Origin of the sequence: Mumia quercus, assembly GCF_025506335.1 — a bacterium.
Taxonomy (GTDB): Bacteria; Actinomycetota; Actinomycetes; order Propionibacteriales; family Nocardioidaceae; genus Mumia; species Mumia quercus.
Genome location: NZ_JANZYO010000002.1, coordinates 222576 through 279438, shown reverse-complemented (window position 1 = coordinate 279438; position 56863 = coordinate 222576). Strand labels below are relative to the sequence as shown.

Genomic DNA, 56863 nt, shown 5'->3' with positions numbered 1-56863 from the left:
GGACGGCCTTCGGGCTGGAGCCGCGCGCGAGCAGCAGGCTCGGCGGCGGGACGGGAGGTGCGGCGAGGTCGGTGTCCAGCGGCTCGTCCGTGAGAACGACGTAGAGCGCGGTCACCACCTCGGGGACGGGGACAGGTCGGGTCACGAGGCCGCCGTCGCGGGCGGGGGAGAGGCCGTCGGGTCGTCGCCCACCTGGACGACGAGCTTGCCGAAGTTCTCGCCGCGCAGCATGCCGAGGAACGCCTCGGGCGCGTTCTCGAGGCCGTGCACCACGTCCTCGCGGTAGTGGATCTTGCCGGCCGCCAACCACCCCCGCATGTCCTGCAGGAAGTCGCGGTAGTAGGCGCGGACGAACTCCCGCTGGATGAAGCCGCGCACGGTCAGGCTCTTGGTCAGGATGCGGCTCATCAGCATCGGGACCCGGTCGGGCCCCGCCGGAAGCGACGTCGTGTCGTACTGCGAGACGAGGCCGCAGACGGGGATGCGTCCGAACTCGTTCATGCGGGGGAGGACCGCGTCGAAGACCTTGCCGCCGACGTTCTCGAAGTAGACGTCGATGCCCTCCGGGGTCGCCGCCGCGAGGCTGTCGGCGAAGTCCGGGGCGCGGTGGTCGAGCGCGACCTCGAAGCCCAGCTCCTCCTTGACGTACGCGACCTTCTCGGGACCACCGGCGATGCCGACGGCGCGGGCGCCCTTCAGCTGCGCGATCTGGCCGACGGCGGACCCGACGGGACCGGCGGCCGCGGCGACGACGACCGTCTCCGACGGCTGAGGGGCGCCGATCTGCAGCAGACCTGCGTACGCGGTGAAACCGGGCATCCCGAGGACGCCGAGCGCGGTAGAGATCGGGGCGCTCGTGCTGTCGATCGTGCGGACCGCCTTGTCGGACGCGACGGCGTACTCCTGCCAGCCGGTGTGCGCGAGGACGATGTCGCCGACCTCGACCATGTCGGTGTGGGACTCGATCACCTCGCAGACCGTGCCACCCTCCATGATCCCGCCGACCGGGACGGGCTCGGCGTACGACTCCGCCTCGGACATCCGGCCGCGCATGTAGGGGTCGAGCGAGAGGTAGATCGTGCGCAGGAGCACCTCGTTGTCGCCGGGCGTGGGGATCGACTCACGCGCCAGCGCGAAGTTGTCGACCGTCGCTTCTCCCTGAGGCCGGCTCGCCAGCCGCACGGTCAGGTTGGACACGTTGTCGAGGGCAGCGGTGGAAGTCATGGTCCCGTCAGTCTAGAGTGGGCCCATGCTTCGCGTGACCTGCCTCGTCATTAGTCGGCGCGTCTGATCCACCTCCCGGGTCCGACGCGCAGCCTCTCGTACACCGAGGGGCATTTTTTATGGGCGGGCCCGATGACGCGCGGACGCGGCCGGCCCCTCGGGAGGAGACGCCGACCGCGCGCCCCGAGCAGGAGATGACATGACCGAGCCGACGCAGACCGCGACCGACCCCACCTTCCACGTGTACGACACGACGCTGCGCGACGGCGCCCAGCAGGAGGGCCTCAACCTCTCCGTCGCCGACAAGCTCGTCATCGCACGCCACCTGGACAGGCTCGGTGTCGGCTACATCGAGGGCGGGTGGCCCGGCTCCAACCCGAAGGACACCGAGTTCTTCTCTCGCGCCCGTACGGAGCTGCGGCTGGAGAACGCGACGCTCGCCGCCTTCGGGGCGACGCGGCGGGCAGGCGTGGCCGCCGCCGACGACCCGCTGGTCGCTGCGCTGCGCGAGTCGGGGGCGTCGGTGGTGACGCTGGTCGCGAAGAGCCACGACAGGCACGTCGAGCTGGCGCTGCGGACCTCGCTCGAGGAGAACCTCGCGATGGTGCGCGACACCGTCACCCACCTGCGTGAGAACGGGCAGCGGGTGTTCCTCGACTGCGAGCACTTCTTCGACGGCTACCGCCGCAACCGGGCGTACGCGCTCGAGGTGGTCCGTACGGCCGCCGAGGCGGGGGCCGAGGTCGTCGTGCTCTGCGACACCAACGGCGGCATGCTGCCGCACTGGGTGGGCGAGATCGTCGCCGACGTCGCCGGTACGACGGGTGCGAGGCTCGGCATCCACGCGCACAACGACACCGGGTGCGCGGTGGCCAACTCTCTCGCGGCGGTTGCGGAGGGGGCCACGCACCTGCAGGGATGCGTCAACGGGTACGGCGAGCGGACCGGCAACGCCGACCTGGTGACCTGCGTCGCGAACCTCGAGCTCAAGCTGGGCCAGAAGGTGCTGCCGTCCGGCGCGCTGCGCGAGGCCAGCCGGATCGCCCACGCGATCTCCGAGGTGACGAACTATCCGCCGGCGGCGCGCCAGCCGTACACGGGTGTCTCCGCCTTCGCGCACAAGGCCGGGCTGCACGCGAGCGCCATCCGCGTCGACCCCGATCTCTACCAGCACATCGACCCCGAGCTGGTCGGCAACGACATGCGGCTGCTCGTCTCGGAGATGGCGGGCCGCGCGACGATCGAGCTCAAGGGCAAGGAGCTGGGCTTCGACCTCAGCGGCGACACGGACACGCTCGCGAAGGTGACCGAGGTCGTGAAGGAGCGGGAGCAGGCGGGCTACACGTTCGAGGCGGCCGACGCGTCCTTCGAGCTGCTGCTCGCGGAGATGGTCGAGGGCGAGCGGGCGTCGTACTTCGACGTGCAGTCGTGGCGGGTCATCACCGAGTCGCACCACGCGGCGGGCGAGGAGGCGCCCTCCGAGGCGACGGTCAAGATCGTGGCCGGGGGGCAGCGGTACGTGGTGACGGGGGAGGGCAACGGCCCTGTCTCCGCGCTCGACCACGCCTTGCGGCAGGCGATCGAGCGCGCCTTCCCCGACGTCGCCTCGTTCGGGCTCAACGACTACCGCGTACGGATCCTCGACGAGGCCGGCGGCACGGACGCCGGCATCCGGGTCCTCATCGGGACCACCGACGGCACCGACACCTGGACCACCGTCGGCGTCGGGCACAACATCGTCGAGGCGTCGTGGGAGGCGCTCCTCGACGCCTTCACGTACGGGCTTCGCCGCCACGGGCTCTGACCGGACGGGGGACCCGGCCTGGGTCCCCCGTCCAGCAGCTCACCAGTTGCCGGTACCGCGGGGGAGCTTCACGTTCTTCGGGTGGTAGACGTACGAGACGCCGTTCGTCGAGTCCTGCCACACCTTCTCGAAGTTCTCGCGGGTGTAGACGTTGCGGACCGCCTCGTTGCTGCTCGACGCGGGGTCGTTGAGGATCGGGTCGCCGTCGGCCGTGAACCCGATGATCACCATGAGGTGGCCGTCCGTGTCGTAGCCGGCCTCCGGCATCTCCTCGAGGTCCCACGACAGCGAGGTGATGACGGGGATGCCCGCGGCGACCAGCTGCTCGGCCTCGGCCAGCGAGCGCAGCCGCGTCACGAACGTCTCGAGCCCGAAGGTGTGCGCGTACGCGGCGTTGAACGGCCAGTTGCCCGCGCCGTCGTACGTGTAGTCCCATGTCATCATCGCGGCGTAGTCGACCTGCGGGTCGCCGTTCGGCGCGACGATGTCGGTGAGCTCGCTCGCCGGGACCTGGTACTTCTTGCCCCAGTAGTACTGCACCATCGTCGTCGACGTCGGCGAGCACCAGACCTGGCCGCCGCCGCCGAACTCCGGGTACTCGCCCTTGTGGATGTTCTGCGAGAACCGGGGGACGGCCAGCTCGACGTGCCGGCCGAGGGTGAAGTCGCTGGTGACCCCGTCGTCGCCACCGAGCAGCTCGTTCGTCATCGTCGTGACGCCGTTGAGCCGCGGCGTCGCGGTGCTCCCCTCGGGGCGCAGCAGCGTCACCCGGGTCTGGTAGGCGACAGGCTCCTTGCCGGTCCGCGCCGAGAAGGTGTCGGTCCAGATGTTGGCGTCGGCGTCGCCCTGCCCGTTGAGCGACGTGCGGTGGATGTCGCCGTTCGCGAAGTCGTCCCCGGAGGCCCAGCGACCCATCACGTACCACTTGGTCCAGGTGCCGTCGGGACGCTGCCCGCGGAACGTGGTCTCCACGAAGGTGCCGGTGGGGGTGAGGGCGTTCCACGAGGTGATCGACTCGTCGATCTTGTAGCCCGGGGCGACGACGGGCGAGGTCCAGCTGCCGTACTCGTACGTGCGGGTGGTGCCGTCGCCGTGCGGGTCGGCGTACGTCCGGGTCTGGGTCGTGCGCGGCGAGACGACGAGGCTGCCGCCCGCGCCCGGGCGAAGGCCGTCCCACGTGCCGCGGCGGAAGTCGGCGATGCCGTCCCAGTGCTCGGTCGTGATCTGGGTCGTGGGCGCGTCGACGGCGGGTGCCGGTGTCGCGGTCGCGGTCGCCGGTGCGGTCAGCGCGAGAAGCGTGACGAGACTTGCGAAACCGATCGAGGTCTTGCGGAACATGGCCGCTCCTGGTGGTGAGGGCGAGGATCTTGTCGCACCACCACCATGGCAGCCCTTGCGGCCTCTCCGCTAGAGGTCGATTCGGGGGTCGGGTCTGTCGATGCCGTCAGATGGGGAACGTATCTGCGAGACTCACGCGGGCTGCAGCCGTACGGCGGCGGCCGAGCCGGAGGTCGCGGACCGACCGCGCAGCGCGTGGCGGGTGCGCTGCAGGAGCCGCGAGTGCCGGTCGAGCGCGGCCAGCGGGTCGCGGTAGAGAGGGCCGAGCGCGATGGCGCCGGCGGCCGCGGCCTGCACCTCGGCCCCGAACCGTGACAGCGTGATCGGGACCGGCCCGAGGCCTGTCGTCTGCCGGAAGGACTCGAGCACGACCGGCGAGGCTGCCGGGTAGGCCGTGAACGCCTGGCCCGCGAGCACGAGACGGTCGGGGTCGAGGAGGTCGCGGACGATCGCGAGCGCGCGGCCGAGGTGCGCGGCCCGGTCGATGAGGAGCTGGTGCGCGTCGGGGTCGCCGCCGAGCGCAGCCGCGTGGACCAGCTCCACGTCCGGGCGCTCGACGAGCCCGGCGGCGGCCGCGCGGGGACCGATCGCGGCGACCGTCGCGCCGAGGCAGCCTCGGGCGCCGCAGCGGCAGGGGGCGTCGGAGGTCGTGGGCAGGTGCGTGACGCTGCCGGTGCGGCGTCCGCCCGAGGGGATCACGCCGTTGTGGATCGTCGCGACGCCCACCGTCTCGCGCGCGTAGACGTACGTGGTCGTGCCCTGCGCGTGCTCGGGGGAGAAGAGGAGGTCGGCCGCGGCGACGGCGGCGACGTGGTCGGCGGTCGAGGTCGGGAGGCTGGTGGCGTCGCGCAGCGCCCGCCCTGCGACGGCGGGGGAGCGGTCGAGCGCTTCCCACGGGGCGACGACCGCGGCGGCGACGAGCGTACGGTCGCCGATGCCGGCGTGCAATCCGATCAGCCGGCGTGCGGCGGACCGGACGAGGTCGGGGTCGGCCCCGCGGGTGGGGAGGTGGGCGACGCCGAGCACGCGGCCGCGCAGGTCGGTGACCGCGACGGTGGTGACGAGGCGGCCGATGTGGACGGCGCCGACGGCGAGCAGGCGGTCGTCGACCTCGACGGGGATGCTCGGGCGGCCGACGTGACCGGAGCGGGTGCAGTCGGGCCGCTCCCGCAGCAGGCCGCGCCGGACGAGGGAGGTGACCTGGCGACCGATCGTGGCCGCGCTCAGCCCGGTGGCCTCGGCGACCTGGTCGCGGAAGGCGACACCGAGGTGGAGGACGGTGCGGAGCACGAGCCCTGCGGTGGAGCTCTCCTGCGTCATGGTCTTCACATGTCCTCGCTGTTCCCCTGGGCGACACGGTCCCGTCGCGTCGCTACTAAGTACATAAAGTTACGCGATAAGAAGGACCTTATCGGGTGCAGGCGGTCTCGCGCAGGTGTCTCGGACGCCGAGAACGGGCGTGTCGCGTTGCGGTCAGGGTGAGCGCAACCCTCCGGCGGCGCAGCGCTGCCAGGCATGGTGGGTGTGGCGGCGCGGGTGGAGGGCAGACGGCGGTCCTCCACCCGCGCCTGTACGGCGTCGGGCGGGTCGCCTCGGACGGGTCAGGTCAGCCGGCGAGCGCGAGGACGCGGTCGTAGTCCTCGAGCAGGCGTGCGCGCAGGCCCGCTGCGCGCTCGGCATGGGCACGCTGGAGGCGGACGTACTCGGCCTTGCCCTCCGCCGTCTCGATCCGGACCGGCTCGTAGCCCAGCGCGGTCAGGTCGTACGGGGCCGCCCGCATGTCGAGCTCGCGGACGTCGCGGGCGAGCGCGAAGCAGTCCAGAAGCAGCGCGGAGTCACCGTACGGGGCGAGCTTCATCGCCCACTTGTAGAGGTCCATGTTGGCGTGGAGGCAGCCCGGCTGCTCGAGCGCGCGCTGCGTCTCCCGGGTCGGTGCGAGGGCGTTGCGCGGCGCCGCCGCCGGGGTGAAGAAGCGGTAGGCGTCGACGTGGCTGCAGCGCAGCTGGTGCGCCTCGACGACCGCGTCGGTCCCGTTGCTGCCCAGGCGCAGCGGCCACGCCGCGTGCCGGACCTCGTCCGGGGTCTGCCGGTACACCATCGCCCACTCGTGCAGGCCGAAGCAGTCGAGCCGCGCCGTCCGCTCGGTGGTGCGCGCGAGCAGGCCGCGGATCCACTCCATGCCGTCGCGGCGGCCGGCCAGGCGTGAGAGGTCCGCCCCCACCGCCGTACGGCCGTCGTCGAGCCTCACGGACGCGTACGACCCCAGCGCCGCGTACTCCGAGGCGTCACCTGCGAGCAGCACGCCTGCACCGGGGTGCCATCGGGTTAGCCGGGCGGGGGAGTAGCCGTAGTACTCGAACAGGAAGTCGTCGACCGGGTGCTTCTCGCCACGGCCGCGCCGCGCCAGCCGGCCGGCGACGTACGGCTCGGCGCGGAGACGGTGCGCGTCAGCGCGCGCCCGCCAGTCGGCCTCGCCGAGGATCACCCACACCGGTCACAAGTCCCGAAGATCTCGAGCGTGTGCGACATCTGACGGAAGCCGTGCTCGGCTCCGACCTGCTCGACCCACCGCTCGAGGGCCGGACCCTGGACCTCCGCCGTGCGCCCGCACTCCCGGCACACGAGGTGGTGATGGTGGTGATCGGTGCGGCAACGGCGGTAGAGCGTCTCACCGTCGTCGCTGCGCAGCACGTCGACCTCGTCGGCGTCGGCGAGCGCCTGCAGGTTGCGGTAGACCGTCGACAGACCGACCGACTCCCCGCGGTCGCGCAGCGCGTCGTGGATCTCCCGCGCGCTCGCGAACCCGTCGAGGTCGTCCATCACGGCCGCCACTGCCCGGCGCTGGCGGGTCGTGCGTACGGGCGTCTCGGTCATGCCGTCTCCTCCACGGGCTCAGGGGCGGACGTCGCGGGCCGTCGCCGCGAGCGTACGACGTGGCCGACGGGGGCCACGACGAGGAACACCGCGAGCGCCACGATGACGATCGTCGGTCCCGGCTGCGTGTCGATCTGGTAGCTGCCGAGCACGCCGGCGACCGCGGCGAAGGTGCCGATCACCATGGCGAGGACGAACGTCGCGCGGAAGCTGCGGGTCACCTGCTGCGCCGCAGCGACCGGGACGACCATCAGTGCCGAGACCAGCAGGAGGCCGACGGTCCGCATCGAGACGGTGACGGTGACGGCGGCGAGCACCGCGATGAGAAGCGCGTACGCCCGCACCGGCACGCCGGAGACCCGCGCGTGCTCCTCGTCCTGGCACACCGCGAACAGCTGCGGTGACAGCCCGGCCGACAGCAGCATGACGACGGCGCCGAGGACGACGACGATGGTGAGGTCGGTGCTGTCGATCGTCGTGATCGAGCCGAAGAGGTAGCTGTTGAGGGTCGACGCCGAGCCGCCCGCGAGGTTGGTCAGCATCACGCCGCCCGCGATGCCGCCGTAGAACAGCAGCGCGAGGGCCACGTCGCCGCTGGTGCGGCCGTACGTCCGCATGAGCTCGATCGCGACCGCGCCGAGGATGCTCACGACCACCGCTGTCACCAGCGGCTGGGTGTTGGTGAGCAGTCCGGCCGCCACGCCGGTGAGGGCGATGTGGCCGATCCCGTCGCCGAGCAGGGCGAGCCGGCGCTGGACGAGGTACGTGCCGATGGCGGGCGCGGTCAGTCCGGTGATCAGCGCGGCGACGAGCGCCATCTGCATGAAGTCGTAGGAGAGGATCTCGTTCACGCCGGCCACGCTCCTGACTCCTCGATGCCCACGTGCGGTTGGGGGACCGTGAGGTGCGGGTGATGCTGGTTGTGCGGCTCGGACTCCTCGGCGAGGTTGCCACCCGAGCAGGGTCCGTCGTAGGCCACCCGGCCCTCGCGCAGCACGACGGCGCGGTCGATCAGCGGCTCGAACGGGCCGAGCTCGTGGGCCACCATGAAGATCGTGCGGCCCTCGCCGAGCAGCCGTGCGAAGAGGTCGGCGAGCGCGACCTGGCTGCGCGCGTCGACGCCGGCGGTCGGCTCGTCCATCACGAGCAGGTCGGGGCGCGAGGCGAGCCCCCGTGCGATCATCACGCGCTGCTGCTGGCCGCCCGACAGCTCGGACGCCGGCGTGCGGGCGTACGCGGCGAGGTCGACGAGGGCGAGCGCCTCGGCGACAGCGGCCTTGTCCTCGCGCGAGGCGAGACCGGCGAACGGACGGCGCGAGAGACGCCCGCTCATCACGACCTCGTGCACCGTGGACGGCACTCCGGCGGCGGCCGTCGAGCGCTGGGGGACGTAGCCGATGCGCTGGTGCTGCCGGAAGCGGCGCAACGGGGTCCCGAACAGCCGGATCTCCCCGGACGTGGCGGGGATGACGCCCATCGCGGCGCGCATCAGCGTCGTCTTGCCGGAGCCGTTGCTGCCGAGCAGCACGGCGAACTCGGCCGGCGCGACCGTCAGCGAGACGCCGCGGACCACCTCGCGGCCGCCGAGGGAGACGTGGAGGTCGCTGACGGAGAGCGGGGCGGTGTCGGTCATGAGCAGCGATTCGCCTTCTGGAGGGCTGCGAGGTTCTTCTGCATGAGGGTCAGGTACGTCTCGTCCTCGGTCGCGTCGCTCAGCCCTTCGATGGGGTCGAGGACGGCTGTCGTCACGCCTGCCTCTCGAGCGATGGTGTCTGCCGTGCGAGGGCTCGTGAGCTCCTCGGTGAAGACCGTGGTGATGTCTTCGGTCTTGACGAGCTGGACGATGTCGGCCAGCTGCTGGGTCGACGGCTCGGTGTTGGGCTCGATCCCCGCGATCGCGACCTGCTCGAGGTCGTAGGCGTCGGCGAGGTAGCCGAAGGCGGCGTGGCTCGTGACGAACGTGCGCGTCTCGCACCGCGCCAGCCCGGTGCGGAACGCCTTGTCGAGAGCGGTGAGCTCGGCGTCGAGGGCGGCGGCGTTCTCGCGGTACGCGTCGGCGTTGTCGGGGTCGATCTCGACGAGCCGGTCGGCGATCGCGTCGGCGATGCTCGCCATGCGTGTCGGGTCGAGCCAGACGTGCGGGTCCAGGCCGTCATGGTCGTGACCGTGGTCGTCATCGCCCTCGACGTGCGTGTGGCCGTCGTCGGAGGTGGTCAGCAGCTCGACCACGTCGGCGACGTCGAGGAGCGCCTCCTTGTCGAGGTCGGCCTGTGCGATGGCGTCGTCGACCTGGGGCTGGAAGCCGTCGAGGAAGACGACCAGGTCGGCCTCCCGGATCCCGCCGAGCTGGCGCGGGGTCAGCTCGGCATCGTGAGGCTCCACGCCGGGGCTCGTCAGGTTGTCGACCTTCACCTCGGCGCCCCCGACCTGCTCGGCGATGTAGGCGAACGGGTACGCCGACGCGGTCACGCGCACCTCGTCACCGCCCGACCCGCCGCCGTCGGACCCGCAGGCTGCGACGCCGAGCGCGACGGGGACGAGGGCGAAGGCGGACACAGGTCGCCGCAGAAAAGAGCTGAGGGGCATGACGAAAAGGCTATTGCATTTGAGAATCATTCTCAAATCAGGTCGAGCGCACCTGCGACCCGTCCGACCAGCAGGGCGACGAGGACGCCCAGCACCAGCAGCCGCACGCGATCCAGACGAGCGCCGTGGACCGGAGAGCGCAGGGCCAGCCACCCGACGAAGAGGACGAGCACGACCAGCGCGGGGATGGCGAGGACGGGCGGCGCCGACAGGCCGGCGACCAGCAGCACGGCGCCGAGGACCGGGATCACGATGCGCGCTCCGCGCGAGGTCTGCAGCCGCTCGTACCGATCGCTCATGGCGACATCCTGCCGCACCCGTACCCCCGCGACTAGGCTGCGCGGGTGCTGGTCATCACGCGCTTCCAGGCGCCCTCCGAGCAGGCCGACGCCTTCGCTGCGCAGCTGCGCGCGGTCGCAGACGCGTTCTCCGTACGACCCGGATTCGTCGACGCCTTCGCGGGGCGCAACCTCGACGACCCCGCGCTGTGGACGCTGACGACGCGGTGGGAGAGCGTCGGGTCCTATCGACGGGCCCTGTCCTCGTACGACGTCAAGCTCGCGACGGCGGGGCCGTACGCGTACGCGCTGGAGGAGCCGGGCGCCTACACCGACGCATACGCCGACGTCGTCGCGCACGACCCGCCGAGCGACGGGAATAGGTGAGCGGCGTCACGCCTTGGGCGTCGACATGAGCCTGGACAAGATCGACCTCGGAGACGGCCTGCGGACGAGCCCGCAGGGATTCGGTGCGATGGCGCTGACCGCGGTGTACGGCGGGACCGACGACGACAGCGCGCTCGCGACCCTCGAGCACGCCCTCGACGTCGGCGTGACGTTCCTCGACACCGCGAACGTCTACGGCAACGGCAGCAACGAGGAGCTCGTCGGACGGCTCCTGGCTCGTCGCCCGGGCGAGGCCCAGGTCGCCACCAAGTTCGGCGTCTCCGGCGACATCCGTACGGGCCGGCGCACCACCCGCGGCGACGCCGCGTACGTCCGCGAGTGCGCGGACGAGTCTCTGCGCAGGCTCGGCACCGACGTGATCGACCTCTACTACCTCCACCGCGTCGACACGCGGGTCGAGATCGAGGAGACCGTCGGCGCCATGGCGGAGCTCGTGGCGGAGGGCAAGGTGCGTCACCTGGGCCTCTCGGAGGTCACGGCGGACGAGCTGCGGCGGGCGCACGCCGTGCACCCGATCACGGCCGTGCAGAGCGAGTGGTCGATCTGGAGCCGCGACGTCGAGACGCACGTCGTGCCGGCGGCGGCAGAGCTCGGCGTCGGCTTCGTGCCGTACTCGCCGCTGGGGCGCGGGTTCCTCGCCGGATCGGTCGGCACACAGATCCCCGAGGGCGACATGCGGCGGACCTTCCCGCGCTTCGACGCCGACAACCTCGACGCCAACCAGGTCGTGGTCGAGACCGTCCGTCGGGTCGCGGGAGACCTCGGGGTGACACCGGCACAGGTGGCGCTGGCGTGGGTGCACGCGCAGGGCGAGCGGTGGGGCCTGCCCGTCGTGCCCATCCCCGGTACGCGCAAGGCCGCGCGCGTCGACGAGAACCTCGGCGCGCTGTCCGTACGCCTCGACACCGACGCGATGGCAGCGCTCGACGAGGTCTCGGACGCCGTGGTGGGCGGCCGCTCGGCCGATCCGCTCTGGGTGTCGTCCGGCCGCGAGTGACAGCGTGCCGGTGGGGCGACGGCGGGTGAGGCGCCGCGGGCCGGTCCGATAGCCTGGACCGGCCCACTCGGGCGCGGCGCGCCACGGTGCGCCCAGATGCCCGCCGACACCCAGCCGGAAAGCGAGTCCTCTCGTGCCTGCCTCCGTCATCGACACCGTCGTCAGCCTCTCCAAGCGCCGGGGATTCGTCTTCCCCAGCGGCGAGATCTACGGCGGCACCCGCTCCGCCTGGGACTACGGTCCGCTCGGTGTCGAGCTCAAGGAGAACATCAAGCGCCAGTGGTGGCGTGCGATGGTGCAGCGCCGTGACGACGTGGTCGGCCTCGACTCCTCGGTGATCCTGCCGCGCAAGGTCTGGGAGGCCTCCGGCCACGTCGACGTGTTCACCGACCCGCTGATCGAGTGCCAGCACTGCCACAAGCGCTTCCGTGAGGACCACCTCCAGGAGGCGTACGCGGAGAAGGCGGCGAAGAAGGGCGATGTCATCTCTCCCGACGACGTCGCGATGGCCGACGTCGTCTGCCCGAACTGCGGCACGCGCGGCCAGTGGACCGAGCCTCGCCAGTTCTCGGGCCTGCTCAAGACCTTCCTCGGCCCGGTCGACTCCGAGGAGGGCATGCACTACCTCCGCCCGGAGACCGCGCAGGGCATCTTCGTCAACTTTGCTCTGGTGATGGCGGCCGCCCGCAAGAAGCCGCCGTTCGGCATCGCGCAGATGGGCAAGTCGTTCCGCAACGAGATCACGCCCGGCAACTTCATCTTCCGTACCCGCGAGTTCGAGCAGATGGAGATGGAGTTCTTCGTCAAGCCCGGCACGGACGAGGAGTGGCACCAGTACTGGATCGACGAGCGCATGCGCTGGTACACCGACCTCGGCGTCTCCGCCGACAACCTGCGCCTGTACGAGCACCCGCAGGAGAAGCTCTCGCACTACTCGAAGCGCACGGTCGACATCGAGTACCGCTTCCGCTTCGCCGGCTCGGAGTGGGGCGAGCTCGAGGGCGTCGCCAACCGCACCGACTTCGACCTCGGGACCCACTCCAAGCACTCCGGCAACGACCTGACGTACTTCGACCAGGAGGCCGGCGAGCGCTGGACCCCCTACGTCATCGAGCCCGCAGCCGGTGTCAACCGGTCGCTGATGGCATTCCTCGTCGACGCCTACCGCGAGGACGAGGCCCCCAACGCCAAGGGTGGTGTCGACAAGCGCACGGTGCTCGCGCTCGACCCGCGGCTGTCGCCGGTGAAGGCGGCCGTCCTGCCGCTGTCGCGCAACGAGCGTCTCAGCCCGGCCGCGCGCGACCTGGCCGCGGAGCTGCGCCAGTCCTGGAACGTGGACTTCGACGACGCCGGCGCGATCGGTCGCCGCTACCGCCGCCAGGACGAGATCGGCACCCCGTTCTGCATCACCGTCGACTTCGACACGCTCGACGACCAGGCGGTGACGATCCGCGAGCGCGACACGATGGCGCAGGAGCGGGTCGCGCTCGACCAGGTCCCCGCCTACCTGGCCGCGCGGCTCATCGGCGCATGACGCCTCGTACGGGTCGCCGCGCCGCGGTCCTGGCGATGGTCGCGTCCGCGGCGCTCGTGCTCGGCGGGTGCAGCGGGGACGACGAGAAGCCCGCGAAGGGGGCCACGACGGCCACCTCGGCCGTCGACGTCCCCGAGGGCGTGACGCTGACCGAGGCGGGTACGACGCTCGACGTCGGCAAGCCCGCGACGGTCGGCTACCCGGTCGGCAAGGCGGCCAGCGCCCTCACGGTCACCGTGACGTCGGTCAAGCCGGGCCGGGCGAGCGACCTCGCCGGGTACGTCCTCGACCCGGCGTCCGCGGCCTCGACCCCGTACTTCGTCTCGGTCGACGTACGCAACGACGGGCCCGACCCGCTCGGTGGCGCGGCAGTCCCGCTGTACGGGTTCGACTCGACGGACACGTACTTCCCGCCGACGCGGTTCGCCGGGGAGCCGTACGACCGCTGCCCGGGCGGGGTGCTGCCCAAGACGTTCGACGCCGGCGCCAGCACGAAGGCCTGCTTCGTGCTGCTCGTCCCGCAGGGCGCCACGCTCACGTCGGTGCAGGTGCGCACCGAGGATCTCGCCACGCCGGTCTCCTGGCCGGTCTCCTGACCCACGCTGGCATGCTTGGTCCATGCGCGAGGTGATGCAGTCGACCAAGCTGGCGGACGTCCTGTACGACATCAGGGGTCCGGTGCTGGAGGAGGCCAAGCGCCTCGAGGACGAGGGTCACCGCATCCTCAAGCTCAACATCGGCAACCCGGCGCCGTTCGGCTTCGAGGCGCCCGACGAGATCCTCGTCGACATCATCGCCAACCTCCACCAGGCCCAGGGATACAGCGACTCGCAGGGTCTGCTGCCCGCGCGGCGTGCCGTCGTCCAGCACTACGAGGAGCGCGTCCCCGGCATCGACGTCGACGACGTCTACCTCGGCAACGGGGTCTCCGAGCTCATCGTCATGGCGATGCAGGCGCTGCTCGACGACGGTGACGAGGTGCTCGTCCCGATGCCCGACTACCCGCTGTGGACGGCCGCGGTCAGCCTCGCCGGCGGCACGGCCGTGCACTACCGCTGCGACGAGGCGTCGGACTGGAACCCCGACCTCGACGACGTCCGGGCGAAGGTGACCGACCGCACCAAGGCGATCGTCATCATCAACCCGAACAACCCGACGGGCGCCGTCTACTCGCCGGAGGTCCTGCGCGACCTCGTGCAGGTCGCCCGTGAGCACAACCTGATCGTCTACGCCGACGAGATCTACGACAAGATCCTGTACGACGACGCGCAGCACACCTGCGTGGCCTCGCTGGCCGACGACCTGCTGTGCGTCACGTTCAACGGTCTCTCGAAGGCGTACCGGGTCGCCGGCTTCCGCAGCGGTTGGATGATCCTCTCGGGCCCGAAGCACCACGCGCACTCGTACGTCGAGGGCCTCAACATGCTCGCGAACATGCGGTTGTGCCCCAACGTGCCCTCGCAGTACGCGATCGCGACCGCCCTCGGCGGGCGGCAGTCGATCAACGACCTGCTCCTGCCGGGCGGTCGGCTGCTCGAGCAGCGCAACCGTGCGTACGAGCTGCTGACGGCGATCCCGGGCGTCACGTGCGTGAAGCCGCAGGGGGCGCTGTACATGTTCCCGCGGCTCGACCCGGCGGTGTACCCGATCGACGACGACGAGAAGTTCGCGTACGAGCTGCTGCGGGAGCAGAAGCTGCTCGTCGTGCAGGGGACCGGCTTCAACTGGCCGACGCCCGACCACTTCCGCCTCGTCACGCTGCCACGCGTGGAGGACCTCGAGGACGCGATCGGCCGGATCGCGCGGTTCCTGGAGACGTACGCCGCCTGAGTCGGTCGCTTGCCGTGCCTGGGAGAATGGTTCCCATGCCCACGACCGCTCCCGTACGCCCCGCGCTGCGCCTCGGCGACCTCGAGGTCGCGACGCCGGTGGTGCTCGCGCCGATGGCCGGTGTCACGAACGCGGCGTTCCGGCAGCTGTGCGCCGAGCAGGGGGCAGGGCTCTACGTCTGCGAGATGATCACGTCGCGCGGCATCGTCGAAGGCGACCCGATCAGCCTGCGGATGCTGAGCTTCGCCGAGGCCGAGACGGTGCGCTCGGTGCAGCTGTACGGGATCGACCCCGTCTACATCGGGCAGGCCGTGCGGATCCTCTGCGAGGACCACGGCGTGGGTCACGTCGACCTCAACTTCGGGTGCCCCGTCCCGAAGATCACCCGCAAGGGCGGGGGAGCGGCGCTTCCGTGGAAGGCGACGCTGCTCGGCGAGATCCTCCACGAGGCGGTGCGCGCCGCGGCGCCGTACGGGGTCCCGGTCACGATGAAGACCCGCAAGGGCATCGACGACGACCACCTGACGTACCTCGACGCCGGCCGCATCGCGCAGGAGGCGGGGTGCGCGGCGATCGCGCTGCACGGGCGCACGGCGGCCCAGCACTACTCCGGGCGTGCCGACTGGGAGTCGATCGCGGCGCTGAAGCAGGCCGTCGACATCCCGGTGCTCGGCAACGGCGACATCTGGGAGGCCTCGGACGCGCTGGCGATGGTCGAGCAGACCGGTGCCGACGGTGTCGTGGTCGGCCGCGGCTGCCTCGGACGCCCCTGGCTGTTCCGCGACCTGGCGGCGGCGTTCGCCGGCGAGCCGCAGACCGCGATGCCGACCCTCGGGGAGGTCGCCGCCTGGATGCGTCGTCACGCCGAGCTGCTCGCCGCGGACATGGGGGAGGAGCGGGGCTGCATCGAGTTCCGCAAGCACGTCGCGTGGTACCTCAAGGGCTTCCGTGCCGGGGGCCAGATGCGGCACGCGCTGGCGACCATCAGCTCCCTCGCCGACCTCGACGCGCTGCTCGCCGACCTGGACCACGACGAGCCGTACCCGGTCGGGGAGCTCGGCAAGCCGCGCGGGCGGCAGGGCAGCCCGAAGCGCGTCGCGCTCCCCGACGGGTGGCTGGCCTCCCGCGAGGTGGCGCGGATCGACCCGGCGGCCGAGGACGCGACCTCCGGCGGCTGACCTCAGGCCTCCCCGCGGACCTCGCGGGCGGCGCGGGCGTGCGCGAGCTGGGCTTCGGCGAGGCCGCGGACGTCGGACGACGCGAGCGACAGCGCTTGCGCCTCGACGGGTCCGTCGGGCGTGTGCACCGCGAGGTTGGCGAGGCCGCGGCGCCGCTGCCACGGCCCTTGCGTGATCGCGACGGACTGGGTCTTGGCGTGCGGCACCACGTCGGTCCGGTGCATGACCCAACCGCGGTCGGCGACGAAGGCGTGCGCGTCGCAGCCCGCGGACCGGAAACGCCAGCCGACCGGCGCGAACAGCCACGACCGCCGCGGCGCACGCGCGCGCGGGACGACGGCGGGATCGACGTCGGCGAACAGCTCGCCCAGCACCATCCGGATCTCGTCCGGTCGAGCCACCGGGACGAGCGTGTCGGTGCTGCTGCTCGCGCTGTCGGTCTCGCGGGACGCCCCGGCGACCGTGACGTCGGCGCGCTGCAGACGTAACGGGCGCCACAGAGCGGCCTGGTGGACCACGACGGCCTGCACCCGGTCGTACGGGATGGTCTGCGAGACGCGGGACAGGAGCCCGCGGGTCACGTGCAGACCCGTGGCTCCGCGGCGCAGCGTGAAGTCCCACTGGGCGATCACGCGCGACATGATCACCTGGCCGATCCAGAAGAGGAACGGCAGCACACCGACGATCACGACACCGGGGAACACCATCCCGACCACGACCAGCACCAGCATGAACGCCGCGGGCGCGAGGAACTCCGTCGACACCACCGTCGCCACCACCAGCCGTACGGGGCGGACGACGAGGATCGGCGGGGAGAGGTCGAGGTGCGGGCTCGGCACGGGCGCACCCGGCTCCCCGGTCGCGGCTGCCGGGGCCGCGACGGCGTGCGACCCCGACTCGTAGGCGCGCTGGAGCAGCAGGTGGCGCAGCCGGTCGGCGTCGGCGTGGCGGAGGTACTGCAGGGACAGGCGCGAGTCGTCGCCGCCGGCCAGCTCGATGCGCAGCTCGCACAGACGGAAGATCCGGGCGGCGAAGGGCTCGGCGATGTCGACGGACTGGATGCGCTCGTACGGGGCGCGTCGCGACTTGCGGGTGAGCACGCCGCTCTCGAGGCGGATCTCGCGACCGTCGATGAAGTAGCGGGTGAAGCTCCACGAGAGGTAGCCGAACACGACGCCGAGCAGCGCCGCCGCGCCGACCAGCGCCAGGCCGATCCACAGGATCGACAGCAGGCTGCGGTCGCCGCCGCCCTCGACGACGTCGCGGCCGAAGGCGACCACGCCGGCGGCGATCCAGATCCACACCCGGACGAACGCGCTCGCCGGGTGGGTGCGCTGGCCCTGCACCGCCGGTGGCGGCTCAGATCCCGGAGCCACGGGTCTTGCCCAGCTCGGTGAGACGGTCACGCAGGCGTACGGCGTCGTCCGCGGGCACCCCGGGGATCACGGCCGACGTCGAGGACGAGGCGGTGTGCAGCGAGACCTTCGCGATGCCGTACGCGCGCTCCAGCGGGCCGGCTGTCACGTCGACGTACTGGACACGTCCGTACGGCACGGCGACGAGGCGCCGCCACGCGACGCCGTGGCGGATCCACAGGTCCTCGGCGTTCTCGGCGAAACCCCACGCCGCCTGGCTGCGCGCTGCCCAGAACCAGCCCCAGACGAGGCCGGCGAGCGCCACCGCCGCGACCAGCGCCACGAGCCACCACCACTGGAGGAGGAGCGCGACCAGCGCGCACGCGACCACGGCAGGGAGGGTGACCCAGACCGCGAGCACGATGCGGTGCACGGTGCGGAGCTTGACCGAGACTCGTTGCCAGCGCTCGGCCGGGGGGTCGAAGAGGGAGTCCACGCGCCCGACACTATCGGGCGCGCACCGGCTCCTCGGGCTCCGGCGAGGCGACGGGGACCTCCAGGGACCCGTGACGCTCCATGCGCTGCCACCGCAGCCGCAGACCCGCGAACGACGTCCACACCGACTGGATGACCACGAGGTACATCAGCTGCCGGTAGACGACCTGCTGCAGCGCGAGCGTCCACAGCGGGCCGAGCCGCTCACCGTCGAGCCGGAAGGCGTACACGCTGGTCGCGAGCTGCAGGCAGAGGAACGCGAGCCAGAGACCGATCACGTACAGCGGGTCGAGGAAGACCAGGCCGTACAGGGCGAAGACGTCGACGACCGGCGCGAGCAGCGGCAGCAGCACCTGGAAGAGCGTCAGGTACGTGAGGCCGCGGCGACCGAAGCGTCCGGCACGTCCACGCTGGACGAAGGCGCCGCGGTGCTTCCACATCGCCTGCAGCGTCCCGTAGCACCAGCGGTAGCGCTGCCGCCACAGGGCACCGAGCGTCGCGGGCGCCTCCGTCCAGGCACGGGCGTCCTCCTGGTAGACGACGCGCCACCCGTCGCGCAGGAGCGCCATCGTCAGGTCGGTGTCCTCGGCGAGCGTCTGCTCGCTGACGCCGCCCACGGCGAGCAGCGCGCTGCGCCGGAACGCGCCGACCGCGCCGGGCACGGTCGGCATGCACTCGGCGAGGTCGAACAGCCGCCGGTCGAGGTTGAAGCCGACGACGTACTCGATGTGCTGCCAGCGTCCCAGCAGGCCGCCGCGGTTCGCGACCTTGGCGTTGCCGGAGACCGCGCCGACCTCCGGGTCGGTGAACGGGAGGAGCAGGTGGCGGACCGTGCTCGGCTCGAACACCGTGTCGCCGTCGACCATGACGACGATGTCGTGCGACGCGGCGGCGATTCCGGTGTTGAGCGCGGCGGGCTTGCCGGCGTTCTCCTGGCGGATCACCCGGACACCCGGGAGGCCGAGCGACTCGGCGAGCTCGGCCGTCCCGTCGGTCGAGCCGTCGTCCACGACGATCACCTCGACCACGACGTCGGAGGCGACGAGGGAACGGACCGCAGCCTCGATGCCGGCGCTCTCGTTGTACGCGGGGACGACGATCGTCACCGGCGGGCACAGCTCAGGGGGCAGGAGCGGCCCCCACCGGTCGACGCTGCGTCGCCGGTGCCGTCGGGCGGCGACGACGAGGAGCACCGACCGTCCGACCGCCAGCGCACCGGCGACGAGCAGCGCGGCGGTGAGCACGCGCAAGATCCAGGTGCTCGCGCCGAATGCGACGAGCAGTGCCCGGCCCTGCCACGCCTGGGCCTTGGGGGCCGGTCCGGACGCGCCCTCGATGCCCGTGGTCTCGCCGACGCTGCCGACCGTCACGCCCGTGCGCTCGAGCGAGGGGAGAAGACGGTCGAGCGCGGCCACGGTCTGGCTGCGGTCTCCGCCGGCGTCGTGCATGAGGAGGACGGCGCCGGCATCGTCGGGCGGCGTCGAGCGGGCCACGATCTCGTCGACGCCGGGACGGCGCCAGTCCTCGCTGTCCAGGGTGGAGAGGACAGTGACGTAGCCCTCGGCGGACGCTTCGCGCAGCACGTCCCACTGCGGGTCGTCGAGCGCGTCGACGGTCGAGGAGTACGGGGGCCGCAGCAGCGAGCTGGTCGTCCCGGTCGCGCCGTTGAGCATCAGCTGGGACTCCTGCAGCTCCAGCTGGCGTCGCCAGGCCGGGACCGCGGCCAGCTCGGCGTGCGAGAACGTGTGCATCCCGATCTCGTGGCCCTCGTCGACGATCCGGCGGGTCAGACCGGGGTGGTCGGCGACCTGCGTGCCGACCACGAAGAAGGTGGCGTGGACGTCGTGCGCGGCCAGCACGTCGAGGATCTTCGGCGTCCACACGGGATCGGGGCCGTCGTCGAAGGTGAGCGCCACCGTCTTTGGCGCGGGGGCGAGCGTACGTACGGCGCCGCCTCGCGCGTCGATGAGCGGACCGCCCGTGGTGACCTCGGCCGGCACGGCGTGCGCCTCGCCCGACGCCGCCACGGCGCCGTCCGGGGTCGAGCCGAACATGTGCCGCGCGTACCCCTGCACGAGAAGAGCCGCGGCGAGGGTCGGCAGCAGGACCGCGAGGAGCACCCAGTGCGCCCGCGGCCGGACCTCGCGCGCCGTGCGGTGGCGCGCCGTCCCGTGCAGGTCCATGTCAGGGGGCGGCCGTGGCCTTCGTACGGCCCGGCGCCGTGGTCGACGACCCGCGCTCGTCGTCGGGCTTGTGCTCCTCGTGCGCCTCGTCGCTGTTGCCCGGCTCGGTCGGACGGCCGGTCGTCGGCGCCGGCGTGGTGGGCGCCGGGGTGGTGGGCGCTGCGGACGGGGTGGGCGCCGGGGCCGTCACCTGCTCGGTCGGCGACGGCTGCGAGGGCGCGTCGTCGGGCTGCTGGTCCGCCTCGTGCGAGGGGCGGTCGTCCGACGTGCCGTCCGGTGACGTCGGGCCGTCGGACGGGTCGACGCTCGCCGGATCGGACGGGGTCGCACGCGACGCGGAGCCGGCCTCGGGGCGCGGCGTGTCCGGCGCGGCCGGAGCCGTGGGCTCGGGCAGCGCGGGAGGCAGCAGCGCCGACGGGAGGGTCGGGCCGCCCAGCACGGTGCTGCCGAGAGCGAGGACGTACGCGGCGGCGGGGAGTGCCAGGACCAGCGCCCAGCGACGCGTACGGTGCGCGCGGCGGCCCGAGGCGTCGACGAACACCGGCTCGGTGCCCGAGGCAGGCGCGGGCGGTGGACGATCGGGGGACGCGGTCACAGCCGACGAATCTAGCAGCGCGCACCAAGGGCCGGGAAGGCGTCGATAACGGTTCGGCGCCATCCATGGACGGATAAGTCGTCCTCGGCAACAATAAGCGCAAGCCCGGGCCCCGGGCTCGTCTCCACTTCACTCGGATCGTGCGGCACGTTCCTGCCGCTGAAGGGATGTTTCAGCCATGGCATCTGTGTCTTTCCAGAAGGCGACGCGCATCTTCCCGGGCCAGGAGCGCCCGGCCGTCGACCAGCTCGAGCTCGAGGTCGCGGACGGGGAGCTGCTCGTCCTCGTCGGCCCGTCGGGCTGCGGCAAGTCCACCTCCCTGCGCATGCTCGCAGGCCTCGAGGAGGTCGACGCCGGCCGGATCCTCATCGGCGACCGCGACGTCACCGAGCTCCCGCCCAAGTCGCGCGACATCGCGATGGTCTTCCAGAACTACGCGCTCTACCCGCACATGTCCGTCGCCGAGAACATGGGCTTCGCGCTCAAGATCGCCGGGACGCCCAAGTCGGAGATCAAGCAGCGGGTCGCCGAGGCCGCCGAGATGCTCGGACTCACCGAGTACCTGGGCCGCAAGCCGAAGGCCTTGTCGGGCGGCCAGCGTCAGCGCGTGGCGATGGGACGCGCGATCGTCCGCTCGCCGCAGGTGTTCCTGATGGACGAGCCCCTGTCGAACCTCGACGCGAAGCTCCGCGTCCAGACCCGCGCGCAGATCGCACAGCTGCAGCGACGGCTGGGCACCACGACCGTCTACGTGACCCACGACCAGGTCGAGGCGATGACGCTCGGCGACCGCGTCGCGGTGATGAAGGACGGCGTGCTCCAGCAGATCGACACGCCCCGCGCCACGTACGACCGGCCCAACAACGTCTTCGTCGCGGGCTTCCTCGGCTCGCCGGCGATGAACCTGTTCGACGTCCCGGTCACCGAGGGCGGGGTGAAGGTCGGCGACACCGTCGTCCCGGTCGCGCGCGAGATCCTCGCCCAGACCGACGCGACCACGGTGACCCTCGGCGTCCGGCCGGAGGACATGACGCTCGGCGAAGGCGGGATCGCCACCGTCGTCGACGTCGTCGAGGAGCTCGGCTCGGACGCGTTCGCGTACGGCCACACCAAGCACGGTGACAAGGACCAGACGCTGGTCGCGCGCGTCAACTGGCGTACGCCGCCGCAGATCGGCGAGGTCGTCAACCTCACCGCCGATCCCGAGCGCGTGCACGTCTTCTCGAAGGAGACCGGGCTCCGCCTCGGCTGACCCAGCCCCGTCTCCTCCCCGATGTGGGCACTTTCCCCCCGAACTCACTGCCGATTCGGTGGGAAAGTGCCCACATCGGGGCGGGGCGTACGCTCAGAACCCCTGCCACTTGGGCTTGTGGGCGAGGGCGTGCCGGTAGTAGTCGGCGAAGTCCAGGTGCGACGCCGCCGCCTCGTCCACGAACACGGTCGCGTGCGGGTGCCACTGCAGGACGGACGCGGGGCACCGTGCGGACAGCGGGCCCTCCACGGCGGCCGCGACCGCCTCGGCCTTGCCCTCGCCGGTGGCGACGAGCACGAGGTGCCGCGCCTCGCCGATCGTGCCGAGCCCTTGGGTGAGGACGTGCCGGGGCACGTCGTCGACGGAGCCGAAGAAGCGCGCGTTGTCCTGGCGCGTCTGCTCCGTGAGCGTCTTCGGCCGCGTCCGCGACGACAGCGACGACATCGGCTCGTTGAACCCGACGTGCCCATCCGTGCCGATCCCGAGGAGCTGGACGTCGATCCCGCCGGCCCGCGCGATCAGCGCCTCGTAGCGCGCGCACTCGGCAGGCAGGTCCGTTGCGGTGCCGTCGGGGGAGTGCACCCGTGCCGGGGCCAGGTCCACGTGGTCGACGAGCTCGCGACGGATCACCGCCGCGTACGACTCGGGGTGCGCCGCGGGGAGCCCGACGTACTCGTCGAGCAAGAACGCGGTCGCGCCCGCGAACGACAGGCCCTCCTCGCGGTGGCGACGGATCAGCTCCTGGTAGGCGAGCAGCGGCGACGAGCCGGTCGCGAGGCCGATCACGGGGTCGGGCCGCCGCAGCGCCTCCTCGTACACGTCGGCGACGTGCCTGCCGATCTCCTCGGCCGACGTGCAGATCACGACCTCCACGCGGGGTCTCCTTCCGGGGTACGGGGCGCCGGCGGGGCGGTCAGCTCGGCCGCGCCCAGGGCCGCTGCAGGGTAGTCGGTCGGCAGCGCGAGGGTCCGTTCGCGCAGGCGCATGCTCGCCGCGAACGCCGAGGCTGACGCGTCGCAGCCCAGCTGCGCGAACAACGGGTCGACGACGCGGGAACCCAGCCGCATCACGCCGCCGGTGAGGACGATCCGGGCAGGGTCGACGCTCAGCGTGAGGATGCGGATCGCCTCAGCCAGCCAGTGCAGGAACGTGTCGCGGACCGCGACTGCCTGCTGGTCGCCGGCGTCGGCGGCGTCGAAGACCGCGACCGGCTGCGGCCCCGGCCCGTCGTACGGCCACTGGCGTGCGAGCCCGCGGCCCGACGCGTACAGCTCGAGGCACCCGTGCTGGCCGCAGGAGCAGCGCGGCCCGTCGGCGACGACGGCCAGGTGCCCGATCTCGCCGACCAGCCCGTACGCGCCGCGGCGCATGCGTCCGTCCAGCACGAACCCGGCCGCGAGCCCGGTGCCCACCGACAGCAGGGCGACGTCCTCGGCCTCGCCGCGGCTGCGCAGCCACGTGGCGGCACCCCGGGCGGCGGCGTTGACGTCGTTGTTGACGGTGGCGGGCACTGCGAGGGCGCGAGCGAGCGCGCCCCGCAGGTCGAGCGGCTCTGTGATCGCGAGGTTCACCGCGTTGCTGAGGACCCCGTCGTCGTCGACCGCGCCGGGGATGCCGGCACCGACGGCGACCAGCTCGGTGCCGCGCGGGAGCGCGTCGATCAGGCGCTCGACCACCTCTAGCGCGGTCGCGACGACACCTGCCGGGCCCACGACCGTCGGGGTCCGCACCTGCGCGAGCGCCTCGTCGGGGCGGTCGACGTCGGCGGCGATCCCGTGCACCTTGGTCCCGCCGATGTCCAGTCCGATCCTGACTGCGCTCATCGTTCCTCTCCGTCGGGCGGGAAGGCCTCCCGCTCGGCTCGTACGACCGCCGCGCCGACCGCCTGCGACGGCGGCTGCGCGGCACCCCAGCCACGGACGACCCGCGGGAGCGCCGCGACCTCCGGTGAGGGCCAGCCCAGCTCGACGACCACGGTGTCAGGTCGGGAGGTCACGAGGGTGCGTACCCACGACCAGACCTCCGGGTCCGCGGCGATCGAGCGCCCCATGACGAGCACCGGGCCGGGGTGGGCGACCACCTCCGCGGTGTCGGGCACGTCGCCCCGGACCGCCCGGACCTCGGCGTCAGGGATGCCGAGGTCGCCCCACGCGGCCTCGCCGACCGCCATGTTGGCGCCCGACTCCAGCCGCAGCACGAGCGGGCGGCCAGGAGGCAACGGACCGACCGGATCCGTGGCGAGCGTGGCCGCCCGACGACCGGCTTCGCGGCCGGCGGACACGACGGACGGGTCGTACGGCGCGGCGCCGGTGCCGTAGGCGGCGCACAGCGCGTCGACCCGCGCGGCCGCGTCGAAGAGCCGTGACGATGCCAACGACCCGGCGGCGACGGCGGCGACGACGGCGTCGACCACGTCGAGGACGTCGTCGGCGCCACGGCCCCGCAGCGACGGCCCGATGCAGAGCAGGTCGGCCCCCGCCGCGAGCGAGGCGACGGCTGCGGCGGGGACGCCGAGCGTGGCGCTGGCGCCGGCCATGTCGAGGGCGTCGGTGACGATGACGCCGTCGAAGCCCATCTCCTCGCGCAGGAGACCGGTGAGGATGCGACGGCTCATCGTCGCCGGATGGTCAGGGTCCAGCGCGGGGAGCACGAGGTGGGACGTCATCACGGTCGCGGCACCCGCCCCGACCGCCGCCACGAACGGGACCAGCTCGCGCGCGCGCAACGTCGCCAGGTCGGCGTCGACGCGCGGCAGCGCGACGTGGGAGTCGGCAGAGGTGTCGCCGTGCCCGGGGAAGTGCTTCACGCACGCCGCCACCCCCAGCGCCTGCAACCCCTCGACCCAGGCCGCCGTGTGCCGGGCAACCAGGTCCGGGTCGGCGCCGAAGCTGCGCGTGCCGATCACGGGGTTGCGCGGGTTGGAGTTGATGTCCGCGTCGGGGGCGAGGTTCAACCAGACCCCCGCGTCCTTCAGCTCCGCGCCGATCGCCGCCGCCACGGCGCGGGTCGTCGCCAGGTCGTCGACGCGTCCGAGGACGGCGTTGCCGGGGTACGGGCTGCCGGTCGTGTAGTGCAGCCGCGTGACGTCGCCGCCCTCCTCGTCGAGCGCGAGGGCGAGCGTGGGCGCTGCCGTGCTGATCTCGCGGGCGAGGGCGGCCGCGGCCTCCGGACCGGCCGACAGGTTGTTGCCGTACAGGCAGATGCCTCCCAGGCCCGCGTCGACGAGCGCGGGCACCCACGCAGGGACCTCGGTGCCGTCGAAGGCGCCCAGGACCACGCGGTGCGCGGCACGACGTACGGCGGTGGCGTCGCTCATCCCTTGACCGCCCCAGACACCATCCCGCTGGCCATCCGGTTCTGGACGAGCATGAACAGCGCGATCACCGGAACGGCCACGAGCGTGGCACCGGCCATCACCGCGGGCCAGTCGATCGCCTTGTTGGAGACGGTGGTCATGCCCTGCAGCCACAGCGGCACGGTGCGGTTCGACGGGTCCATCACCACGGTGGCGAGCGTGATCTCGTTCCAGCACTGGAGGAAGCCGTAGACGCCGCACGCGACGAGCCCGGGAGCGAGCAGCGGGAAGGTGATCGTGAAGAACGCACGGAAACGGCTGCACCCGTCGACCATCGCCGCCTCCTCGAGGTCCGCCGGGACGCCCGCGACGAACCCGCGCAGCATCCAGATCGTGAACGGCAGGATCATCGCAAGGTACAGCACCGTGAGGCCGGCGATCGTGTTGAACAGCCCCCAGCCGGACAGCATCTTGTACTGCGAGATGAACAGCGCCTCGGCAGGGATCATCTGGACCACGAGGATCACCACGACAAAGGCGCCCTTGCCGCGGATCCGGAAGCGCGAGATCGCGAGGGCTGCCAGGAACGCGAAGACGAGCCCGCACCCGACGGCGAGCAGCGTGACCACGAGGCTGAGCTGCATCGAGTCCCAGAAGGAGGCGTCGACCACGCGGCCGTACGCGTCGGCGCTGGTGCCCTCGCCGAACGGGAGCCAGGCGGGCTCGGGGGAGCGCAGCCGGCTGAGGCTCTGGAAGGACCCGTTGACCATCCAGTACACCGGGAACGCCCAGACGGCGGCGAGCAGCAGCGCGAGGACGTTGAGGGCGGTCCGCCCGGCGCGCGGGCGGCGGTTGCGGGCGAGGGGCGTGGTGACGGTCATGCGGTGCGCTCCTCACGCAGCAGGGAGCGGACGTAGCCGAAGGTGAGACCCAACGTCAGCAGCAGCATGAGCATCGCGACCGCGGAGGCGACGCCGTACTCGCTCTGCGCGACGCCGAGCTGGTAGAGGTACGTGCCGAGGAGGTTGGTCTCGCTGACCGTCCCTCCGGCGTTCTGGAGGTACTTGATCTGGGCGAACAGCCGCAGGTCCCACACGATCTGCAGCAGCATCACGATCGACAGCACCGGCCGGATCGTCGGCACGACGATGAAGCGGAACCGCTGCGTCCGGGTCGCGCCGTCGAGCTGGGCGGCCTCGATCGTCTCCTCGGGCACCTGCGTCAGCGCCGCGTACAGGCTGAACGCCACGAACGGGACGCTCATCCAGACGACGATGACACCGGCCACGAGGAAGAACGTCCACGGGTTGGCCAACCAGCTGTAGCCGTCCATCCCTTCGAAGCCGAGCGTCACCAAGAACCAGTTGACGATGCCGTAGCGGCTGTCGAACAGCCAGTTCCACACCGTGAGGCTCGCGACCAGCGGGCTCGCCCACGCCGCGAGCATCGACACCTGCAGGACGATCCGCGGGGCCGTCGACAGCTGGCGCATCAGCAGCGCCACGACGGTGCCGAGGAGCATGGTGAGCGTCGCGGCGGCCAGGCAGAACGCGAGCGAGCGGGCCACGACCGCCCACGTGGTGGCGTCGGTGAGGACGTCGGCGTAGTTGTCGAGCCCGATCCACTCGGGGTCGGCGGTGCCGAACTGCTGGGCGAGGCCGAACTCCTGGAACGACATCACCACCTGTCGCACCAGTGGGTAGCCCAGGCCGAGGGCCAAGGTGCCGAGCGCCGGGACCAGCAAGAGGTACGGCGCGGGGCGCCGCCGGCGGGTCCGCAGCCGGGGCGGCTGCGGGTCGGTGCGCGCCGGGGGCGCGTCGGGGGTGGTCATCGCCTGAGCCATGGGGTGCCTGTCGTGGGGGAGGGGTGGGACCCCGCCGCGCCGGGGGAGTCACGGCGGGGTCTCCACGTCACTTGTTGAGGATCGCCTCGAGCTTCGCGTCGTACTCCGCGGCCGTCTTGGCGACGTCCGCGCCGCCGGCGACCTTGCCGAAGAACTCCTCCATGACCTTCGTCGTCTCCACCTCGGTCCAGTGCGGGGAGGCGGGCGTGAGCTTCGAGCCGGAGGCGGCGGCGATCGACGCCTGCGCGAACTCGTCGTCACCCATCTTGGAGGTGAAGTCGGGGTTGGCCGGGCCGAGGCCGTTCTCGGCGAGCTTCGCCTGGTACTCGTCGCTGTAGATCAGCTGCAGGAGCGCGAACGCCTCCTCCTGCTTCTTCGACTTGGCGGAGATGCCGATGTTCGAGCCGCCGGCGAACACCGGAGCCGCGCCACCACCGACACCCGGGAGCGCGAAGCCGCCCAGGTCGGCAGCCTTGTCCTCCTCGACGCTCCAGCGCGCCCAGCCCGGGGCCATGAACATCGCGGCCTCACCGTTGTTGAACGGCACCCACGACTCCTCGTCGAGCCCGTCCTTCGGCGCGGTGCTGGCCTTGTCGGAGAGCGTCTTCCACTCCTGGAGGCCCTTGAGGCTCTCGGGGGAGGCCAGCTTGCCGACCCACGCGTCGCCCTCCTGGACGGCGATGTCGCCGCCGTGGGCGAAGATCCACGAGATGCCGTTGCGCCAGTCCTGGCCGGGCACCCAGAAGCCAGAGAAGTCCTTCGCGTCCGACTTCTCCTTCAGCGTGACGGCGGCCTTGTTGAAGTCGGCCAGGTTCGCGGGCGGCTGGATGCCGGCGTCGGCGAACGCCTTCTTGCTGTAGAAGACGTAGCGCGAGCCCCAGTAGTACGGGACCGCGAACTGCTTGTCGTCGTACGCGCCCGCCTCGAGGAAGCTCTCCGGCCCGACGTTGTCGCCCAGGTCGGCCAGCTTGTCGCTCAGGTCCGTGAACGCGCCCACGGAGGTGAACGTCGGCGACTGCGTGTTGCCGATCTCGAAGACGTCCGGCGTCTGACCGGCGTCGCTCAGGGCGGTCTGGAGGCGCGGGATCAGCTCGCCCCAGTCGATGCGCTCGATCTTGAGGTCGGTGCCCTCGTTCTGGGCCTCGTACTCCTTCTCGAGCCACGTCGTGAGCTCTTCAGGCGTGTCCTTCTCGCCGGCCAGCCAGAGCTTGACGACGGTGGTGCCGCCTGAGGCGTCGTCGGAGTCCGACCCGCATGCGGTTAGGGCGAGTGCGGAGACCACGCCGAGGACCGCCAGTCGCGTGAGGTTCTTCATGGTGTCTTCCTTCAGGGGTGACGGCCTCGGGGGAAGGCCTTCCGGGGGGAGAGTCGTACGAGAGGAGCGGGGAGGGCTCGTCTCAGACGACCCCTAGCTGGGCGTAGCGGACCTGCGCCGCTGCGCCCGTGAGGACGACGTCGCGTGCGAGCGACGCCATCCGCACGTCGAGGTGCTCGGCGATCGCCGGCATGCTCCGCGCCGTCACCGTGTCGCGCGCGGCCTCCAGGAGAGGACCGTCGAGCAGCTCGGCGGGGCCGTAGAGCACGACGTCGGTGACGCCGAGGGTCGTGACGATGGGAGCGAGGACCGTGCCGAGCGTCGCGCCGACCGCGCGCAGCTCGGACTCGACCGCGTTGGCGCTGGCAGTGGCGAGACGGGTTCGCAGGTGGGGGACGGCGAGGACGGTCTCGAGACAACCGCGGTTGCCGCACGCGCAGGGAGCGCCGTCCGGCTCGACGACCACGTGGCCGATCTCTCCGGCGGACAGCAGCGGCCCGCCCAGGACCGTGCCGTCCATGAGGATGCCGCCACCGACGCCGTGGCCGACCGCGACGAGCAGCAGGCCGTCGGCGTCGCCGGCTCCGAACGTGCATTCCGCCAGCGCGGCGATGTTGGCGTCGTTGGCGACCGAGACCGGAAGTCCCACCCGGGCCCCGACCGTCTCGGCCAGCGGCAGGTCGTACCAGTCGAGGTTGGGCGCCTGGAGGACGACGCCGGCGTCGTCGACCACGCCCGGCGTGCCGATGCCCACGCCCAGGACGGGCCGGGCGGACGCGTCGACGAGGGCGCGGACCAGCTCGACCACGCGGTCCACCGCCGAGTCGCCACGCGCGTCGCCGAGGGGGACGGAGTGCCGCGAGACGATCTCGCCGTCCAGTGCCAGCAGCGCCCCCTGCAGCACGGTGTCGTCAGAGAGGTCGAGCGCGACGATGAGGGCGGCGTCGTGGACGAGGCCGAGCAGTGTCGCGGGCTTGCCGGGACGGGCGCCGGGCTTGGTGCCGAGCTCGCGCACGAGGCCGTCGGCGAGCAGCTCGTTGACGAGGTCGGAGACGGTGACGCGGGTGAGAGCCGTCGCGCGGGAGAGGTCGGCGCGGCTCAGCGGGCCCTCGTCGGCGAGGCACTGGAGGATCAGCGACAGGTGGTGGCGGCGGGTGTCGGACGCGAGGACCTTCTCGGTCGCCCGGCGCGACGGCCGCTGGCGCAACGGGGGGACCGTCCGTGCTTCCCGCGAGGCGTCTGTCGGCTGGATCACAGTTGTTAGTTCAGCGTACTAACAAACCTTCGTCAACCACTGTCGCGAATTCGTTACCTCCCACGCCGCGAGTCACTCCTGGCGCACCCGCGAGTCACCCGCCGCCGGGCCGGGAGTGACTCGCGGGCGAAGGAGGGGGAGGGCAAGGCCACATTGACCCGATTGCCCCGTCGGTGCGACACTGGGAGACGGCGTAGTCCGCCGTCCCGGCTCGTCCTCGCCGGATCGGTGTGTGCGCCGACCCGACCACTCCCGATGCGAAGGATTCCGATGGCTAAGGCTCTCCTCGGATACGTGGCGACGCCGAACGTCCACCAGGCCCGCGAAGCGCAGCTCCGACGCCGCATCGCCGAGCTCGAGGCCGAGGTGATCCGGCTCAAGCACGAGAACGACGAGCTGGCAGGCTCCTCCGACCTCGGTCGCGTGGACCTCTCGACCGCCGATCTCCTCGAGCCCGCCGGCTCCTGATCCGCGGTTCCCGGCGCGCGAGCGATGTCGCGCGGTCCGGGCGTGGCGCGACGGACGACCCCCGTCGGTCACCTACGCTGAGACCGGCATCCTTCCCCGCTGCCCGCAGCCGCCCGGCTGCACCTCAGCGCCGTCCGACCGTCGTCGTGCGAAGGAGCATGGCTTGCACCTCAAGAGCCTGACGCTGCGTGGGTTCAAGTCCTTCGCGTCCGCCACCCACCTCCAGCTCGAGCCCGGCATCACCTGTGTCGTCGGACCCAACGGCTCCGGCAAGTCCAACGTCGTCGACGCCCTCGCGTGGGTCATGGGCGAGCAGGGAGCGAAGTCCCTGCGTGGCGGCAAGATGGAGGACGTCATCTTCGCCGGCACCTCCGGCCGCGCCCCGCTGGGCCGTGCCGAGGTCGTCCTCACGATCGACAACTCCGACGGCGCGCTGCCGATCGACTACGCCGAGGTCACGATCTCGCGGACGATGTTCCGCAACGGCGGCTCCGAGTACGCCATCAACGGCAACCACTGTCGTCTCCTCGACGTCCAGGAGCTCCTCAGCGACTCCGGCATCGGTCGGGAGATGCACGTCATCGTCGGCCAGGGCCAGCTCGACTCGGTCCTGCACGCCTCGCCGGAGGACCGTCGCGGCTTCGTCGAAGAGGCGGCGGGCGTCCTCAAGCACCGCAAGCGCAAGGAGAAGGCGCTCCGCAAGCTCGAGGCCACCGAGGGCAACCTGACGCGGCTCCAGGACCTCCTCGCCGAGATCCGCCGCCAGCTCAAGCCTCTCGGGCGGCAGGCCGAGGTGGCCCGCAAGGCCGCCGTCGTCCAGGCCGACGTCCGTGACGCGCGAGCCCGTCTCCTCGCCGACGACGTCGTGCGGGCGCGCGAGCAGCTGCAGTCAGAGCTCGCGGACGAGGAGGCCCTGCGGCTGAAGCGGACCGCGGTCGAAGGCTCCGTCGCCGCCATGCGTACCGAGGAGGCCGCGCTCGAGGACGCGCTGCGCGAGGACGCGCCGCGGCTCCAGGCCGCCCAGGACACCTGGTACGGCCTGAACAACCTCCGTGACCGCGTCCAGGGCACGGCAAGCCTCGCCGCCGAGCGGGTGCGCAACGCCGCCGCGATGCCGACCGACGAGCGCCGGGGCCGGGACCCCGAGGAGCTCGAGGAGGAGGCCGGCCGCTTCGAGGCTCAGGAGAAGGCGATCTCCGAGGAGGTCGCCGGCGCCGAGAAGGGCCTCGAGGACGCCATCGCCGTACGCAAGGCCGCCGAGGCTGCGTACCAGGCGGAGGAGCGGCGCATCGCCGACCTCCTGCGCGCCGCGTCCGACCGTCGAGAGGGCCTGGCCCGTCTGACGGGGCAGGTCAACACCCTGCGGACGCGCGTGCTCGCGGCCGAGGAGGAGATCGGCCGGCTCGAGGAGAACCGCGACCTCGCTGAGAAGCGCGCCGAGCGTGCCCAGCACGAGTTCACCGTCGCGGAGACGCAGGTGGCCGGGCTCGACTCCGGCGAGACCGGCCTCACCGCCGAGATCGAGGGCGCCGAGGCTGCGCTCGCCGACCTCACCGACCAGCTCGCCAAGACCACGGACGCGGTGCACGCCGCCGACCGCGAGCGCGCCGGGCTCGAGGCGCGCAAGGAGGCCCTCGAGATGGGCCTCTCCCGCAAGGACGGCGCGGGAGCGGTCCTCGGGGCTGCCGAGCGCCTGGGCGGTGTCCTGGGCTCCGTCGCCGCCGTCGTCACCGTACGGACCGGCTACGAGGCTGCGGTCGCCGCTGCCCTCGGCCCTGCCGCCGATGCCGTCGCCGTCGACGACCTCCGGACCGCACTGACCGCCGTCGACGCGCTCAAGACGAGCGAGGACGGGCGCGCGGGCCTCGTCGTGGGGTCGGCGCCCGAGCCTGTGCGGAGTGGCTGGCCGGCACTGCCCGGCGGTGCCGCGTACGCGGTCGACGTCGTCGAGGCGCCCAGGGGCGTGCTCGCCGCGCTGGGCCGCCTCCTCGACCGGGTCGCGGTCGTCGACGACCTCGCCGCGGCCCGTGACCTCGTCGAGCGCGAGCCGTCGGTGACGGCGGTGACCCGCGACGGAGACGTCGTCGGCAGCCACTACGTCGCCGGCGGGTCCCAGGACGTCCCGAGCCTCATCGAAGTGCAGGCGGCCGTCGACCACGCTGCCGAAGGGCTGCGCGACGTGGCGCGACGTCGTACGGAGCTCGACGCCGAGGTCGCCCGCCTGAAGACGCAGCGCGACGAGGCCAAGCAGCGGCTCGACGTCGCGACGGCGAAGCGGCGCGAGTCGGAGGCGAAGGCCAACGCCCTCACCGAGAAGCTTGCCCAGCTCGGCTCGACGGTGAAGGCGGCCCGCGACGAGGCGGCACGTCTCGCGCAGGCCATCGCGAACGCGCAGAAGGCCCGCGACGATGCGTCGTCCGGGCTCGCCTCGCTCGAGCAGCGGCTGGCCGACGCCGAGAGCGCTCCCGAGGAGGAGCCCGACACCGCTCCTCTCGACCAGCTCGGGGAGGTCGCGAAGCAGCGGCGCGCCGAGGAGACCGAGGCACGCCTCGCCCTCCGGACGAGCGAGGAGCGCGCCCGCGCGATCTCCGGCCGTGCCGCAGGGCTGCGCCGTCGCGCCGCCGAGGAGCGTGCCGCGCGCGAGCGTGACCGTGCCCGACGCGAGCGCATGCGCCGCGAGGGTGCCGCCGCGCGGGCGGTGGGCGAGGCGACGCAGGTGGTCCTGGAGCACCTCGCGGTGTCGCTCGCCGCGGCCAAGACGGCGCGGGACGCGATCACGTCGGCTCGGGCCGAGCGTGAGCAGAAGCTCGCCGACGTACGACGACAGCTGCGCGACCTCTCCGTCGAGCTCGCGCGCCTGACCGACTCGGTGCACCGCGACGAGGTCGCCCGTGCCGAGCAGCGGCTGCGGATCGAGGCGCTGGAGACGCGGGCGCTGGAGGAGATCGGCATCGAGGCCGACGCGCTCGTCGCGGAGTACGGACCTGAGGCGCTCGTGCCCGTACCCCGTCCGGCCGACGCCGCCGAGGACGAGCCCGACCCCGAGCCGGTCCCGTACGTGAGGTCCGAGCAGGAGAAGCGGCTCAAGGCCGCCGAGAAGGCCCTCGCGCTGCTGGGCAAGATCAACCCGCTGGCGCTGGAGGAGTTCTCGGCGCTCGAGGAGCGGCACAAGTTCCTCTCGGAGCAGCTCGAGGACCTCCGCAAGACCCGCAAGGACCTCCTCGACATCGTGACCGAGGTCGACCAGCGCGTGGAGCAGGTGTTCACCAGCGCCTGGGAGGACGTGAGCCGCGAGTTCGAGGGCGTGTTCTCGCGCCTGTTCCCCGGCGGCGAGGGGCGGCTGGTCCTCACCGACCCGTCGTCCATGCTCACGACCGGCATCGAGGTCGAGGCGCGTCCCCCGGGCAAGAAGGTGAAGCGCCTGTCGCTGCTCTCCGGTGGCGAGCGGTCGCTGGTCGCGGTCGCCTTCCTGGTGGCGCTGTTCAAGGCACGGCCCAGCCCGTTCTACATCCTCGACGAGGTCGAGGCGGCGCTCGACGACACCAACCTCGGACGTCTGCTCGAGATCTACGAGGAGCTGCGCGAGAACAGCCAGCTCATCGTGATCACGCACCAGAAGCGCACGATGGAGGTCGCCGACGCCCTGTACGGCGTGTCGATGCGCGGTGACGGCGTCTCGGCCGTGATCAGTCAGCGGATGCGCGAGGCCGAGCCGGCCTAGGCCGCTATCGTCGGCGCGTGAGCGAGACTCTCCCGACACGCGACGACTTCCCGGTGCTGCGACGGATCACGACGCGCTGGTCCGACGAGGACGTGTACGGCCACGTGAACAACGTGACGTACTACTCGTACTTCGACACGGCGGTGAACGGCTACCTCATCGAGGCGACCGGCACCGACATCCGTCGGCTCGACGCGATCGGGCTCGTGGTCGAGACCGGCTGCCGGTTCAAGCGCGAGCTCGGCTTCCCGGCGGACGTCGAGGTCGGGCTCGCGGTCGAGAAGCTCGGCACCTCCTCGATCGTCTACGAGATCGGGCTCTTCCAGGGCGAGGTGCCAGAGCCCGCCGCGATCGGGCGGTTCGTCCACGTCTACGTCACCCGCGCGGGCCGCGAGGTCACGCCGGTGCCGGACGCGATCCGTACGGTGGTGGCTCCGCTGGTGCGGTGACCCGCGAGGACGACGGTTTCCGGCGCGGTCGTCCGCCAGCCCCTAGGGTGTCGTTCGCAGGAGCAAACACATCCATCGGGGGAGCAATGAAGCGTCTGCTGAGCAACTATCGCGTGGCGGGGGAGACGATCCTCGTCGTCGCCGTCCTGGTCGTCATCCGGGCCGTCCTGTGGTCGGTCGGTGTCACGGGGATGGAGACGACGCCACTGGCCTCGAGCATCATCGGCGGCGGCGTGTTCGTCATGGGTCTCGTCGTCGCGGGGACGCTCTCGGACTACCGCGACGCCGAGCGTGCGCCGACCGACGTCGCCGCCAGCCTCTATACGTTCTTGCGTGAGGGCGAGGCCATGAGCGCGGTGTGGGGCAAGCCCGACCTGCCGACCCTCCGTCAGCGGCTGATCTCCGTCGTCACCGGCCTGCGCGCCGACATCAACGACGGGACCGGGCGCGAGTGCCAGAACGCGGTCGAGGAGCTGGGCGACTCGCTGCTCGAGCTCGAGGAGTCCGACGTCCCCGCCAACTACATCGTCCGGCTGCGCTCGGAGCAGGCGGCGCTGCGCAAGTCGACGCTGCGGGTCTACCACATCCAGCGCGAGGAGTTCCTGCCGTCGGCCAAGGCGATGATCACCAGCCTCGTCGCGATCATCCTCGTGATGCTGATGTTCACCGACATGGGCGGGTACGTCGAGTCGCTGGTGACGGTCGGGTTCCTGTCGTTCTTCTTCGTCTACCTGCTGCGGATCATCGACGTGATCGACAAGCCGTTCAAGGTCGGCCAGGAGCGCACGGACGACGACGTCAGCCTCTTCCTGCTGACCGAGTTCGTGGTGCACGCGCACGCGGGCGAGGCGAGCGGAGACCTGTCCGGTGCCGACGTCGCCGCGCGCGCCGAGGTCATCGAGGAGCGGCTCACCGAGGTCGAAGAGGCGCAGGCCGCGGCCGACGAGGCGGCAGAGGCGGGCGAGGCGCCGGAGGTCGACGAGGAGGCGGCGCGCGCCGCTGCGGCCGAGATCGTCGAGAGCTACCCTGCCGAGTCCCCGGGAACCGGCGACGACGCACGGCGCGGCTGAGGACGGCGTACCGGCCTGTCGTACACGAGCTCGAGCCCGTCCTCCTCGTCCCACTGCTCGCCGACGTGGACGAACCCGTACGGCAGCGCGAGGTCGCGAGACGCGGTGTTGTCGGGGGCGATCGTCACGCGCACGACCTGGACGGCCGGGTCGGCGTCGGCCCGGTCCACCAGCGTCGCCAGGGCGGCCCGGGCGTAGCCGCGGCGGCGGTGCGGAGGATCGATCTCGTACCCGATCTCGACCATCCCGTCGTCGTCGGGCGGTCCGTGGAACCCGGCCCGCCCGACGGCGATCTCGGCGTCCTCGTCCCAGACCGCGCCGGTCACCCACGCGGCAGCGGCGGGGTCCTCGACGACCTGGCGAGCCCGCAGCCGCCAGACCGCCCGGAAGCTGTCGGCGACGAACCCCTCGGACAACGGCACGGGCGAGGTCGCGTTGGCGGCGTGGAGGTCGCCGTCGGCCAGCGCGGCGAGCGTTGACGGGGGAAGGTGCACGATGCGGACGCGGGGGAGAGGCACCCGCCGAGCGTACGCAGGGCGCCGCCGCGGGTCGAACACGTTTGCGGCTCAGTATCGCGCTCGTCGGCGCGGTGGATTGCCAGCGCCGGTGCGCGGCGATAGGTCAGAGGTGTCAGCAGAACGAGATCCGACCCTTCGAAGGGACCGTCATGCGCAAGACAGCCTCCATCGCCTCGATCATTCTGGGTGCTCTGATGATCGTGGCCTCGATCGCCACCTGGGTGGTCGTCTCCACGACCTTGTCCGACCAGAAGATCACCGTCGCCGACGATGCCGACTGCGCCGCAGGTGACCCGGTCCGGGGTCCGATCAGCGCCTACTGCCAGGCGAAGGTCATCGACAAGCACACGCTCGACATCACTGGCGGGAAGACGTACGCCGAGCTCGACCGCGAGGACCCGCTGCGCGAGACCGCGATGGACTCGGCCTTCCTGCAGGCGTCGCTGTTCACGTCCGTCCTCGCGTTCGGCGTGGCCGCGATGGCGGCGGCGGTGGGCCTGCTCTTCATCCTCATCGGGCTCGGCATCCGTGACGTCAGCAGTCGCGCTGGGGGGACGAAGAGCGACCCCGTGCTCGACGACCGAACGGGGGCGTGAGCCGGGTCGTCGTGCCCCGATCCGACGAACGGCCGACGGTATGAGAACCTGAAGCAGTCCGAATGAGACCGATCCGGGGGGTTCTCACTTCATGTCGCCGGCCATCGTCATCGTGCCCGTCATGCTGCTCATCGTCCTTGCCGCCGTCCTGCTCGCGGCCGTGCTCGCCTACCCCTACCAGGGGAAGCGCCTGCCCGAGAACCTGCCCGCCGCAGAGCCGCTCGATCGCTTTCTCGAGTCGCTCGCGCAGCGGGCGGGGATCGGACGTCACCCGAACGCACGGGACCGCGAGGACGTCAGCTCAGGGTTGCCCACGCTGAGCTCATCCAGGGCACCGCGAGACTGATCGTCGGGCCGAGCACGACGAGGGCCGCCGTCAGGTAGCACGCAGCTGCCTCGCGGCGGCCCTTCCCGTCTTCCTCGAGCCGCTCGATCCGGCGTACGAGGGTCGTCGTGGCGCCGAGCGTCCCGGCCGGGGCGGGCTGGGTGCCGATCTTGACGAGCGCACGCGCCAGGGGAGTGGTGCCGCTCGCGCGCCGCGCGTGGTCGTCGGCCAGCAGCTCGACGAGGACCCGGGTCGAGTCGAGCGCGGCGTCGCTGCGCAGCACCCGGGGGAAGGCGCGGTGGAGCGCGGTGAAGGCGTCGAGCACGAGGTCGTGGCGAGCCCGTAGGTGCGCGCGCTCGTGGGCGAGGACGGCCTCCAGCTCGGAGGGCTCCAGCGAGGCGAGCGTCCCGCGGGAGAGGACGACGCGGGCGTCCATGCCGGGCAGGCAGTACGCGAGGGGCTCGGGGGCGTCGAGGATGCGGACCGAGCGGCCGGCGGCGTCGCGGCTCGCGACCAGGTCCACCAGGGTCCGGTGACGTCGGCGGACGGCGCGTACCTCGATGGCGACCACGATCATCGACCAGGCGGTCCGGAGCACGACGACGAGGGTCAGGGCCATGAAGGCGACGTGCAGGGCGACCCGCCAGGCGTCCGGCGCCGGGTTGGGAGCGCCCTCGTGCACCACGAGCCACAGAGACGCGGAGAGGCCGGCGCCGACCATGGCGAGGATCGCGGCCAGCGCCAGCGCCTGCCAGAGGACGACCGCGGCGCGGGGCGCGCGGTAGGGCCACTCCATCCGCGCGAGGAGGGCGGGAACGGGCTGGGCGAGGGCGAGGCCGATCAGGCCCAGGAGCAGCGGGGTGGTCACGGGGTCTCGAGCTCGACGGGCTCCGCCGCCGGCGGAGGCGCGTTCTTCGCCTCGATGCGCGCGAGCGCGTCCCGCAGAGCCTGCGCGTCGTCGACGCTCGCGGTCTCGGCGAAGTGGACGAGCGCCGCCGTACGGTCCTCGCCGGCGGAGGCGAGCACCTCGTGCATCAGGGTGACCGTCAGCTCGTCGCGGCCGACCCGCGGGGCGTACGTGAAGGCGCGGCCGTGGCGCTCGCGCGCGACGACGTGCTTGCGCGCCAGGCGGTCGAGGATCGTCGTCACCGTCGTGTAAGCGAGGTCACGCGTCGGCGTGAGCAGGTCGAGGACCTCCCGTCCGGTCAGCGGGGCATCCGCGTCCCAGAGGAGGTCCATCACCTCGCGTTCGAGTTCTCCCAGTCGTGCCACGAGGGACAGTCTACGGGCTGCTACGACACGGCGTCGTACCCCGCTGGGAGATCTACGACGATGCGTAGTAGGTTGTCTCCTACAGCGTGTCGTAGATGCCCGACGACGAGTGACGTGCCGAATCGCCGGGAGGGACCGCTGGTACTAGCGTGACATGAAGTTAGCCATGGGAGAGACATGGAAGCACTCGAGTTGGCGCGGTGGCAGTTCGGCATCACGACCGTCTATCACTTCTTCTTCGTCCCGATCACGATCGGGCTCTCGTTCCTCGTCGCAGGTCTAGAGCTGGCCTGGGTACGCACGCGCAACGAGAAGTGGCTCAGGCTGACGAAGTTCTTCGGGAAGCTGTTCCTGATCAACTTCGCGATGGGCATCGTCACCGGCATCGTGCAGGAGTTCCAGTTCGGGATGAACTGGTCGGACTACTCCCGCTTCGTCGGTGACATCTTCGGGGCACCGCTCGCGGTCGAGGGCCTGCTGGCCTTCTTCCTCGAGTCGACGTTCCTCGGCATCTGGATCTTCGGGTGGGACAAGCTCTCGCCCGCGCTGCACAACGCGTGCATGTGGCTCGCCGCGATCGGTACCGCCCTGTCGGCGTACTTCATCCTCGCCGCGAACTCGTTCATGCAGAACCCGGTCGGCTACACCTTCAACGAGGAGCGCGGCCGAGCGGAGCTGGAGAGCTTCACCGACGTCCTCACCAACAAGGTCGTCCTCATCACCGTGCCCCACACCCTGTTCGGCGCGTTCATGGTCGCCGGCGGACTGGTCGCCGCGGTCTCGCTGTGGTGGCTGATCCGCCGCAAGCCGGTCGACGCCGACGCGTTCCGCTCCAGCCTGCGCCTGGGCGCCGTCACCCTCATCGTCGCCGGCCTCGGCACGATCGTCACCGGTGACATCCAGGGCAAGGTCATGACCGAGGTCCAGCCGATGAAGATGGCGGCGGCCGAGGCACTCTACGAGACCGAGCAGCCTGCTCCGTTCTCGTTGCTCACCATCGGCTCGCTCGACGGTGACGAACCGCTCTTCCAGCTCGAGGTCCCGCACATCCTGTCGTACCTGGCCACCGGCACGTGGGACGGCGAGGTGCAGGGCATCAACAACCTCCAGGCCCAGTACGAGGAACAGTTCGGCCCCGGCAACTACAAGCCGAACATCCCCGTCGCCTACTGGTCGTTCCGCATGATGATCACCGCCGGTGGGCTCGCGATGCTGATCGGCGCCTGGATGCTCTGGTCGACCCGCAAGGGGAGGATCCCGAGGAGCGACCGGCGCTGGCCGATCTGGCTGGCGGTCGCGGCTCCGCTGCTCCCGCTCGCGGCGAACTCGTTCGGCTGGATCTTCACCGAGATGGGTCGTCAGCCCTGGATCGTCTTCGGGCTGATGCGGACCGAGGCAGGCGTCTCACCGAACGTCGGCGCAGGCACGGTCCTCACGTCCATGATCGTCTTCACCCTCCTGTACGGCGCGCTGGCGGTCGTCGAGGTCAAGCTGCTGCTCTCGGCGATCAGGAAGGGGCTGCCCGACGTCGATCCCGACAACGAGACCGGCAAGCAGCCCGAAGACAAGCCCATGGCGTTCGCCTACTGAGAAGGGAGAGGAATCATGGAACTCACCACACTCTGGTTCTGCATCGTCGCGTTCCTCTTCATCGGGTACTTCGTGCTCGAGGGATTCGACTTCGGCGTGGGCATGCTGCTGCCCTTCCTCGGTCGTGACGACCGCGAGCGCCGCACGATGATCAACACGATCGGCCCCCTGTGGGACGGCAACGAAGTCTGGGTGATCGTCGCGGGAGCGAGCATCTTCGCGGCGTTCCCCGAGTGGTACGCGACGTTGTTCAGCGGGTTCTACCTGCCGCTGCTGCTGATCCTGGTGGCGCTGATCGTCCGAGGGGTCGCCTTCGAGTACCGCCACCAGCGTGACGACGCCACCTGGAAGAAGCGCTGGGACGCCGCGATCATCTTCGGCTCCTACGTCCCCGCCCTCCTGTGGGGCGTGGCGTTCGGCAACATCGTCCGCGGTGTCGAGATCGACGCCGACAAGAACTACGTCGGCTCGTTCTTCGACCTGCTCAACCCGTACGCACTGCTGGCCGGCGCGGTCACGCTGACGCTGTTCCTCACCCACGGCGCGAACTTCCTCGCGCTGAAGACCCGCGGCATCATCCACGAGCGGGCGCGCGACGCCTCGCTGCGGGTGGGTCTGGTCGCCGCCGTCCTCGCGGTCGTGTTCCTCGCCTGGACGTGCCTCGAGCACGACGAGCTGTGGGTCTGGGCGCTGTCCGGCCTGGCTGCTCTCACCTTCGTCGGCGGGCTCGTGGCCGCCTGGGCCCGACGCGACGGGTGGGCGTTCATCGGCACGATGGCGGCCATCGGGTTCGCGGTCACCGCGTTGTTCGTCGCGCTGTTCCCGGACGTGATGCCCTCGACGCTCGACCCCGCGTACAGCCTGACGGTCGAGAACGCGGCCTCCACGCCCAAGACGCTCCAGATCATGAGCTGGGTCGCGGTGGTCTTCGTCCCGATCGTGCTGGGCTACCAGGCCTGGAGCTACTGGGTCTTCCGCAAGCGGATCAGCGTCGAGTCCATCCCGGGCGCCCCGGTGGAGCACAGCGCGGCATGAGCAGCGTCGACCGCGCCGGGACGACCCGGCCGCTGGACCCACGCCTCGTACGCCGCTCCCGCGCGGTGCGCGCGTACCTCGTCACCAGCGTCGTGATCGCGACCGTGATGGCCGGCCTGGTCGTCGCCCAGTCGTGGTTCATCGCGCGGATCGTGTCGAAGGGGTTCGAGGGCTCCGGACTGGTCTCGGTCGTCACGGCGGCGGTCGCCGCGCTCGCGGTGGCGACGCTGGCACGGGCGCTGCTCGGATGGATCCACGACGTGGTGTCCGCCCGGGCAGCGGTCCGGGTCAAGACGCAGCTGCGCGAGGAGGTGGTCGCGAGCCTGCTGGACGGTCAGCCCGGCACGGGGCCGCGGCCGGACTCGACGCACGTGATGACCCTGCTCGGGCCGGGTCTCGACAAGCTCGACACGTACTTCGCGCGGTACCTGCCCCAGCTCGCGCTTGCCCTGACCGTGCCGGCCGTCGTGATCGTGGCGGTGTTCGCCGCCGACCCCCTCTCGGGGATCACGATCGCGGTCACGCTGCCGCTGATCGTCGTGTTCATGGTGCTCGTCGGCTACATGACGCGTGAGCGTACGGAGCGGCGGTGGCGCGCGATGGTCCGCCTCGGGCACCACTTCGCCGACGTCCTCGACGGCCTCGTCGTGCTCAAGGTGTTCGGCCGCTCGCGCGACCAGACCAAGGGCATCGCCGAGGTGGGGGAGCGCAACCGCGCGGAGACGATGGGCGCGCTGCGGCTGGCGTTCCTGTCCTCGTTCGTCCTCGAGCTGGTGGCCACGATCTCCGTCGCGCTGGTCGCGGTGTCCATCGGCCTGCGCATCGTCGAGGGCCACATGGCCCTGATGACGGGTCTCTTCGTGCTGGTCCTGGCGCCCGACGCGTACCTGCCGCTGCGCCAGGTCGGCACCCACTTCCACGACTCTGCGGAGGGACAGTCGGTGGCCGACGACGTGTACGAGATCCTCGACGGCACCTCCGCTGGTCGAGCAGCGGGCGAGTCGCTCGCCGCTCCGGACCTCACGGGGGCCACGATCGTCGTCGACGGCGTCACCGTCTCGTACGAGGGCCGCAGCACCCCCGCCCTTCCCCCGACGTCGGTGGTGCTCGAGCCGGGGCGCGTGACCGCGCTGACCGGCCCCTCGGGCTGTGGCAAGAGCACGCTCGTCGACGTGCTGATGGGGTTCGTCGCCCCGACCGCCGGCCACGTGACCGTACGGGCCGCCGACGGCACGTCGTACGACCTCGCCGCGCTCGACCTCACGTCGTGGCGCACCCGCCTGGCCTGGGTGCCTCAGGTCCCCGGCGTCCTCGCCGGCACCGTCGCCGCCAACGTGCGCCTCGGCGCGCCGGACGCCACCGACGACGACGTCGCGGCAGCGCTGCGCGACGCCGGAGCGCCCGACCTGCACCCGCAGCGAGAGGTGCACGAGGCCGGCGCGAACCTCTCCGCGGGCGAGCGCCGTCGGCTCGCGGTCGCCCGGGCGCTGCTGCGGGTACGTCTCGGGGGAGCGGCCGTGATGATCCTCGACGAGCCGACCGCGGGCCTCGACGCCGAGGCCGAGCAGGAGGTACGGCGCAGCCTGCGCGAGGCGCGGGTCACCGTGCTGGTCGTGGCGCACCGCCCCGCGCTCGTCGCCGACGCCGACACGGTCGTCGCGCTTCCCGCCGCGACGGGGGCGAGCGCATGACGACCGCGCGACGTCGCCTCGTCATCGGCGGCCTCTTCGGCCTCCTCGCCAGCCTGTCGTCCATCGGGCTGCTCCTCCTGTCGGCGTGGCTGATCTCGCGTGCCGCACAGCACCCGCCGGTCATGTACCTCATGGTCGCGATCACGGGTGTGCGCATGTTCGGCATCGCCCGCGCGGCGCTGCGCTACGTCGAGCGGCTGTTCACCCACGACGGCGCGCTGCGGATCGGGACGCAGATCCGCCTCAGCGTGTACGAGCGGCTCGAACGCCTCTCGCCGTCGCGGCTGGCGGCCGGACGGCGAGGCGAACGGATCGCGCGCATCGTCTCCGACGTCGACGCGATCCAGGACCGGATCGTCCGCGTCGTGATCCCGCGGGTCGTCACCGCGCTCTCGGCGGCGGTCGTCGTCGGGCTCGTGCTCGCGATCTTCCCGCTGGGCGGCGCCATCCTCGCTGTCGCGGTCCTGGCCGCGTGGTGCGGCGTCATCGTCGTCGTCCGCCTCGCCGGGGACGAGACGAACGCGGCCACCGCCGACCTGCGGGGCGCCCTTGCCGGGGAAGTCGCGCAGACCGTCCGGTCCGCTCGGGACCTCGTCGCGTACGGAGCGGCCGACCAGGCCCGCGCCGAGGTGGTGCGGACCGGCGACCTGCTCGCCGCCACCGAGCGGCGCACGGCCTTCCTCGACGGCGTCGGTGTGCTGATCGTCCGCCTGTGCCTCGGCGTCGCGACCTGCCTGATCGCGTGGACCGGTGTCGTGGCGGTCGCCGACGGGGCGCTCTCGCCGGTGCTCCTCGCCGTGGTCGTCCTCGCCCCGGTCGCACTCGCCGAGCCGGTGGAGGGCCTGAGCGCGATCGAGCAGCAGGACCTGCGCTCGGCCGCGTCGCGCCGCCGCGTCGAGGAGCTCGTCTCGGCCCCGCAGGACGTCCCCGATCCTGTCGCGCCCGCGCCGGACCCGGTCGGGTTCGACCTCCGGCTGCGTGACGTCGCTCTCGGCTGGGGCGACGGGCCCGACCTGGTCCGCGGCCTCGACCTGGACCTCCCTGAAGGAGGGGTCGTCGCCGTCGCCGGGCCCAGCGGCTCCGGCAAGTCGACGCTCGCCGCCGTCCTGCTGCGCCTCGCGGCGCCACGCGCAGGGACGATCCTGCTCGGGGGGACCCCGCTGGCGGACCTCACCGGCGAGCAGGTGCGTCGCGTGGTGGCGACCCTGCGACAGGACGAGCACGTCTTCGACACCACGATCCGGGAGAACCTCCGGATCGCCGACCCCGACGCGGACGACGTGACCCTGCGGGCCGCGCTCGGTGCTGCCGGGCTCGGACCGTTCATCGACGGGCTGCCCGACGGGCTCGACACGGAGGTCGGCGAGAACGGCAACCGCCTGTCCGGGGGCGAGCGTCAACGACTCGGTCTCGCGCGGCTGCTCCTCGGCGACCACCGGGTGCTCGTGCTCGACGAGCCGACCGAGCACCTCGACGCAGCCACCGCCGAGGCCCTCCTCCGGGACCTTGTCGCGCTCGCTCCGCAACGGTCGATCCTGCTGGTCAGCCACGACGAACGCGCTCTCGCGGCCGCGTCGCACGTCGTACGACTCGACGCGCCGACTAGGATCGTTGACCGTGTCTGAAGCTACCCTTTTCGTCTTCATCGGTCTGGTCGTCGCCGTCCTCGTGATCGGCGGCATCGCCGCCTTCGTGATCGGCTCCCGCGGCAAGGCTCTGCCCCCTGCCGACACGGTCGACCGTCGCCTCGACGACCTCCGCGAGCACCCTGAGCAGGAGCCCACGCCGACCGGCGACGGGCTCGAGCCGGCACTGCCGGAGCCAGGGGAGATCGACGAGGCCGACACCGACAACGTCGAGGGCAGCAACGTCGCGACGCAGGAAGCGCTGGCACCGGAGATCGAGAAGCCGGCGCCGACGGCCGGACGGCTCGTCCGTCTGCGCGAGCGGCTCGCCCGGTCGCAGACGTCGCTCGGCCGTGGCCTGCTGGCGCTGCTCAGCCGGGACCGTCTCGACGAGGACACCTGGGAGGAGATCGAGGACACCCTGCTGACCGCCGACGTCGGCGTCACGCCGACCCAGGAGCTGGTCGAGCGCCTCCGTACCCGGATCAAGGTCGAGGGCGTCACCGACCCGGAGCGCGCCAAGGCGATCCTGCGCGAGGAGCTGCTGACGTCGGTCGACCCGTCGTACGACCGCTCGGTCGCGGCGAAGGGTGCCGACGGTGCGCCTGGCGTCGTCCTCGTGGTCGGCGTCAACGGCGCCGGCAAGACCACGACCGTCGGCCGGCTCGCGCGCGTGCTCGTCGCCGACGGCGACACGGTGCTGCTGGGTGCCGCCGACACGTTCCGCGCCGCGGCCGCCGACCAGCTGCAGACCTGGGGAGAGCGCGTCGGCGTGCCGACCGTACGCGGGCCCGAGGGCGGCGACCCCGCGTCGATCGCGTTCGATGCGGTGAAGACCGGCAAGGAGGGCGGCTACGACACCGTCGTCGTCGACACCGCCGGTCGCCTGCACACCAAGGCGGGCCTCATGGACGAGCTCGGCAAGGTCAAGCGCGTCATCGAGAAGCAGGCGCCGGTGACCGAGGTCCTCCTCGTCATCGACGCCACCACCGGTCAGAACGGCCTCACCCAGGCCCGCGTGTTCGCCGAGGTCGTGGACGTGACGGGCATCGTCCTCACGAAGCTCGACGGCACGGCCAAGGGCGGCATCGTCATCGCCGTCCAGCGCGAGCTCGGCGTCCCCGTCAAGCTCGTCGGTCTCGGTGAGGGCGCTGACGACCTCGCGCCGTTCGAGCCCGAAGGCTTCGTCGACGCCCTCCTCGCCTGACCCCACCCCGCTCGCGAGAGACTCCCAGCCCCCTCGCGAGAGACTCCCAGCCCCCTCGCGAGAGACCCGGACGCCCGCCGGTCTCTCGCGACGTACGTGGCGGTCTCTCGCGGGTGTCCCGAAGGTCTCTCGCGGGTCAGCGGGTGCCGGCGAGGAACCGCTTCAGCAGAGGGCCCGCGGTCTGCGAGCCGGACTCACCGGTCTCGACGAAGACCGCGACGGCGAGGTCTCCGTCGGTGGCGACCATCCAGGCGTGGGTACGCACGGGTGAGCCGTACTCGGCCGTGCCGGTCTTGGCTCCGACCTTGCCGCCGAGGCTTGCGAGCCCGCGGCCGCTCCCGTTCGTGACGACCCGGCGCATGAGCGCCTGCAGCTGACGCGCCTCGGCGCCCGTGAGCGTCGAGTCGACCGTCGGCTTGGCCACGTCCGGGAGCAGGAAGGGGACGACCGTACGACCGGCCGCGACCGAGGCCGACACCGTCGCCATCGTGAACGGGGAGGCGAGGACCTTGCCCTGGCCGATCATCGAGGCGGCGTGCTCGGTCTCCGGCGCCTGCGAGGGCACGGAGCCGAAGTACGACGGGAAGCCCAGGTCCTGGTCGACGCCCATCCCGAGCGAGGCCGCCGCCGACGCGAGGTCCGCCTGGGCGACCTTGCCGCGGAGCCCGATCATCGCGGTGTTGCACGACTGGGCGAACGCCTCGGCGAACGGGACACGCCCGAGGGCGCTCGCGGGATAGTCATCGTAGTTCTTGAACGACTTGCCGTCGACGACGGTGGTGGCCGGGCACGGCGTGACCGTCTGCGGCGTCACCCCCGAACGCAGCGCCGCCAGCGCCGTCACGATCTTGAACGTCGACCCGGGCGCGTACTGACCGGTCGTCGCGATGGCCTGCCCCTCGGCGCCCGGGCCCGTCGCCGCAGCCAGCAGCGCACCGTCCGACGGCCGGATCGCCACCAGGGCGCTGGGCGGCTTGGTCCCGGCGAGGACCTTCTCGCCGAGCTCCTGCATGCGCAGGTCGAGCGTCGTCCTCAACGGCTTGCCCGGCACCGGCTCCTTCTCGAACACCGGCGTCGGCTTCAGCTCGGGGGACGGGTTGGCAGGGTCCTCGGCGGCGTCGCTGACGACCTCCACGACGTAGCCGTTGCGGCCCCGCAAGGTGTCGTCGTAGCGGCGCTGTAGTCCGGAGAGCCCCGTCACGTCACCGGGACGGAGACGACCGTCGCTCTCGTCGACGAGCTCCTTGGTCGCTTCACCGACCGATCCCAGGATCCCGGAGGCGAACGTACGGGTGGGCGCGAGCGGCAGCGTGTCCGAGACCACCATGCCGCCCTGGATCGCCTCGACGGCGCCGAGCGGCGGGGCCTGCTCGGTGCGGAGCGCGAGCGCCTCGACGAACGCCTTCGGGCCCGAGGCCGCCACCCGCTTCGCGTACTCGCCGGGGTTGATGCCGACCAGGCGCGCGATCGCCTGCGCCGAGCTCGCCTGGCGTGCGGGCTCGACGGCCCCCTTGTCGAGACCGATCCGCAGGACCGATCGCTCGGTGACCAGCGCGGTGCCCGAGCCGCCCATGATGTCGCCGCGCTGCGGGGCGATCGTGCGCACCCGCAGGCGCTGTCCGTCGGCGAGGTCCGGCGCCACCATCGACGGGTCCCAGGTCGCCTCCCAGGAGTCGTCCCTGCGGGTCAACGCGGCCTTCGTCTCGTACGCCCACGCGACGTCGGGTCCGAGGGTCCAGGTGTACGACAAGGTCGCCGTCGCGCGGTCGTCCTCCTCCTCGACGCGCTCGACCTTCACCGTGGGCTTGAGGTCGTCCATGCCACGGGTGATGGCCGCGAGCGCCTCCGTCGCCTGCGGGTCGTCGACGGGGGCCTTCGCGAGGTCGAGCGCAGAGAGTCCTTCGGCGAGGCGTTCAGCGTCCGGGTCGGGGGAGGGGCCGCTGCAGGCGGCGAGGACGCCCGCGGCGAGAACCGCGGTGACAGCACCGGAAGCGAGACGGCGTACGGAGGTGAACGACATGTCCCCATCCTTACCTGGCCGGGGTTCGGGTCCGAAGAGACACGGGTCACGCGTGTCGGCAACCGGGAAACCTGGACGTAACAGAACCCAGGGAAGTGTCACTTGCGCGAAACAGACAGTCGCCCAACGCGAAACGAAGCGCCGCGAACCTAATCGTCAACGAAGCCGACCCGGACACCGCCGTTCGATCACCGGCACTGTCGCAAGCTCTCACCCTGGAGGTTCCATGGACACCGGCCACGCAGCCTGGATCCTGACCTCCGCGTCGCTCGTGCTCATGATGACGCCGGCCCTGGCGCTCTTCTACGGCGGGATGACGCGGACCAAGTCCGTCCTCAACATGATGATGATGTCGTTCAGCGCGCTGGGCGTCGTCGGCGTCGTCTACGTCCTGTGGGGCTGGTCGATGTCCTACGGCTCCGAGGACGTGGGCGGCTTCTTCGCCAACCCGTTCGAGCTCTTCGGCCTGGACGGCGTCGAGGGCACCGGCTACATCAGCGTCGCCTTCCAGCTGACCTTCGCGGTGCTGACCGCGGCCCTGATCAGCGGCGCGCTCGCCGAGCGCGTGAAGTTCTCCTCGTGGCTGGTCTTCCTGCCACTGTGGGTCACGCTGGCGTACTTCCCGCTGGCGCACATGGTGTGGGGAGGCGGCTTCCTCTCCGGCAGCGAGGACGGCCTCGCGGCGATGATCTTCGGCACCACCGACGGTGCGGCGACGGTCGCCCCGATCGACTACGCCGGCGGCACGGTCGTCCACATCAACGCCGGTATCGCGGCCCTCGTCCTGGTCCTGCTCATCGGCAAGCGCCGCGGCTTCGGCAAGGAGCCGACCCGCCCGGGCAACCTCCCGCTCACGATGCTCGGTGCAGGCCTGCTCTGGTTCGGCTGGTTTGGCTTCAACGTCGGCTCGTACGTCGACGTCACGGGAGCAGAGCCCGTCTCGAACGGCGCTGAGGGCTTCGTCGAGAACTCCATCGCGTACGCCACCGCGTTCACCAGCGAGGTCGGTCTGGTCTGGGTCAACACCGCCGTGGCCGCCGCGGCTGCGATCATCGGCTGGCTCGTCATCGAGAAGATCCGCGACGGCAAGGCCACGTCGCTCGGTGCCGCCTCGGGCATCGTCGCCGGTCTGGTCGCCATCACCCCGGCGTGCGGTGCGCTCAGCCCGATCGGCTCGATCGTTCTCGGCCTGGTCGCCGGTGCCCTGTGCGCCCTCGCGGTCGGCCTGAAGTTCCGGTTCGGCTACGACGACTCGCTCGACGTCGTCGGCGTCCACCTGGTGGGTGGCCTCGTCGGCACGCTGGGTATCGGCTTCCTCGCCGTCGACGGCGGCCTCTTCTACGGTGACGGCATCAAGCTCTTCGTCGTCCAGCTCTCCATCGCGCTGTTCGCGATGCTCTGGTCGGCCGTCTTCACCCTCCTCATCGGGCTGGCCATCAAGGCGGTCATGGGCTGGCGGGTCGCCGAGGAGGACGAGGTCGAGGGCATCGACCTCGCCGAGCACGGCGAGTCGGCGTACGACCTCGCTCCGGCCTCCGGCGTGGCACGCCCCTCGGTCGCCGCTACGCTGACCACCACCCCTGAAGGAGCCAAGGCATGAAGCTCGTGACCGCGGTGATCAAGCCGCACAAGTGGGAAGAGGTCCGCGAGGCCCTCGAGACCTTCGGTATCACCGGGATGACCGTCACCGAGGCCAGCGGCTACGGCCGCCAGAAGGGCCACACGGAGGTCTACCGGGGCGCCGAGTACGACGTCTCGCTGGTCCCCAAGATCCGGGTCGAGATCGTGACCGAGGACGAGGACGTCAAGGACGTCGTCGACGTGGTCGTGAAGTCCGCCGCCACCGGCAAGATCGGCGACGGCAAGGTCTGGGTCGTCCCCGTCGAGTCCGTGGTGCGTGTCCGCACCGGTGAGAAGGACGAGGCGGCGCTCTGACCGAGGAGCTCAGCGCACGACGCCGGTCCCGGGCCGAGGCCCTGGACCGGCGTCTGCGCGACTGCTTCACCAAGGCCGTGTCCGACCTGCCCGAGGCAGGCGGACGCGGCCTTGCGCTCGTCGCGGTCGGGGGGTACGGCCGCGGGGAGATGTCCCCGTTCTCCGACGTCGACGTGGTGCTGGTGCACCGTACGGACGTGGCTCCGGCGCGGGTCGCCCAGGTGGCGGAGCAGATCTGGTACCCGCTCTGGGACGACGGGGTCGCCCTCGACCACGCCGTCCGCAGCGCCGACGAGATGCTGGCCACCGCCGCCGACGACGTCCGCGCGGCGCTGGGGATGCTCGACGCGCGCGCGGTCGCCGGTGACACGGCGGCGGTCGTCGCGCTGCGGTCCGAGGTCTTGGCGGCGTGGCGGCGTACGGCGCGACGGCGGCTGCCCGAGCTCCAGCGCGCCACCCGGGACCGCATCGAACGCGTCGGATGGCTCGCGCAGTCGGCGATCATGGACCTCAAGGAGTCCGGGGGCGGGCTGCGCGACGGGACGACGATGCGGGCGCTGGTCGCCAGCTGGCTCGTCGACGTGCCGCACCGCGAGCTCGAAGCGCTGCGGGCGGCGATGCTCGACGTGCGCGACGTCCTGCACGCCGTCGCCGGCCGACCCACCGACCGGCTCACCCCGGAGCTGGTGCCCGAGGTGGCGGCGCAGATGGGGTTCGCACCGGACCAGCTCGACCTGTACGTCCGCGATCTGGGTCGCCGCACCGCGCACCTCGCCACCACGACCTGGCGTCGTCTCGACGCCGTGCTCGCCGACGGCCCGCGTACCCGTACGGCCCCGGGTCCGCGCCTCGACCCGGTCGCGCCGGGTGTCGCAGTCGTCGGTGACGAGATCGTGCTGACCGGCTCGCCGGATCCTGCCGACGACCCGCTCGTGGCCCTGCGGGCGGTCGCCGAGTCGGCGCGCCGCGGGGTGCCGCTGTCCGCCGCCTCGGCCCGGAGGCTGGCGAGCGCGGCGACACCGACCGAACCGTGGTCACCGGAGGCGCGGCGGCTCCTCGTCGAGATCTTGACCGCCGGTCGTGGCCTCGTCGCGGTCTGGGAGGAGATCGACCTCGCCGGGCTGGTGGACCGCTGGTTGCCGGAGTGGCGTGCCATCCGGCTGCGCGGCTCGTCGTCGCCGGTGCACCGCTACACCATCGACCGTCACTCGGTGGAGGCGTGCGTCGTGGCCAGCGAGCTCATCCGTGGGGTGGCTCGCCCGGACCTCCTCTGCACGGCCGCGCTGCTGCACGACATCGGGAAGGGCCGCGAGGGCGACCACAGTGAGGTCGGTGCGCCGATCGCCGAGCGGATCGCGCGACGGTGGGGGTTCGACGACGCCGACGCGGCCACGATCGGCGCCCTGGTCGGGCAGCACCTGCTGCTGCCGACGGTGGCGACGCGGCGCGACATCGAGGATCCCGACACCGCCGCCAACGTCGCGGAACGGGTCGCGGACCTGGAGCACCTCGACCTCCTCGCCGCCCTCACCGAGGCCGACGCGCGCGCGACGAGCCCGGCTGCCTGGTCGGCGTGGCGGTCCGGGCTGATCAGAGGGCTCGTGGCCAAGGTCCGCGCCGTGCTGGGGGAGGCGCCCGTGCCCGACCAGCCGTCGTACGACGGGTGGCCGGCAGCGTTGCCGCTCCCCGCGGGCGACCGCGAGTCGTTCTCGGTGGAGGTGCGTCCGCACCACGACGGCTCCCTCGTGCAGATCACCGCGACCGACCGGATCGGGCTGCTCGCCGACCTCGCGGGCGCGCTCAGCCTCGCCGGCCAGCAGATCCGTTCGGCGCGCCTGGTCGGACGCGACGGCCTGACGACCAGCATCTGGGAGGTCACCGACGCCGAGGCGGACGGGGCGCGCCTCTCGCGGCGGATCCGCCAGGTGCTCGCGGGCGAGATCTCCCTCGAGGAGCGGATCGGGCTGGGGGAGGCCTCGGCGGCGGTCCCTCCGCAAGTCCTCGTCCACCCGGACTCGTCGACGTCGGCGACGGTGCTCGAGGTGCGCGCGCAGGACCGGCGCGGTCTCGTGTGGACGGTCGCGCGAGCGATCGCGACGGCGGGGTACGCGATCCGGTCCGCCCACCTGTCGACCTTCGGGCCGCAGGCACGCGACGTGTTCTACGTCGTGGGGCCGGGCGGAGCCGCTCTGTCTCCGTCGGACGCGGCGGCCCTCGCCGAGCAGATCCGCAGCCTCCCGCTCTGAGCGCTGCGGGGCCCTCGTCGTACGGCGATGCCTGCGAGATCAGGGCTGGAGGGGAGCGGCTAGGCTGGAACGGCACGTGCCGCGCCCCGCGGACCCGTCACGACACCTGAGGAACGGCTCTCTTGTTCGACACACTCCAGAACCGCCTCCAGACGACCTTCCGCAACCTGCGCGGCAAGGGCAAGCTGTCCGAGGCCGACATCGACGCCACCGCGCGCGAGATCCGCGTCGCCCTCCTCGAGGCCGACGTCGCCCTGCCCGTCGTCAAGGAGTTCGTCGCCCGGGTCAAGGAGCGTGCGCGCGGCGAAGAGGTCAGCCAGGCCCTCAACCCGGCCCAGCAGGTCATCAAGATCGTCAACGACGAGCTCGTCGGGATCCTCGGCGGCGAGACGCGCCGGCTGCGGCTGGCCAAGAACCCGCCGACCGTCATCATGCTCGCCGGCCTCCAGGGCGCGGGCAAGACGACGCTCGCCGGCAAGCTGGGCCTGTACCTCAAGGGCCAGGGCCACTCGCCGATGCTCGTCGCCGCCGACCTCCAGCGGCCGAACGCCGTCACCCAGCTCCAGGTCGTCGGTGAGCGTGCCGGTGTGGACGTGTACGCGCCGCAGCCGGGCAACGGGGTCGGTGACCCGGTCGAGGTCGCCAAGGGAGCGCTCGAAGAGGCCCGCAAGACGCTCCACGACATCGTCATCATCGACACCGCCGGCCGCCTCGGCATCGACGAGGAGCTGATGAAGCAGGCGTCGGACATCCGTGACGCCACGGATCCCGACGAGGTGCTCTTCGTCGTCGACGCCATGATCGGCCAGGACGCCGTCCGTACGGCCGAGGCGTTCCTCCAGGGCGTCGACTTCACCGGCGTGGTGCTGTCGAAGCTCGACGGTGACGCCCGTGGTGGCGCCGCCCTGTCGATCGCGCAGATGACCGGACGCCCGGTGATGTTCGCCTCCAACGGCGAGAAGCTCACCGACTTCGACGTCTTCCACCCCGACCGGATGGCCTCGCGCATCCTCGACCTCGGCGACATGCTCACGCTCATCGAGCAGGCCGAGAAGGCGTTCGACGTCGAGCAGGCGCAGAAGGCCGCCGAGAAGCTCGCCGGCAAGAAGGGTGACTTCACCCTCGAGGACTTCCTCCAGCAGATGCAGGCCGTCCGCAAGATGGGCTCGCTGACCAAGATCCTCGGCATGCTGCCCGGCGCTGCGCAGATGAAGGACCAGCTCGCGAACTTCGACGAGCGCGAGATCGACCGCATCCAGGCGATCATCTACTCGATGACCCCGGCCGAGCGTCAGAACCCCAAGATCATCGACGGCTCCCGCCGTGCCCGCATCTCCCGCGGCTCGGGGACCCAGGTGAGTGATGTCAACCAGCTCGTCGACCGGTTCTTCGAGGCCCGCAAGATGATGCAGCAGATGGCCAAGGGCGGCGGTATCCCCGGGATGCCCGGCATGCCGGGGATGCCTGGCATGGGCGGCAAGCGCGCAGGCGCCCGCCAGCAGGCCAAGAAGGGCAAGGGCAAGGGACGGCGCGTCTCCGGCAACCCGGCGAAGCGCGCCGCCGCGGCGCAGAACGAGGCCGCCAAGCCGCAGGCTGACGGTGCGTCCGCGTTCGGCTTCGGAGGCGCGCCTCAGGCCGACGGCGACATCGAGATCCCCAAGGAGATCCGCGACCTGTTCTAGGCCGACGTGGATGCGGGGGACGGGAACCAGCCTGCGCGTCCGAGCTGGGCGGGCGCCTGCGCCAGGCCGAGCTCCTCGCTGATCCACGTGCCGGTACGGGCGATCTGCTCGGGGTCGACACCGGTCTCGTACCCGCTGCGGTGCAGCAGGTAGAGCAGGTCCTCGGTCGCGATGTTGCCGGTCGCGCCGGGGGCGAACGGGCAGCCGCCGATCCCGCCTGCCGAGGCGTCGAGCACGCTCACCCCGGACTGCACGGCAGCGATCGCGTTGGCGTACCCGGTGTTTCGGGTGTTGTGGAAGTGCGCGCGCAGCGGGAGCCCGGGGGCGAGCGTGCGCAGGCCGGAGACGAGGTCGACAACCTGCGCCGGGACGCCGACGCCGATCGTGTCGGCCACCGCCAGCTCGTCAGGCGCGTCGTCGAGGACCGCCTTAGCGACGTCGAGCACCCGGGTGACCGGGACCTCGCCGTCGAAGGGGCACCCGAACGCCGCCGCCAGGATCACCGAGGTCCGCAGCCCGGCCTCGCGCGCGGCTGGTGCGATGGCGTGCCACGCCGCCACCTGGTCGTACGTGCCGACGCCCTGGTTGCGGACGGCGAGCCCTTCGGACGACACGACCACGACCGTCACCTCGTCGCACCCGGCCGCGATCGCGCGGTCGAGCCCTCGGCGGTTGAGCACCAGCCCGATCGCGCTCAGCCGCGGGTCGTCGCGGACCTCGGCCATGAGCGCCTCGGCGTCGGCCATCTGCGGCACGCGGTCCGGTCGGGCGAAGGCGGTGACCTCGATGCGTCGCACGCCCGCGTCGAGGCTGCGCCGGACCAGCTCGGCCTTGACCGAGGTGGGCAGGATGCGGGCCTCGTTCTGGAGCCCGTCGCGCGGGGAGACCTCGACGATCTCGACGGTCGCCGGCGGCTGGGTCGTCATGCACGTCCTCCTGGGGAAGGTGGGAATGGCGAGTCTATCTGATATACGATCTGGCCCATGTCTACCGAGCAGACTCCCGGCGCGCTCGCCGGGGTGCGTGTCATCGAAGCCGGCCAGCTCCTGGCCGGACCGTTCGCCGGCCAGCTGATGGGTGACCTCGGCGCCGACGTCGTCAAGGTCGAGCCCCCCGGTGTGGGCGACCCGATGCGGCAGTGGGGCCGAGAGAAGCCGCACGGCCACTCCCTCTGGTGGCCCATCGTGGCACGCAACAAGCGCTCGGTGACCCTCGACCTCCGGCGCCCCGAGGGCCAGGAGCTCTTCCTGCGCCTCGTCGAGCACGCCGACGTCGTCGTCGAGAACTTCCGCCCGGGCACCCTCGAGCGCTGGAACCTCGGGTACGAGCGCCTGAAGGAGCGCAACCCCGGCATCGTCCTCGTCCGGGTCAGCGGGTACGGCCAGACCGGCCCGTACTCCGAGCGGGCTGGGTACGGCTCGATCGGCGAGGCCATGGGCGGCCTGCGCTACATCACGGGCGAGCCGGACCGGCCGCCGTCGCGCACGGGTCTGTCGATCGGTGACTCGCTCGCCGCGACCCACGCCACCGTCGGGACCCTCGCCGCGCTCCTGCACCGCGAGCGCACGGGGGAGGGGCAGGTCGTCGACAGCGCGATCTACGAGGCCGTCCTCGCCATGACCGAGAGCCTGGTCACGGAGTGGGACGTCGCCGGCTACCAGCGCGAGCGGACCGGCCCGATCCTGCCGAACGTCGCCCCGAGCAACGTCTACCCGACCGCCGACGGGCACACCATCCTCATCGCGGCCAACCAGGACACCGTGTTCACTCGCCTGGCAGCGGCGATGGGGGAGCCCGAGCTCGCCGAGCTGCCGGACTACGCGACCCACGGCGCGCGCGGTGCGCGTCAGGAGGAGCTCGACCAGCGGATCGCCGCCTGGACCTCCAAGCACGACGCGGAGGCGCTGCTGGCGTTGCTGCACGAGTCGGGCGTCCCGGCCGGCCGGATCTTCCGTGCCGCGGACATGCTCGAGGATCCGCACTACGCCGCGCGCGAGGCCGTCGTGCGGGTGCCCGACCCGACTTTCGGGTCGCTCGCGATGCCGAACGTCGTCCCGCGTCTGTCGGGCACGCCGGGAAGCGTCCGGTGGACCGGCCCGTCGTTGGGGCAGCACAACGACGAGGTGTACGGCGAGCTGCTCGGCATCGCCGCGGACGAGCGGGCGGCGCTGGCCGAGGCCGGGGTCATCTGATGGACCGCGGCGACGACTACGCCGCGGCAGGGTTCCTCGGCCGCGTCGGCTTCGGCGCGCGCCCGGCGGTCGTCGTCGTGGACGTCGTGACCGCCTACCTCGACCCGTCCTCCCCGCTGAGCGACAAGGGAGGGCGCTTCGAGGCCGCCCGCGCCGCGAGCGCCGAGCTCGTCGAGGCGGCGCGTGCTCACGGGGTCCCGGTCGTGTTCACCGAGGTCCGCCTCGCCGCCGACGGGACGGACGGCGGTCACTTCCGACGCAAGGTTCCGGCGCTCGCCGCATTCGAGCCCGGGTCACCGTGGGCGGAGTTCCCCGAGGCTCCGGCCCCGTTGCCGGGCGAGGTCGTCGTCACGAAGCAGTATGCGTCGGCGTTCTTCGGCACGTCCCTCGCGTCGACCCTGCGGTTCTGGGACGTCGACACCGTCCTCGTCGTGGGCTTCTCGACCAGCGGCTGCGTCCGCGCGACCGCGACCGACGCGCTGCAGCACGGCTTCCGTCCGATCGTCGTCGACGAGGCGTGCGGTGACCGCGACGCCCAGGTGCACGCGCAGAACCTCTTCGACCTCGACGCGAAGTACGCCGACGTCGTGCGCCTCGCCGACGCCGTCGACCACCTCCGTACGACCAGTCCCACCCCCGAACCCCGAGAAGGAGCGATGCAGTGATCGAGCAGGACCTGTACGACGACACGCTGGAGTGGACGAGCTTCGCCCCTGCCGGCGCCGCCCAGAAGGCCGAGATGGTGCTGCTGTACGCGTCGCCGGACGCGACGTCGCGGACCGTCCTCGTCCAGTTCCCCGAGGGCTGGGAGCGGGCGATGACGGGCCACCAGCCGGCGGGGGAGGAGATGCTCGTCCTCGAGGGTGCGCTGTCGATGAGCGGCGAGACCTGCGAGCCGGGCTCGATGCTCGTGGTCGAGCCGAAGGCGACCCGCTCCCAGACCGGCACGCCGACGGCGACGCGCGCGCTCGTGTGGTTCAGCGGTGCGCCCGGTGGGTGGACCGAAGGGCCGTCCGACGAGGCCGGCACGCTCGCCGTGCGCGAGGTCGCCCCCGGCGTCGTACGCCCGGCCGGCGGCGCGCTGCCGGGATCGGTCGAGGTGCTCGACGGCGCCCAGATCAGCACCTTCGCGACGGACGTCGACCTGTGCTGGACTGCGCAGCGCCGCTGGGCGCACCTCCCGGCGGGCGAGACGGCGCCGACGTACGACGGCCCGGTCGTCGTCCGCCACTGGGGCTGACACCACAGGGCTGACGACCCGCACCACGACGAAACCCCCGGCGCACCGCGCCGGGGGTTTCGTCGTGCGTGGGCGCCGGGCCTCAGGTCCCGGTGAGCGCCTTGCGTGCGTCGTCGTCGTAGGTGATCGCGGCCCACCGCAGGATCAGCACGCTGGCGAACAGCGGCGGCACCAGCGCGAGGAACGCGATGTTGATGGAGCCGGTCGCGTCGGAGACCACGCCGATGAGGAACGGTCCGAGCGCGCCGCCCAGCGACAGCAGGAACTGCACGGCAGCGAAGCCCAGCCCGCGCCGGGCGGCGGGGACGACGTCGGCAGAGGCCGCCGTGAGGTTCGGGATGG

At 71.9% G+C, this 56863-nt stretch carries 53 protein-coding genes (2 of these 53 only partly in view); 26 read left to right on the top strand and 27 right to left on the bottom strand.

Translation table 11 applies throughout. The features are described 5' to 3' along the window. On the bottom strand, positions 1–145 hold the 5' end (the start) of the coding sequence (locus NYZ95_RS04715; RefSeq protein ID WP_262849218.1) for a hypothetical protein. The gene continues 545 nt to the left of window position 1, outside the view; the window shows 145 of its 690 coding nt (coding positions 1–145); it begins with the start codon at positions 143–145; the stop codon falls past the left edge of the window. Further along, a complete protein-coding gene (curA, locus tag NYZ95_RS04710) occupies positions 142–1224 on the bottom strand; it encodes an NADPH-dependent curcumin/dihydrocurcumin reductase (protein ID WP_262849216.1) in 1083 nt (360 codons plus the stop codon). Before curA ends, NYZ95_RS04715 begins: the two co-directional genes overlap by 4 nt. A 199-nt stretch (positions 1225–1423) precedes the next feature. Between curA and cimA the strand changes: the two genes are divergently transcribed. After that, positions 1424–3028 carry a citramalate synthase gene (cimA, locus tag NYZ95_RS04705; RefSeq protein WP_262849214.1) on the top strand — a complete coding sequence of 535 codons (1605 nt, stop codon included), beginning with the start codon at positions 1424–1426 and terminating at the stop codon, positions 3026–3028. Positions 3029–3067: 39 nt separating this feature from the next. Here the strand turns inward: cimA and NYZ95_RS04700 are convergent, their stop codons facing one another. The 8 genes from NYZ95_RS04700 to NYZ95_RS04665 form a co-directional block, all read right to left on the bottom strand. Then, the gene (locus NYZ95_RS04700; RefSeq protein ID WP_262849212.1) at positions 3068–4366 is read right to left on the bottom strand and encodes a C39 family peptidase; all 1299 of its coding nucleotides are present in this window, start codon (positions 4364–4366) and stop codon (positions 3068–3070) included. Positions 4367–4498: 132 nt separating this feature from the next. Further along, positions 4499–5686 carry an ROK family protein gene (locus NYZ95_RS04695; protein ID WP_262849954.1) on the bottom strand — a complete coding sequence of 396 codons (1188 nt, stop codon included), beginning with the start codon at positions 5684–5686 and terminating at the stop codon, positions 4499–4501. A gap of 286 nt (positions 5687–5972) precedes the next feature. Beyond that, positions 5973–6857 carry a 3-methyladenine DNA glycosylase gene (locus tag NYZ95_RS04690; RefSeq protein WP_262849210.1) on the bottom strand — a complete coding sequence of 295 codons (885 nt, stop codon included), beginning with the start codon at positions 6855–6857 and terminating at the stop codon, positions 5973–5975. After that, positions 6848–7240 carry a Fur family transcriptional regulator gene (locus NYZ95_RS04685; RefSeq protein WP_262849209.1) on the bottom strand — a complete coding sequence of 131 codons (393 nt, stop codon included), beginning with the start codon at positions 7238–7240 and terminating at the stop codon, positions 6848–6850. Before NYZ95_RS04685 ends, NYZ95_RS04690 begins: the two co-directional genes overlap by 10 nt. Beyond that, positions 7237–8100, bottom strand: coding sequence for a metal ABC transporter permease (locus NYZ95_RS04680; protein WP_262849207.1), 864 nt, complete (start codon positions 8098–8100; stop codon positions 7237–7239). Before NYZ95_RS04680 ends, NYZ95_RS04685 begins: the two co-directional genes overlap by 4 nt. Then, entirely contained in the window at positions 8088–8873 is a 786-nt protein-coding gene (locus NYZ95_RS04675) for a metal ABC transporter ATP-binding protein (protein WP_262849205.1), read from the bottom strand. The genes NYZ95_RS04680 and NYZ95_RS04675 overlap by 13 nt, the downstream gene beginning before the upstream one ends. Continuing rightward, a complete protein-coding gene (locus NYZ95_RS04670; RefSeq protein WP_262849203.1) occupies positions 8870–9826 on the bottom strand; it encodes a metal ABC transporter substrate-binding protein in 957 nt (318 codons plus the stop codon). Before NYZ95_RS04670 ends, NYZ95_RS04675 begins: the two co-directional genes overlap by 4 nt. 32 nt (positions 9827–9858) lie before the next feature. After that, on the bottom strand, positions 9859–10125 hold the full coding sequence (locus NYZ95_RS04665; RefSeq protein WP_262849201.1) for a hypothetical protein: 267 nt from the start codon (positions 10123–10125) through the stop codon (positions 9859–9861). A 45-nt stretch (positions 10126–10170) separates the two neighbouring features. Between NYZ95_RS04665 and NYZ95_RS04660 the strand changes: the two genes are divergently transcribed. The 6 genes from NYZ95_RS04660 (at position 10171) to dusB (ending at position 16051) form a co-directional block, all read left to right on the top strand. Next, positions 10171–10491 carry an antibiotic biosynthesis monooxygenase family protein gene (locus tag NYZ95_RS04660; protein ID WP_262849199.1) on the top strand — a complete coding sequence of 107 codons (321 nt, stop codon included), beginning with the start codon at positions 10171–10173 and terminating at the stop codon, positions 10489–10491. 25 nt (positions 10492–10516) lie between these two features. Then, complete coding sequence (locus NYZ95_RS04655; RefSeq protein ID WP_262849196.1) at positions 10517–11509, top strand: aldo/keto reductase; 993 nt, start codon at positions 10517–10519, stop codon at positions 11507–11509. Positions 11510–11642: 133 nt separating this feature from the next. Next, a complete protein-coding gene (locus tag NYZ95_RS04650; RefSeq protein ID WP_262849194.1) occupies positions 11643–13043 on the top strand; it encodes a glycine--tRNA ligase in 1401 nt (466 codons plus the stop codon). Beyond that, complete coding sequence (locus tag NYZ95_RS04645) at positions 13040–13639, top strand: hypothetical protein (protein ID WP_262849191.1); 600 nt, start codon at positions 13040–13042, stop codon at positions 13637–13639. The genes NYZ95_RS04650 and NYZ95_RS04645 overlap by 4 nt, the downstream gene beginning before the upstream one ends. Before the next feature lie 22 nt (positions 13640–13661). After that, complete coding sequence (locus NYZ95_RS04640) at positions 13662–14873, top strand: pyridoxal phosphate-dependent aminotransferase (protein ID WP_262849188.1); 1212 nt, start codon at positions 13662–13664, stop codon at positions 14871–14873. Positions 14874–14899: 26 nt separating this feature from the next. Further along, positions 14900–16051 (top strand): tRNA dihydrouridine synthase DusB, encoded by a 1152-nt coding sequence (gene dusB / locus NYZ95_RS04635; protein WP_372500451.1) that lies wholly within the window; start codon positions 14900–14902, stop codon positions 16049–16051. A 2-nt stretch (positions 16052–16053) separates the two neighbouring features. On the opposite strand, the gene NYZ95_RS04630 is transcribed toward dusB, so the two are convergent. Genes NYZ95_RS04630 through NYZ95_RS04615 form a run of 4 tightly spaced genes read right to left on the bottom strand, consistent with a single transcriptional unit; the run spans position 16054 to position 20679 of the window. After that, positions 16054–17427 carry a PH domain-containing protein gene (locus NYZ95_RS04630; protein WP_262849184.1) on the bottom strand — a complete coding sequence of 458 codons (1374 nt, stop codon included), beginning with the start codon at positions 17425–17427 and terminating at the stop codon, positions 16054–16056. Beyond that, entirely contained in the window at positions 17411–17902 is a 492-nt protein-coding gene (locus tag NYZ95_RS04625; protein WP_262849182.1) for a PH domain-containing protein, read from the bottom strand. Before NYZ95_RS04625 ends, NYZ95_RS04630 begins: the two co-directional genes overlap by 17 nt. A 10-nt stretch (positions 17903–17912) precedes the next feature. Next, the gene (locus NYZ95_RS04620; RefSeq protein ID WP_262849180.1) at positions 17913–20084 is read right to left on the bottom strand and encodes a bifunctional polysaccharide deacetylase/glycosyltransferase family 2 protein; all 2172 of its coding nucleotides are present in this window, start codon (positions 20082–20084) and stop codon (positions 17913–17915) included. Between the two features lies 1 nt (position 20085). Beyond that, a complete protein-coding gene (locus NYZ95_RS04615; protein WP_262849178.1) occupies positions 20086–20679 on the bottom strand; it encodes a hypothetical protein in 594 nt (197 codons plus the stop codon). Between the two features lie 178 nt (positions 20680–20857). Between NYZ95_RS04615 and NYZ95_RS04610 the strand changes: the two genes are divergently transcribed. Then, complete coding sequence (locus NYZ95_RS04610; protein ID WP_262849176.1) at positions 20858–21931, top strand: ABC transporter ATP-binding protein; 1074 nt, start codon at positions 20858–20860, stop codon at positions 21929–21931. A 93-nt stretch (positions 21932–22024) separates the two neighbouring features. Here NYZ95_RS04610 and nagB read toward each other — a convergent pair whose 3' ends face one another. The 7 genes from nagB to NYZ95_RS04575 all read right to left on the bottom strand — a co-directional run bounded on the left by nagB (position 22025) and on the right by NYZ95_RS04575 (position 29639). Next, the gene (gene nagB, locus NYZ95_RS04605; RefSeq protein ID WP_262849174.1) at positions 22025–22804 is read right to left on the bottom strand and encodes a glucosamine-6-phosphate deaminase; all 780 of its coding nucleotides are present in this window, start codon (positions 22802–22804) and stop codon (positions 22025–22027) included. Then, positions 22792–23754 (bottom strand): ROK family protein, encoded by a 963-nt coding sequence (locus tag NYZ95_RS04600; protein ID WP_262849172.1) that lies wholly within the window; start codon positions 23752–23754, stop codon positions 22792–22794. Before NYZ95_RS04600 ends, nagB begins: the two co-directional genes overlap by 13 nt. Beyond that, the gene (locus tag NYZ95_RS04595; RefSeq protein WP_262849170.1) at positions 23751–25247 is read right to left on the bottom strand and encodes a glycoside hydrolase family 3 N-terminal domain-containing protein; all 1497 of its coding nucleotides are present in this window, start codon (positions 25245–25247) and stop codon (positions 23751–23753) included. Before NYZ95_RS04595 ends, NYZ95_RS04600 begins: the two co-directional genes overlap by 4 nt. After that, positions 25244–26107: a carbohydrate ABC transporter permease gene (locus NYZ95_RS04590; RefSeq protein WP_262849169.1), complete on the bottom strand. Its 864-nt coding sequence runs from the start codon at positions 26105–26107 to the stop codon at positions 25244–25246. The genes NYZ95_RS04595 and NYZ95_RS04590 overlap by 4 nt, the downstream gene beginning before the upstream one ends. Beyond that, the gene (locus NYZ95_RS04585; protein WP_262849168.1) at positions 26104–27057 is read right to left on the bottom strand and encodes a carbohydrate ABC transporter permease; all 954 of its coding nucleotides are present in this window, start codon (positions 27055–27057) and stop codon (positions 26104–26106) included. The genes NYZ95_RS04590 and NYZ95_RS04585 overlap by 4 nt, the downstream gene beginning before the upstream one ends. A gap of 79 nt (positions 27058–27136) precedes the next feature. Continuing rightward, positions 27137–28384, bottom strand: a complete 1248-nt coding sequence (locus tag NYZ95_RS04580; protein WP_262849166.1) for an extracellular solute-binding protein — start codon at positions 28382–28384, stop codon at positions 27137–27139. 82 nt (positions 28385–28466) lie between these two features. Next, positions 28467–29639 carry an ROK family transcriptional regulator gene (locus NYZ95_RS04575; protein ID WP_262849165.1) on the bottom strand — a complete coding sequence of 391 codons (1173 nt, stop codon included), beginning with the start codon at positions 29637–29639 and terminating at the stop codon, positions 28467–28469. Positions 29640–29909: 270 nt separating this feature from the next. Here NYZ95_RS04575 and NYZ95_RS04570 point away from each other — a divergent pair, with 270 nt between their 5' ends. The 4 genes from NYZ95_RS04570 to NYZ95_RS04555 all read left to right on the top strand — a co-directional run bounded on the left by NYZ95_RS04570 (position 29910) and on the right by NYZ95_RS04555 (position 35347). Further along, on the top strand, positions 29910–30107 hold the full coding sequence (locus NYZ95_RS04570; RefSeq protein WP_262849164.1) for a hypothetical protein: 198 nt from the start codon (positions 29910–29912) through the stop codon (positions 30105–30107). Positions 30108–30270: 163 nt separating this feature from the next. Further along, positions 30271–33828, top strand: a complete 3558-nt coding sequence (gene smc / locus NYZ95_RS04565; protein ID WP_262849163.1) for a chromosome segregation protein SMC — start codon at positions 30271–30273, stop codon at positions 33826–33828. Positions 33829–33845: 17 nt separating this feature from the next. Next, positions 33846–34277: an acyl-CoA thioesterase gene (locus tag NYZ95_RS04560; RefSeq protein WP_262849161.1), complete on the top strand. Its 432-nt coding sequence runs from the start codon at positions 33846–33848 to the stop codon at positions 34275–34277. An 86-nt stretch (positions 34278–34363) separates the two neighbouring features. Beyond that, positions 34364–35347, top strand: coding sequence for a hypothetical protein (locus NYZ95_RS04555; protein WP_262849159.1), 984 nt, complete (start codon positions 34364–34366; stop codon positions 35345–35347). Here the strand turns inward: NYZ95_RS04555 and NYZ95_RS04550 are convergent. Next, on the bottom strand, positions 35299–35865 hold the full coding sequence (locus NYZ95_RS04550) for a GNAT family N-acetyltransferase (RefSeq protein WP_262849157.1): 567 nt from the start codon (positions 35863–35865) through the stop codon (positions 35299–35301). The genes NYZ95_RS04555 and NYZ95_RS04550 overlap by 49 nt on opposite strands. A 149-nt stretch (positions 35866–36014) precedes the next feature. Between NYZ95_RS04550 and NYZ95_RS04545 the strand changes: the two genes are divergently transcribed. After that, a complete protein-coding gene (locus tag NYZ95_RS04545) occupies positions 36015–36461 on the top strand; it encodes an aromatic ring-opening dioxygenase LigA (RefSeq protein WP_262849155.1) in 447 nt (148 codons plus the stop codon). Positions 36462–36582: 121 nt separating this feature from the next. Then, on the top strand, positions 36583–36807 hold the full coding sequence (locus tag NYZ95_RS04540; RefSeq protein ID WP_262849153.1) for a hypothetical protein: 225 nt from the start codon (positions 36583–36585) through the stop codon (positions 36805–36807). On the opposite strand, the gene NYZ95_RS04535 is transcribed toward NYZ95_RS04540, so the two are convergent. Both NYZ95_RS04535 and NYZ95_RS04530 read right to left on the bottom strand, forming a co-directional pair. Next, a complete protein-coding gene (locus NYZ95_RS04535; protein WP_262849150.1) occupies positions 36758–37654 on the bottom strand; it encodes a M56 family metallopeptidase in 897 nt (298 codons plus the stop codon). The two genes, NYZ95_RS04540 and NYZ95_RS04535, sit on opposite strands and share 50 nt — an antisense overlap. After that, entirely contained in the window at positions 37651–38058 is a 408-nt protein-coding gene (locus NYZ95_RS04530; protein WP_308212222.1) for a BlaI/MecI/CopY family transcriptional regulator, read from the bottom strand. Before NYZ95_RS04530 ends, NYZ95_RS04535 begins: the two co-directional genes overlap by 4 nt. Positions 38059–38235: 177 nt before the next feature. Here NYZ95_RS04530 and NYZ95_RS04525 point away from each other — a divergent pair, with 177 nt between their 5' ends. Genes NYZ95_RS04525 through ftsY form a run of 5 tightly spaced genes read left to right on the top strand, consistent with a single transcriptional unit; the run spans position 38236 to position 45206 of the window. Further along, positions 38236–39648, top strand: coding sequence for a cytochrome ubiquinol oxidase subunit I (locus tag NYZ95_RS04525; protein ID WP_262849148.1), 1413 nt, complete (start codon positions 38236–38238; stop codon positions 39646–39648). A 15-nt stretch (positions 39649–39663) separates the two neighbouring features. Then, positions 39664–40683: a cytochrome d ubiquinol oxidase subunit II gene (gene cydB, locus NYZ95_RS04520; RefSeq protein ID WP_262849146.1), complete on the top strand. Its 1020-nt coding sequence runs from the start codon at positions 39664–39666 to the stop codon at positions 40681–40683. Then, positions 40680–42374, top strand: a complete 1695-nt coding sequence (gene cydD / locus NYZ95_RS04515; protein WP_262849143.1) for a thiol reductant ABC exporter subunit CydD — start codon at positions 40680–40682, stop codon at positions 42372–42374. Before cydB ends, cydD begins: the two co-directional genes overlap by 4 nt. Further along, complete coding sequence (gene cydC, locus NYZ95_RS04510; protein ID WP_262849141.1) at positions 42371–43999, top strand: thiol reductant ABC exporter subunit CydC; 1629 nt, start codon at positions 42371–42373, stop codon at positions 43997–43999. Before cydD ends, cydC begins: the two co-directional genes overlap by 4 nt. After that, the gene (gene ftsY, locus NYZ95_RS04505) at positions 43986–45206 is read left to right on the top strand and encodes a signal recognition particle-docking protein FtsY (protein ID WP_372500450.1); all 1221 of its coding nucleotides are present in this window, start codon (positions 43986–43988) and stop codon (positions 45204–45206) included. The genes cydC and ftsY overlap by 14 nt, the downstream gene beginning before the upstream one ends. A 136-nt stretch (positions 45207–45342) precedes the next feature. Here ftsY and NYZ95_RS04500 read toward each other — a convergent pair whose 3' ends face one another. Beyond that, complete coding sequence (locus NYZ95_RS04500) at positions 45343–47226, bottom strand: penicillin-binding transpeptidase domain-containing protein (protein ID WP_262849138.1); 1884 nt, start codon at positions 47224–47226, stop codon at positions 45343–45345. A 226-nt stretch (positions 47227–47452) separates the two neighbouring features. On the opposite strand from NYZ95_RS04500, the gene NYZ95_RS04495 reads away from it, so the two are divergent. The 4 genes from NYZ95_RS04495 to ffh all read left to right on the top strand — a co-directional run bounded on the left by NYZ95_RS04495 (position 47453) and on the right by ffh (position 53089). After that, positions 47453–48826 carry an ammonium transporter gene (locus NYZ95_RS04495; protein WP_262849136.1) on the top strand — a complete coding sequence of 458 codons (1374 nt, stop codon included), beginning with the start codon at positions 47453–47455 and terminating at the stop codon, positions 48824–48826. Next, entirely contained in the window at positions 48823–49161 is a 339-nt protein-coding gene (locus NYZ95_RS04490; protein WP_262849134.1) for a P-II family nitrogen regulator, read from the top strand. The genes NYZ95_RS04495 and NYZ95_RS04490 overlap by 4 nt, the downstream gene beginning before the upstream one ends. Next, on the top strand, positions 49158–51407 hold the full coding sequence (locus NYZ95_RS04485) for a [protein-PII] uridylyltransferase (protein WP_262849950.1): 2250 nt from the start codon (positions 49158–49160) through the stop codon (positions 51405–51407). The genes NYZ95_RS04490 and NYZ95_RS04485 overlap by 4 nt, the downstream gene beginning before the upstream one ends. Before the next feature lie 122 nt (positions 51408–51529). Continuing rightward, on the top strand, positions 51530–53089 hold the full coding sequence (gene ffh / locus NYZ95_RS04480; protein WP_262849131.1) for a signal recognition particle protein: 1560 nt from the start codon (positions 51530–51532) through the stop codon (positions 53087–53089). Here the strand turns inward: ffh and NYZ95_RS04475 are convergent. After that, positions 53086–54015, bottom strand: a complete 930-nt coding sequence (locus NYZ95_RS04475; protein WP_262849129.1) for a hydroxymethylglutaryl-CoA lyase — start codon at positions 54013–54015, stop codon at positions 53086–53088. The two genes, ffh and NYZ95_RS04475, sit on opposite strands and share 4 nt — an antisense overlap. Before the next feature lie 57 nt (positions 54016–54072). Between NYZ95_RS04475 and NYZ95_RS04470 the strand changes: the two genes are divergently transcribed. The 3 genes from NYZ95_RS04470 to NYZ95_RS04460 are packed head-to-tail and all read left to right on the top strand — an operon-like array spanning position 54073 to position 56521. Next, the gene (locus NYZ95_RS04470; protein ID WP_262849127.1) at positions 54073–55281 is read left to right on the top strand and encodes a CaiB/BaiF CoA transferase family protein; all 1209 of its coding nucleotides are present in this window, start codon (positions 54073–54075) and stop codon (positions 55279–55281) included. Further along, complete coding sequence (locus NYZ95_RS04465; protein WP_262849125.1) at positions 55281–55946, top strand: isochorismatase family protein; 666 nt, start codon at positions 55281–55283, stop codon at positions 55944–55946. The genes NYZ95_RS04470 and NYZ95_RS04465 overlap by 1 nt, the downstream gene beginning before the upstream one ends. Continuing rightward, complete coding sequence (locus NYZ95_RS04460; protein ID WP_262849123.1) at positions 55943–56521, top strand: hypothetical protein; 579 nt, start codon at positions 55943–55945, stop codon at positions 56519–56521. The genes NYZ95_RS04465 and NYZ95_RS04460 overlap by 4 nt, the downstream gene beginning before the upstream one ends. An 82-nt stretch (positions 56522–56603) precedes the next feature. Here NYZ95_RS04460 and NYZ95_RS04455 read toward each other — a convergent pair whose 3' ends face one another. Then, positions 56604–56863, bottom strand: the 3' portion of a protein-coding gene (locus NYZ95_RS04455) for an MFS transporter (protein ID WP_262849121.1). Its footprint extends 1150 nt past the window's final position; 260 of the gene's 1410 nt are visible here — the last part of the coding sequence; its start codon lies beyond the right edge, outside the window — the gene reads right to left on this strand; it ends in the stop codon at positions 56604–56606.

Bases quoted from the DNA above. Each gene is read 5' to 3' on its own strand.
- curA (WP_262849216.1), bottom strand. From the start codon at position 1,224: ATGACTTCCACCGCTGCCCTCGACAACGTGTCCAACCTGACCGTGCGG.
- cimA (WP_262849214.1), top strand. From the start codon at position 1,424: ATGACCGAGCCGACGCAGACCGCGACCGACCCCACCTTCCACGTGTAC.
- NYZ95_RS04700 (WP_262849212.1), bottom strand. From the start codon at position 4,366: ATGTTCCGCAAGACCTCGATCGGTTTCGCAAGTCTCGTCACGCTTCTC.
- NYZ95_RS04695 (WP_262849954.1), bottom strand. From the start codon at position 5,686: ATGACGCAGGAGAGCTCCACCGCAGGGCTCGTGCTCCGCACCGTCCTC.
- NYZ95_RS04685 (WP_262849209.1), bottom strand. From the start codon at position 7,240: ATGACCGAGACGCCCGTACGCACGACCCGCCAGCGCCGGGCAGTGGCG.
- NYZ95_RS04675 (WP_262849205.1), bottom strand. From the start codon at position 8,873: ATGACCGACACCGCCCCGCTCTCCGTCAGCGACCTCCACGTCTCCCTC.
- NYZ95_RS04670 (WP_262849203.1), bottom strand. From the start codon at position 9,826: ATGCCCCTCAGCTCTTTTCTGCGGCGACCTGTGTCCGCCTTCGCCCTC.
- NYZ95_RS04665 (WP_262849201.1), bottom strand. From the start codon at position 10,125: ATGAGCGATCGGTACGAGCGGCTGCAGACCTCGCGCGGAGCGCGCATC.
- NYZ95_RS04655 (WP_262849196.1), top strand. From the start codon at position 10,517: ATGAGCCTGGACAAGATCGACCTCGGAGACGGCCTGCGGACGAGCCCG.
- NYZ95_RS04645 (WP_262849191.1), top strand. From the start codon at position 13,040: ATGACGCCTCGTACGGGTCGCCGCGCCGCGGTCCTGGCGATGGTCGCG.
- NYZ95_RS04640 (WP_262849188.1), top strand. From the start codon at position 13,662: ATGCGCGAGGTGATGCAGTCGACCAAGCTGGCGGACGTCCTGTACGAC.
- dusB (WP_372500451.1), top strand. From the start codon at position 14,900: ATGGTTCCCATGCCCACGACCGCTCCCGTACGCCCCGCGCTGCGCCTC.
- NYZ95_RS04620 (WP_262849180.1), bottom strand. From the start codon at position 20,084: ATGGACCTGCACGGGACGGCGCGCCACCGCACGGCGCGCGAGGTCCGG.
- NYZ95_RS04610 (WP_262849176.1), top strand. From the start codon at position 20,858: ATGGCATCTGTGTCTTTCCAGAAGGCGACGCGCATCTTCCCGGGCCAG.
- NYZ95_RS04600 (WP_262849172.1), bottom strand. From the start codon at position 23,754: ATGAGCGCAGTCAGGATCGGACTGGACATCGGCGGGACCAAGGTGCAC.
- NYZ95_RS04595 (WP_262849170.1), bottom strand. From the start codon at position 25,247: ATGAGCGACGCCACCGCCGTACGTCGTGCCGCGCACCGCGTGGTCCTG.
- NYZ95_RS04590 (WP_262849169.1), bottom strand. From the start codon at position 26,107: ATGACCGTCACCACGCCCCTCGCCCGCAACCGCCGCCCGCGCGCCGGG.
- NYZ95_RS04585 (WP_262849168.1), bottom strand. From the start codon at position 27,057: ATGACCACCCCCGACGCGCCCCCGGCGCGCACCGACCCGCAGCCGCCC.
- NYZ95_RS04580 (WP_262849166.1), bottom strand. From the start codon at position 28,384: ATGAAGAACCTCACGCGACTGGCGGTCCTCGGCGTGGTCTCCGCACTC.
- NYZ95_RS04570 (WP_262849164.1), top strand. From the start codon at position 29,910: ATGGCTAAGGCTCTCCTCGGATACGTGGCGACGCCGAACGTCCACCAG.
- NYZ95_RS04555 (WP_262849159.1), top strand. From the start codon at position 34,364: ATGAAGCGTCTGCTGAGCAACTATCGCGTGGCGGGGGAGACGATCCTC.
- NYZ95_RS04545 (WP_262849155.1), top strand. From the start codon at position 36,015: ATGCGCAAGACAGCCTCCATCGCCTCGATCATTCTGGGTGCTCTGATG.
- NYZ95_RS04540 (WP_262849153.1), top strand. From the start codon at position 36,583: ATGCTGCTCATCGTCCTTGCCGCCGTCCTGCTCGCGGCCGTGCTCGCC.
- NYZ95_RS04525 (WP_262849148.1), top strand. From the start codon at position 38,236: ATGGAAGCACTCGAGTTGGCGCGGTGGCAGTTCGGCATCACGACCGTC.
- cydB (WP_262849146.1), top strand. From the start codon at position 39,664: ATGGAACTCACCACACTCTGGTTCTGCATCGTCGCGTTCCTCTTCATC.
- cydD (WP_262849143.1), top strand. From the start codon at position 40,680: ATGAGCAGCGTCGACCGCGCCGGGACGACCCGGCCGCTGGACCCACGC.
- cydC (WP_262849141.1), top strand. From the start codon at position 42,371: ATGACGACCGCGCGACGTCGCCTCGTCATCGGCGGCCTCTTCGGCCTC.
- NYZ95_RS04500 (WP_262849138.1), bottom strand. From the start codon at position 47,226: ATGTCGTTCACCTCCGTACGCCGTCTCGCTTCCGGTGCTGTCACCGCG.
- NYZ95_RS04495 (WP_262849136.1), top strand. From the start codon at position 47,453: ATGGACACCGGCCACGCAGCCTGGATCCTGACCTCCGCGTCGCTCGTG.
- NYZ95_RS04490 (WP_262849134.1), top strand. From the start codon at position 48,823: ATGAAGCTCGTGACCGCGGTGATCAAGCCGCACAAGTGGGAAGAGGTC.
- NYZ95_RS04475 (WP_262849129.1), bottom strand. From the start codon at position 54,015: ATGACGACCCAGCCGCCGGCGACCGTCGAGATCGTCGAGGTCTCCCCG.
- NYZ95_RS04470 (WP_262849127.1), top strand. From the start codon at position 54,073: ATGTCTACCGAGCAGACTCCCGGCGCGCTCGCCGGGGTGCGTGTCATC.
- NYZ95_RS04465 (WP_262849125.1), top strand. From the start codon at position 55,281: ATGGACCGCGGCGACGACTACGCCGCGGCAGGGTTCCTCGGCCGCGTC.